Raw genomic sequence first — 56624 nt, 5'->3', positions numbered from 1 at the left:
GACGGTGAGCGATTTGGGAAATGTGTACCAAACCTTCAACGCCTGGAGCAATTTCAACAAATGCGCCGAAAGTAACGAGGCGACGAACTGTACCTGTTACGATATCGCCAATGTTGAATTGGCTTCCAGCTGTTTCCCAAGGACCTGGTTGAGCAGCTTTCATGCTCAGGCTGATTTTACCAGCAGCCGGATCAACTTTAAGAACTTTAACCGTTACCGCTTGACCTTCAGCTACTACATCTTTAGGATGAGCAACGTGCTGCCATGAAAGCTCAGAAACGTGAACGAGACCGTCAACGCCGCCGATATCAATGAATGCGCCAAATGGTGTCAAACGTTGAACAGTACCTTCAAGCTGCTGGCCTGGCTCAAGAGCCGCGATCAATTTTTGTTTGTTGCCTTCAAATTCTGCGTCCAATACTTCTTTCGCAGACAAAATGACTTTGCCGTTCTCTTGGTCGATTTCTTTCACTTTTACGCGAAGTGTGCGGCCTTTGTAGTCGCTGAAATCTTCTACAAAATGACGCTCAACCATCGAAGCCGGGATAAAGCCGCGTACGCCAACATCAGCGACAAGGCCGCCTTTTACAACGTCAGCTACGACAACTTCAAATACTTCGCCGCTCTCGAAACGAGCTTGCAGCGAATCCCAAGCGCGCTCGCCATCTACGCTTTTCTTGGAAAGAACAAGCTTTTCTTTCTCGTCATCAATGCTGATAACTTTAAGCTCAACTTCTTGGCCTACTTGTACGGCATCGTTTGCATTATCCAATTGAACTGCGGACAGTTCGCGAATCGGGATAACACCGTCATATTTATATCCAAGGCTTACGTAAGCTTGGTTATCTTCGATTTTGACGATCGAACCTTTAACTGTATCCCCTTTTTTCAAGGATACGAAATTATCCATAGCCTCTTGATTTTCCGCTACTGCGGACTCTTGCACATTGGTTTCTTCTGACATTGAAATAACCTCCTCAATTCATCCAACAACTTTTCAACTTACAAATTTATTTAAATCCGCCAACGTTCTAAAGTGAAACATTAAGCAGCATTTAAAACAGCTATGTTTATTTGTTCGCTGCAATAAGGGCGCGAACATCCTTCATAATCGCATCCGTAAGGCGGTCCAGCTTATCCGGTGAAGAATCATCAATAAATGCGGTAAGATCAACCGGCTTGCCATAATAAACCGTTACTTTGCGAAACAAGGAATAATTACCCACAATTGCCACAGGTATAACAACCGCATTGCTGCGAAGCGCAATCATTGCCGCCCCCTTCTTCGCTTCCCCGCCTTGATTGCGGCGAGAGCCTTCCGGGAAAATACCCATTACATTGCCTTCCTTCAGCAGGGTGATCGCTGATTTGATCGCCTCTTTGCTTACGCCTCCGCGCTTAACTGGAAAAGCTCCAAATGCCCGAATGAGCGGTCCGAAAACCGGAATTTTAAACAATTCCGCTTTCGCCATATAATGGACTTTCCGTGGAACCTTGACGCCGACCGTAGGCGGGTCAAAATTGCTGACGTGATTGGCGCATAAGATGACCGGCCCGTCAGCAGGTATATTCTCAAGCCCTTTGGCTTCAAGACGGAATAGGCATATATAAAGCACGCGGAGAAGAAATCGGAACAACAGGTATAACATAGTTTACTTCGCCCCCGCCAATTTGGTTCTGCTTAATTTGACAATAGCTTGAGCGACCTCTTCAATCGACATCGCCGTGCTGTCCAGCAGGATTGCGTCTTCAGCGCGGACGAGCGGTGAAATTTCCCGCTGTTCATCCAGTTGGTCACGCTGCGAAATTTCTTCTGCAAGCTGTTCCAGCGTCACCGGCTGCTTGCCGACTAGCTCCTTGTACCTGCGAAGCGCACGCTCCTCAACGGATGCTGTTAAAAAAACCTTCAACTCAGCGTTCGGAAGCACATGGGAACCGATGTCCCTGCCATCCATTACAACACCTTTTTCCTCAGCCAGCCTGCGCTGCGCTGCGCCAAGAAATTGTCTGACCGCTTCATTCGCCGCATAATGAGACACATTCAGCGTCACATCGCGTGAACGGATTTGTTCGGTGACATTTTCCCCATTCAAAAATACAGTCTGTCCATTGTCGCCTGCCTGCAGCTTAATGTCCAGATGCGTCACATGGTCAGCAAGCTTGCCAGCTTCCTGCGGCTTAATGCCCGCCTGCTGCGAACTATAGGTCACGGCTCGATACATAGCACCTGTATCAATGTATACATATCCTAATTGTTCGGCAACTTTACGCGCTACTGTGCTTTTCCCTGCCCCAGCAGGTCCATCGATAGCAATGTTGATCCGCTCGCCGTCACCGTCTTGCTGCATCACTAAAAGTCAACCCCCCTTATGTCGAGATGGCTGGCTTGATACACCGTGACAGATGCGACGCTAACCTCTCAATAAAAAAGCAGGCTTTGCCTGCGGACGTGAAAATTATACCACACTATACGAGCGGATGCAAAAACACCCTCCACCTTGCTTTCAGGTATTTGAACGCATTATGAAGAAACCTGTCCTTGCAGACGGGTTCCTTCCATGCGCTCGGCTCCCGACAGCAAGTGTCTGACCGTGCTGCTTTGCAGCACTGTTTGCGCAAGCAAACATGCGATAAGCAGCGCGGCAGCCACGATGCCGAGCCCTTTTCCTATTTTATCAAACGGAACTGAAAAAGACTGGTTAGGAGCTTGTCCCTCCAGCCGTTTCCAGCTTTGCCCAGACGCGCGAGCCATGCAATCATTCCCTTCTATCCCTGTTAAAGGATAGCATGCGTAGAGGGCGGCCCAGCTATTCAGCGGTTGCGGAATTCCAGCTGGCGCTCAAAGCAATAGCGAATAATCCGCTGACGGTCTGAATCATTAATGCCGGCAAATTTAATCATCGCCTGATTGCGCCCCGTTTCAAGCTTTACAACCCTCACGATTTCCGCATTGAATGATGCATGCTCGATGGACCCATTTTTATAAGGAACAAGCAGCCAGCACTCCAGCACCTGACCTTGGGAAATCGGCCATTTCCCATCGCAAATGAACGAAATTCCGCCGCCCCCAACATCATCTGTAAGCGCCACGAAACGGACCTGATCCGGCGTTTTCACTGCGATTTCAAGCTCGGCAGCTACCCGCAGAAAATTGCGCCGCTGCACCTTTGTAATCTGATCAAGGTCCGGCTTCCGAATTTTGACCAGCTTGACGACGTCTTCCCGGAAACCAAGAACGTGGGAATTAAAGAAATGCTTGATTCCATCCTCCGATACAAAATAGACCGAAAGCTCGTCTCCCAAAAACATTCTTTTCATTCTGCCATTTTGGCTATTTATCGGGTTCTCAATCAAAAAACCTTCATCCAGCACCTCGGCAATACGCGCCTTGTACTCGATGGCAGCTTCTGCTTCATCAGAAGAAGCAATTTGGAAAAATAACATTTGATTAATTTTCGGCAACAAGTTGGCTCCCCCCTATAATGCTGTCATTATAACACGACATATAGAGAGGAGCCATATGGTTATTTACCGGAACTTGCCACTTTGTCAAGCGAAGACAGCACTTCAATCGATTCTTCCATGCCGCTGTCTGCATTAATGTAAATGCGGTAATCGCTATCATTGATCCGGCCCGTATATTCATAGCACAGCACTTCTTTGCCATCATCATTTTTGATCAGCGCCATCTGCTCTTTGGACACTTTCATATCCGGGTTCAGCGCCTTGCGCGCGTCTGCTTTGGAGATGCCTGCCTTCGGCAGCGTCCGCTTATGATGCTCGAACACATATTCATTCGCTTGCAGCGCCGCTATATCTCCATTATCAAGCGCAACCTTGACCGTCAGCTTGTCTGGATAAATCAGCACATCGTCCTGGTTGCCGACAAAGCCGAACGTTCCTGCATTATCATAGGCGTCATAGCTAACCGCCTTCATGCCGTCAAAGCCATGCTCTTTCAAAAACTTTTCAGCCGCAGCCCGCGCCTGCTCAATGTCCAGCTGCTTCTCTCCAATTTCACGGGGATCCATATAAGCGATCAGTTGGCCGCCCTTTTGCGAAAAATCCATATGGATCGTATTGCCCGACTTATGCTCGGACAACACTGCGGAATACGAAGCATATTCCGTGCCTTTGCCATTTTCAGCAACGCGAATTTCTTTGCCATCGCCTTTTTTGCCGGCAAACTTGGCAGCGCGCTGCTTAATTTCTTCCGGCGTAACAGCTTTACCGCTCAGCATGCTGATTGGGCGCTTCTCGTACATGCTTGAAACCGAAGGACCCCAGTTAATTTCCGGATAGCTACTTACCTTCTTATCGACACCTTTGAAGCCGTCGACAATTGTCTGATCGCCCTTGGCTTCCTTCGCAGCCAATGACAGCTCAACGTCCATCCAGCGCAAATGATTCGAGAGCACTTTTTCCTGCATGCCCTGCAAATCTTTTGAAATATCCTTGGAGTTGGCGTACAGCGTTTTGAGGGTTTTGAATTCATCCTCAGACAGCGGCTGCTTCGTCAAATCGCGAACGGAAGTTTTATAGGCAAAATTGGAAATGCGCGACAAAAACTCCTCCGCCTTGTCAAATGGAAGCATCGAAAGCGGCAGCTGGCTAATTTCGTTCTGCGCCTCGCTTGTTAGCCGCCATACGTTAACGAGCCCTTTTCGGTGATACGCTTGTGAGGTGGAATTGACGGCTAACGTATTGCCAAGCTGCTGATGCAGCTTATCCACATGGTAAGTTAAATTATGGAACGCCCGTTGATACTGATTTTCCGCCTTCATCAATACAGCGTTTTTCTCCTGATGCTCCTGATAGCCCCAATAGAGCGAACCTACAAGCAAAATAGCCGCAATTGGGAACAGCACCGCGCTTATCCGTCTATAAACCATACAAAAAGCTCCTTTCTTGTGCAAACCTGGTGTTAGTTTGGTTTGCTGAAAGGAGCTTTATGCATTCAATTTGTTTAAAAACTATGTTCTTCAATATCAAGATCGTCGATGTTGTTGCAAATGCACTGCTTGAAACCAGTATCTACGCCGCTGCTTTCGCGCTTGCCCCGCAAAACGAACTTCTCGCCACATACATTGCAGCGAATGGTCACTTTCACTCTGACTGCTTCCATCCCTACCTCCAGCTTACCCTAAAAATGTACTCTAGCTTTCAGTATGGACAGCTGCTTTACAATTTAACCTCTTCATCGCGCTTCAAAAAACGAAATGGCGATCGCGAGTTGGCCCGCTGCATTTTTCGGAGGCCAACGACCCATAGCACCGCCATGAACGGAATGATGAACCAGATCCAGCTGGAACGCATCGTGATCATAATCCAGTCATAGCTGCCGTGCAGCATTATCGGCAGCAGAAACGATACGATAATATAATTTCTGCGTTTTTTGCCATTGCTCTCGAACTTCGCTTTGCCTACGTAATAGCCCATCATAATGCCGAAGAGGGCATGTCCCGATACGGGAAGCAGCGCCCTCATAACGAGCGAGCCGAACGATGCGGGAGCCAGGAAGGCATACATCACATTTTCGAGCGTCGCAAATCCTAGCGATATGGAACCGGCGTACACGATGCCGTCGTAAGGTTCGTCAAACTCCGTATGATTGTAAATAAAATGATAAAGAACGAACCATTTTATAAATTCCTCTACGCCAGCCGATTGAATAAATGAAAAGACGACTGGATTATCGCCCCACCAAAGCTGCAAGCCGCGCTGCACAACCATAATCGGCAGCACGATCAGCACGCCCAGCAAGAACATCCGGACGACCATATGAATAGGCTCCGTATCGTATTTATCCTTTAAATATAAATATGTCAGCAGTGCTATTCCTGGTGCCACCGCTGCTGTCAAGACAGAGATCCACATCATCGCCGTTCTTCACCCCCCCATGCCGTGCCTGCTGCAACCACCCTCAATAACGGGAGGCCGCATATCTATTTCTACATCATCCCTGTAATAGCCCTCATTATTTTGCATCCATTCAGTATAGACCAAGATTTCGTGTCCTATTGCCCAGCGAATCCTGCTTGTCCAACCAATCAGGGATGTCCAGTTCCTCTTCATTATACAACGCTATAGACACATCGGATATACCTTTTATTATATTGACAACACCTCGCGCCATTGCCGTTTCCCTGACTCTGGAGCAGGCCAGCGCTTGTACGATTACATAAAAAGAAGAAGAGCATCAGCAGGCTTGACAGCTCCTGCAGATGCTCCGTTCATTGCGCCCTCTTCGCTTAAGCATTGCCTAGTTGAAAAAATGAGTGCATATTTCTTTCACAGCCTCGGAAGGCATGATTACTTTCCCGTATTCCTCCAACATCGCATAAGTGACCGATGTGGCTTCGCCGTATTCAGCCAGCAGGGCGATAACGGCATTGTGGCGGGACGTTTCAATCAAAGCCGGTTCCAGCGCCAGTATATATTTATTATTGTAAGCATACAGGCGCCCATCTTCTGTCAGGGCAGCGGCTTGCAGCTGTCTGCAAACCTGTATAACATCCTCGAAATCCCGAAAGGAATACATGACGATATCGCTTTGCTCAAGCGTCACTTCCATTTCGTAAATTTCGTCATCTGCGTCATCATCATCGGACGTTCTCTCTTCCGAGCTTCCGTTCATTTTGCCGCGAGTGACAATCACGACCATACCTTGGGCCGGTAGGGCAAACACTTCGACCGCTAACGGTCCGCTGGCATCGAATCCAAGTTCACTGTATGCTTGATCCATCATTTCACTGAATAGTTCGTGCACCTTTGGAATTTCGCGCCACATGTCGTCCTTCTGGATCCCTCGTTCCAGCAGGTCGTCGAACGTCAGAAATATTTTTATCTTGTCCTGACTAAGTCGTTCGATCTTCATGACAGGATCCTCCTCTGCAGCATCTGTTGTAACAGCGTATGAAATTTATAAGAAGATGTGACCAAAATGGTCAAATCAAACTATGTAACTACTTTATCATGTTCAAACTCGGATTGCACCTAAAATAGGCAAAAAGAATCGTTCGAATCTGCACTTTTTCAGTGCCTCGTTCAAACGATTCCTTCCAGAAACTGTTGGTTAATGTGTCTTGTTCGACGATTCCGCCATGATCTCCTCGGCTTGCTGTTTCAGCTCTGGATCACTGTTCATCATTGCTTCAATCTGAACCCAGCCGTCTCCGAATTTTCCGGCGGTATCGTCTGTACGCTTTGGGCCCTTGTTTACAGCCTTTTTCGTCCAATCGTTATTCCACAAGGACATCGCCTTGTGGCCAATCGTTGAACAAGCGCTCGCCAGCACGCCAGCTGCAAGTGCAGCTGTACCTGGACGCTTGCGGGCAACATAGAGAGCAGCGGCTGCCCCGGCAAGCCCTCCGAGAAGAAATCCTCTTAGCCTCATAGTAGGACAAAACCTCCTTGATTTAGGGCCCTAAAAAATCCCCATTCAATATTCGATTTCACCCTTTAGTGTGGCTTGCCTCCTCTTATTTATCCTGCTTAATAAAGGAAATCCCGCGGCCTGCAAAACACAGCATGATTGATTATGCTACAATAATACCCATTGACAACTACAACATAAATGGAGGTTCATTATGTTTAAACGAATGACCGCATCGCTCGCTGTTCTTTTGGGAACTGCATTAGTTGCTGCGGCTTGCAGCCAGCAAAGCGTCCCGTCTGGCAGCAATCTGCCGCAGGAAGGTGCTTTGGCACAGGAAAGCCCAGCAGCCGAGCAGTCGCCTGCCGCTTCTCCTGTCCTTCAGCAAGAGGAGCCAACGGCTTCGCCCCTTGCAGAAGAAGCAACGCCGTCGCCAAGCGAGGCACCGGCTGCCAAGCTGTACAAAATGGACAGCGTATACCGCTTCAAACCGCTTGACAAAGGAACGACCGATAAGGTTGTGCTGCTGACCTTTGATGATGGCCCGCACAACAAGGAGGTGCTGACCAGCCTGCTCGATACGCTCGGCAAGCATAAGGCTAAAGCGATCTTTTTCGTGAACGGCTACCGAGTTAAAGCGAACCCTGATTTGCTGACGCTCATTCATGAGCGCGGACAGACGATCGGCAACCACTCCTGGGACCACATCAACTTGAAAAAAGAATCCGCCGCCAAAGTGGAGCAGCAGGTTGCTGATGTTCAGGATACCGTCATGAAGCTGACCGGCGAAGCGCCAAAGTTTTTCCGGCCCCCTTATGGCTCCGGCAACGATAGCGTTAAAGAAATCGTCAAAAACCACGGCATGCTGTACATGACGTGGTCCAATGGTTCGCTTGACTGGGAACAGAAATCTCCCGGAAATCCTGACAAAGTTGTCGAGAGTGTGCTGGAACAGCTTCACCCAGGCGCCAACATTTTAATGCATGAGCTGGCCTGGACCGCTGAAGCGCTTGACAAGCTGCTGACGCAGCTTGAAGACAAGGGCTATGGCTTCATCGATCCGGCTGCAATTGATACGGACCTCACGAATTAGAAGCTTGGGGCAGCTAAGTGCTCCGGCAGCTTAATTCGCATATTTCAATCCGTACCAGAACAATCCTGCGACCAAACTCAAAAAGAGAAAAAACAATACATTATAATACCATCTCGTTACTTTGCTAGCGCCCGAAGGGAACTTTTTCCGTCTTGGGGGAAGGATCTCCCTTCCCTCTTCATCGATTCGGGGAGCTTCCGTTTTCTCGGGCGACGGCCCTTTGCGCGTGGCTTTCCCGAATTTTTGTACCCTGCTCATAATTGCCCTTTCGGTTCCCTCCTGAATCTGATAATAAAGCCCATAATCATATCTATCGCAAAGTGTGCAAGAATTGGGGCCCATAAGCTGCCAGTTTGTATATATATCCATCCTAAGCCGTAACTGATGGAAAACACAAGTCCAGTTGGAATCCAATGCTTTAAATACCGGACATGAATGGCTGCAAAGATGATGCTTGTCCAATATGGCCCGAAAGCGTGCTGTAAAGCGCCCCTGAAGAGCAGCTCCTCGCATACCGAGACAACGAACGACAATACGATAATATGCCAAATCGGGCGTTCACGGAAAATCCGGTCATTTACGCCGCCATCATCGGCTGCTTCATCAGGCACAAAGCGGGAAATGGACAAATCTACTAGCAGTACAACTGCCGCCAAACCTAGTCCAAACCACAAGACATTAAGCTCTTTTGGAAAATGAAATAAATGAATTATGTTCTGACGCTGAAATAAAACCCATATCAAGCCGATAATAAAAGTAAGTGCTTGCGTCATGTACAAATTAATGAGCAGCATGCGATCGTCAAGCTCGTCAACGGTCACCTTGCGCACTCGTATTTTACGGATGTCGAATTTTTTCATAACTTCCCGCCCGTCCTGGAGGTTCGTATTTTTGATGTAAATTCACCTGTACGCACAGGCAGCAAAAGAGAGCAATAATGAATACATAAATAAAAGGGAGTTTTGTTATGGAAAAGCAGCTAACCCGTTCCGCCATGTTTTACAGCATCGGTTTTATTTTTATGCTGGTTTGCGCAGTCGGCGCATTTTTCTACGGGGTACAGTACGGCAGTGAGCAGACTAAAACCAGCTACGAAATGAAACAGTTAAACAGTGAGGCTAAATCCAAGTCGACTCCATACCAGCAGCAAGATCTTGTCTCCTACTATCATACTGTATTTCTGCCCTACCGTGAATTCCAAAACGAATGGTTCAATGCTTTGAAAAAACTGGAGCAGGATGATTCAGCCGATGGCAACGCCATGTTTAAGGATTTGTCCAAGCTAGCCAAGAAAAAAGCCGGCGAGGTCGCTTCCTTCAATATGCAGCAATCGCCACTGCTCGGTGAAGCACAGACGAGCGTTATTAAAAGCCTTGAATTGTTTGAGCAAACGTCAAACAGAGCGGTGAACAAAGCGAAGACGCTCAATTCTGCGAAGCTCATCGCAGCCGTTAATGACGATTCCATTTACCAGGCAGCTGTGAAGCAATCCCTTTCCTCGCAGCAATCGTATTACAGCGCGATGATGAAATGGGCGGCTACCGTAAACAGTGATATACCAAGCGAATACAAGTTCCCGAATATTTTGGAAATCAGCAAATGGAACAAGCTGCCCCTTATTGTAAAAAATAAATTGATGGCTGACCATTTGTTGTCGCATAAGCAATTAACGAACTATTATCCACAGGATCTGGTTATCCGGATCGATGAATTTATTAAGACGGGGCAAGCGAGCAAAATGAAAATTCGCTCCATCGCTGCCATTGCTGAGCTGCTGATGAATACAGCCGCCGTGCGCAACGGCGACTACAGCAGCGGCTTCGAGCAAATGTACAGCAAGGAAGTGCTGCCGCTGCTGCCTTTCTTCACTACTACCTCGTCTTAAAAGACTGCTTGTGCTAGTCGTATTGAAACCCTTGAAGCAGGGCTATGGCCGCCATTCCTCCGGTTACATTGTGGAGGCTGCCATAGCCCTGCTTTTCTAAATATCCGCATACATTAGCGCTGCGTACGCCATGTGCGCATACGATATAAAGCGGCTTGTCATCCGCTAATTGTCCCAAGTGATGAGGAATCGTATTCATCGGAATAAGCGTAGATTGCTCCAGATGATAATAGTCCCATTCAAATGACTCCCGAACGTCAATGACTTGCCCTGCCTCTATATGTCCTTTCTCCAAAAGCTGCAAAAAAACATCCGCTTCGATCTCTTCCCAATTGTTCATGTCTCGTCTCTCCCCTTTATCTATTTAAGCAGGCAATGCATGAATCATATCAAAAAATTTCACATTTGATCAAGTTTGAGGATTGCAATTGTCCATGTTAATGCTTTAAAATGATAAAGGCTATCCTTTCTGTCATTCGACATGATTCGAGTAGCCGTTTGACTATATGAAACTCTCGCCTCGCATGCGTATGTGTGCAAGGGCGGTTTTTATTTTAGTATCACACCTGATGTAGCTTACGAAATGATTTTTACATTCGCAAAAATTTTAGGGGGCAATCTACTTATGTTTAAAGTGCTAGTATCCGATCCCATCAGCGATCTGGGCATCCAACAGCTTGTAGACGCGGAAGATATCATTGTCGATAAAAAACCAGGTTTAAGCGAGGATGAGCTCGTAGCCATTATTGGCGAATACGACGCTCTGCTCGTTCGCAGCCAAACGCGTGTAACAGCACGCATTATGGAAGCCGGCAAGCTTCTTAAAGTCGTTGGACGCGCAGGCGTTGGCGTAGACAACATTGATCTGGACGCTGCAACGCAGCGCGGAATTATTGTTATTAACGCTCCTGACGGCAATACGATTACAACTAGCGAGCACACTTTCGCCATGATGATGGCTGTAGCCCGCCATATTCCTCAAGCCTATATGAAAACGGTCAATGGCGTTTGGGATCGCAAATCCTTCCTTGGCGTAGAGCTTCGCAACAAAGTGCTCGGCGTTCTTGGCATGGGTCGTATCGGCAGCGAAGTTGCAAAACGTGCAAAAGCTTTCGGCATGGACATTCTCGGCTACGATCCGTTTATGACAGAAGAGCGTGCAGAAAAGCTTGGCATCAAGCTTGCATCGGTGGACGAAATTGTCCGTAACGCGGATTTTATGACGGTGCACACCCCGCTTACACCTGAAACTCATCATATGATTGGCAAAGACCAATTTGCTGTTATGAAGCCTGGCATGCGCATCGTAAACTGCGCTCGCGGCGGCATCATTGATGAAATTGCTCTGGTTGATGCGGTTGACCAAGGTATCGTCGCTGGAGCAGCATTCGACGTATTTGAAGTTGAGCCTCCGGCTGAGGACCACCCGTTCCTGAAGCATCCGAAAATCATCGTAACGCCTCACCTTGGCGCATCGACAGTTGAAGCGCAAGAAAACGTTGCGATCGACGTTTCGGAGCAAGTGCTGCACATTTTGCGCGATGAGCCGTTCAGCAATGCCGTTAACATGCCGCCAATTCCGGCTGGCCTGCAAAGCAAGCTTCAACCGTATTTCATTCTTGGAGAGAAGCTGGGCAGCTTCATTTCCCAAATGACAGACGGTCCGGTACAGGAAATCGTTGTCGGTTACTCCGGTGATCTTGCAGAAGTAGATACACAGCCACTGACTCGCTACGTTGTCAAAGGCATTCTGTCCCACCACCTTGGTACGGAGCAAGTGAATGTCGTCAACTCGATGCATCTTGCGAAAGAGCGCGATGTTAACATCGTCGTTCAAAAATCGCATATTGCAAAAGACTTTACGAATCTCGTAACCGTATCGCTACGCACGAAGAAGGAAGATCGCACTGTTGCCGGCACGCTGCTTACTGGCTATGGCCCGCGTATCGTTCAAATTGACAATTTCCCTGTCGATGTTACGCCAGAAGGCAATCTAATCCTGATCTCGCATAACGATAAGCCTGGAATTATCGGCCGCGTAGGTACGTTGCTTGGAACGAATGACGTGAATATTGCAACGATGCAGGTTGGTCGTCAGCTAGAGGGCGGCTCCGCGATTATGGTATTGCGTGTTGACAAAGGAACGCCTAAAGAGGTTCTTGAGCAGCTTACGAACTTGACTGAGCTGAACACTGCAAAAGAAATCAAAATCTAATACGGACTTCTGTCCATGCGAAAAACCCCGGAGTGGTCGTTGTTGACCGCTTTGGGGTTTTTGTTTGCCACTGGCTTGCTATACCCTGCACTATTCTACTCCTACTCCTATATTCCATGCCTATACCTGACAACAGGCTGCTATACACCTTCTGATCAGCTTCTACAGCCTTAAAAGTCTTGGCGTGCTTGGGTATAGCAATGCTCCGATATCGACGAGATTGAGCGCCTCAGGCCCCGTGACAACTCTATTCCATTTATTCAAATGTTTCACGAGCAACAAGATTTAATGCTTCTTTTCAACAAAAAATAGCGCTCCTATCGGAGCGCCTTGACAGCTAATGCTTTGTTTCGACAGGCAGCAGCAGCGTAAAGGTCGTCCCTTTGCCGAGTATGCTGTCTACTTCTATTTGTCCATTATGCTGGGTGATGATGTTTTTGACGATCGCAAGGCCGAGTCCTGTTCCTACAGAGGTGCCGCGCTTGCGCGATTTGTCTGCTTTGTAAAAGCGTTCGAAGATATACGGCAAGTCCTCGCTAGGAATGCCTTGTCCCTCGTCTTTAATTTGCATTTGGATATAATCGGTATGGTTAATCGTCATCGGGCTTGCTGCAATCGTCACAGATTTGCCAAGCGGCGTATGCCGCAGCGCATTATCGAGCAAATTCGTCAGCACCTGTTCCAGCCGGTCTTCATCCGCCCCTAGCAGCAGCAGCGGCATATCAGGCAGCTCGGTCTTGAACATGACTTCCCGCTCCTTGGCAAATACTTGGAACTTGCGATGCACACGCCTGATTATTTGCTGCAAATCGAACTGCCGCAAATTCAGCTCCACATGCCCGGCTTCCATGCGCGCCATATCCAGAAAATCATTGACCAGCCTGCCCATGCGCAGCGATTCATCATAAATGACCTGCACAAGCTCCTTGCGCTCCTCTGGGGAAGCCACAATATCGTCTAGCAGCGCTTCGCTGTAGCCTTGCATCATTGAAAGCGGCGTTCTAATCTCATGGGAAACATTCGCCACAAAGTCACGCCGCAGCTTCTCCAGCTTATGTTCCTCCGTCACGTTCCGAATGACCGCGACCGCTCCGCGGGCAACGCCATCCAGCAGCAGCGGAGCCATGACGACAGACCACATGCTGTTGTGCACGTATACTTTATTCGAAACATCGCGGCCTTCGTCCATGACCTTCTCGAATATATCAAGCAGCGGCCCAGGAACAGAAGAGTATGGCTTTGTGCTATCGTAAAAAGCATCGCCCCACTCCTGATTCAGATCAGCCCAGCGGTTTATAAGCAAATGTCCCGGCGGATTTGTCAAAATTATTTCGCCTTCAGCATCGAACGTAATAACTCCGTCACCCATACTGCGCAGGATGCTCGATAAATGCTCCTTCTCATGATTAAGATCATGAATGAGCTTATCGACCTGCTCAGTCATATTATTGAACGTATTCGCCAGCTCGCCAATTTCATCATTTGAGCGAATTTTCACCCGCATCTGATAATTTCCTTGCGATATCGAATCCGCAGCCTCCTTCAGCTCGAGCAGCGGCTGCTGAATTTTACGCGATAGAAAAAAGGCAAAGAAGGTCGACATCAGAAAACCGATAACTGCAACGATGACGAACAGCAGCATCACTTCATGGCTGGCATCATTTTCAAATAAATATCCGATATACGGAATAAGAAATACGCCAAGCGTCAGCAGCACGACGGCCACGAGCAAAATAATCGTCACCCACAGCTTGCCAACGACGCTATGCCACAGTAGAAAAGGAGAGTACTTCCTCCAGTTCATTACTTTGGCACCTCAAGCTTGTAGCCGACGCCCCATACCGTCGTAATCATGGCAGCAGCGTCGCCCGACACTTTGTTCAGCTTCTCGCGCAGACGCTTGACATGCGTATCAACGGTTCGGAGATCACCGAAAAACTCATAGTTCCATACATCCTTAAGCAATTCCTCACGGGAAAACACTTTATCCGGCGAAACAGCCAAATAATGCAGCAGCTCATATTCCTTTGGCGTCAAGCTCACTTCCTGACCTGCCGCTGTTACGCGGTGGGCATCATGCTCTATGACCAAATGCGGGAATACGATATTGTTGCTGGAATTGACTTCCTTCGTCAAAAAAGCAGTAGCCGAGGAGCGGCGCAAAATCGCCTTCACCCGATAAATGACTTCGCGCGGGCTGAATGGCTTAACAACATAATCGTCAGCACCTACTTCAAATCCTTGCACCCGGTTCATTTCCTCGCCTTTCGCCGTCAGCATAATGACAGGCGTCGCTTTCACTTGACGAAGACGGGAGCACATTTCCACGCCGTCAATGCCCGGAAGCATAACGTCGAGCAAAATCAGCGCATAGTCCGTAGCCGTAGCCATTTGCAGCGCAGATTCCCCATCTTCCGCTTCATCAATGACGTAGCCTTCCTTTTCCAAATACATTTTGAGCAAACGGCGAATCCGTTCTTCATCGTCAACAACCAAAATTCGGCTGGCGAAATTGGACATATTCATTAACCCCTTTCCCAATCGCGATTAATTCGTTCCCGCGTAAGAATGAAGGCCCGCTATTACCAGATTTACGCCAATCAGCGTAAATAAAATAACGACGAAGCCGATGACCGCGAGCCAAGAGGACCGCAGGCCCTGCCAACCGCGTGACAATCTGAAATGCAAATAAGCACTGTAGTAAAGCCAGGAAATAAGCGCCCAAACTTCCTTCGGGTCCCAACCCCAGAATCGGCCCCATGCAATATTGGCCCAAATCATGGCAAAGATGAGCGCACCGAGCGTGAAAATCGGAAAGCCTATCGCAATGGCACGATAGCTGATTTCATCCAGATCATCCGGGTCAACACCCTCCATGACTGGATGAATGACTGCGCCAAGCGGCTTGCGGAATACAAGGCGAAGCAAACCATACAAAATCGTTCCGGCAATAATCGACCAAATAACCGTATTGAGCTTGCGTCCGGCATTAACGCCGTTCATCCATGATGGTGCCTCAAGCTTCGTATCCGTCATGCCGAGGAAGCTGTCAGCATGGACGACCTGGCTGTTATAAGGCTTCACAATTGGAGGCAGCGTATAATCAACCGTTTCGACTTTTGATGACTCAATCCCTTTAGAATCGATTGTCGACAGCTCTTGCGAGAACTGCGCTTCATAACCAGCGGAGCGGAAACCAAATACCGCAACGAGAAAACCAATAATAATAATAATCGTATATAGCGAGAATTCGACCCAAAATCGCGATCTCCGCGCTTCCTTCGTCTCGCTTTTAAAATCAACAACCCGCAGCAAATACATAAGCCCTGCAGCAAAACCGACGGCAAAAAAGGCTTCGCCGAGCGCAGCTGTCGTGACATGCACTTTCAGCCAAATCGAGTTAAGCGCTGGAATAAGCGGCTGAACCTCCTGTGGAAAAACCGAAGCATAAGCCACGATAATAACAGTTAGCGGCAGGGAGAACATGCCCAGCAGCGCTTTACGATAAATCGCATATATAATCGTAAAAGCAATCATAATCGCCATGCCGAGGAAGGTCATAAATTCGTACATATTACTCGTTGGAATTTGACCGCTTCCTGCCCATCGTGTGAAGAAGAAGGTCAGATGGGCAGCCAGCCCCAAGCTTGAAGTGATAAACGCAATGCGTCCCCAGCGCTTCTCATGCTGAAACGGATCGCGGTTGCTCCACTTTTTCCCCGCAATCGCAATGACATAAAATAAAAAGGCAAAGCAATACAGAAAAAAAGCGGCTATAAAAGCATCACTGCTCAAATCAACTAAACTCACGCGTTATTCCCTCCGTTATCTAGCGACTTTGGATCTACGGTCACGCCAATTTTTTGAAGCGCGCCCGCCACATCCGCCCGCATGCCGTACCAGTTTTTATTCGTGTGTGCGCCAAGAGACAGCTGACCATCATCAATGCGCAGCCAAATTCTACGATGCTGCCAATAGGAGCCCATCAATAGGCCAATCATTGAAATAGCTGCGCCGACCCAGACGAAGTTCAAAGCCTTGTCTACACGAACGTTAAGCGAGGTAGAAGCTTCTGAGAAGTTGACATTTTGCATTCCGTCGACCTTGATCTCAAACTTGCTTGCTAAAGCGCCATTAATTTGATCTTGCCCGAACTTCTCCTTGTCCTTCTGCATCGGGAAATACATATAAGGCTGACCCGCTTCAGGCAGTCCCGGTCCGGTAATCAGAAAGACGAATGCTGGCGCATTAGGCTCACGTCCGAGCGTCGTCGGTTCTCCGTTCTCGCCAACTGCAAAATCCATGTAATTAGCGATCAGCCGCATTTTGTAAGGACCGAGCTCATAATTCAGCGCCGCATCCTTCATCGTCAGCTCGAACGGCCCGTATTTCTCGCCGGTCTCTTTATTAATCAGCATCGGCTTGACACTGATAAGCTTAGGCGTTAGGTCGAAGTCAAACTGATAAAGCTTCAAGCCCTTATACTTCAGCGGGCTGTTGACGATAATATCATGTTTGGCTACTTCCTCAAGCACCGGCGTCTCGCCAGCCTCGCAGCCGCTTGTACATGTATAAAGCACAGCCGCTGTTTCATAAAGCTTCGCTCTAGCTTGTCCCTTCAGCTCCGGCGGAAGCTCGTCATCCGTATAAAAATCAACGGTAAACTTTTCATTTTTGACATAATAGTTGGTGCCTTCAATCGGTACGGTCGCGCCGTCAGCAACGGTAATATAGCTGTCCATTTGCCAGCCCGGCAAGCTGCGGGCGAGTATCGAGAGCAGAAACAAAATAAGGCCGATATGATTAATATAAGGCCCCCATCTACTAAATCGGTTTTTCTCCGCAAGCAGCGCTGAGCCGTCCATATGAACGCGGTAGCGCTTCCGCTTTAGCTGAGCCGCAAACTGCTCCACCCAAGCTTCGGCAGGCTCGTCCACTTTTGCGGAATAAACCGTCTTCTGCCGATTGATGAAATGGAGATGCTTGCGAATTTGCTGCTTGCTCAGTGCCCGATATAACGGCAAAATCCGGTCCAGGCTGCAAATGACGAGCGACGTTCCGATCATTACAAGCAGCGTAATGAACCACCAGGACTCATAAGTGTGCGACAACCCCAGCATATGATAAATCTTCCCTGGGGTGCCGTATGTACTTTCATAATAAGCCGCAATATCAAAATTGTTAATAAACGTGTTTTCCTGCGGGTAAATCGTTCCGAGAGTAGCGCCGAGAAACGTCAGCACGATCAAATAAATCGCAATTTTGACGGAAGAAAAAAAGCTCCAAATCCGATCGATCGGATTTTGGTTTTTCTTCTGCGAACGCCGGGCAATGCCGTCATAACGCATTTCCAGCGGCTCACTTTGCTGCTGGTCCTCCATAAGCGGCTTGCCGCAGCTTTCGCACAGCACAGTTCCAACCGCGTTCTGATGCCCGCATTCACACTTGGTGTTATGTATAGATAACACGGAAGAAACCTCCTAATACGTTAACAGCTTCTCAATACGCTCATCGATATATTCCTCTGTCATTCCGCCAACTGTAATATCCATAATGGTGCCATCCGGCTTTACGAAAAAAGTAGTCGGATACGACTTAAGTCCATACTTTCGCTCCGTCTTCCTGTCAACATCGCGCAATATCGGATAGTTCAGCTCAAACTGGCGGACGAAATTGTTGACGGTGAGTGTATCCTCACTCAAATTAATAGCCAGAATTTCGAGGCCATCGTTTTGCCATTTGGCAAATTGACGTTCGAATTCCGGCATTTCCTTCACGCATGGCGGGCAGAACGTTCCCCAGAAATTAACGACGATCGCTTTGCCCTTATAATCGGACAACTGATGCACGTTGCCCTGCAAATCTACAAGCTTAAACTCCGGCGGTGTGCCGCCCACCTTCGGAATGCCCCCGCTTTCGCCCGAAGCAAACAAAGTTGTTCCAATCGCATATCCCCCGATAATGAGCACGGCTGACAATATGACGATTTGCATAATTTTGCGTGACGATTTCATAGGGCTTTCATCACCTGCATTTCGGTTAGTGTGTCAACATAGATAGTTCCATTATAACGAAAAGCTGGCGGCAATTGCCGCTGCCGCCGTCTACTTTTTATGAACTTTATGTGACTTGCGAGCAGCTTCGCGCAGCTCCTTCACTTCTACAGGCGTCAGATGGCGGAATTGCCCCCTTGCCAAATTGTGCAAGCCCAGCTCGCCGAACTTCACCCTTCTCAAGCGAACGACAGGATGGTTAATCGCTTCGAACATCCGTCTAACCTGGCGATTGCGGCCTTCATAAATGGTAATACGGACAGTCGATGTATTCTCTTCCGTATTAACATCCTGGTACTCAACCTCAGCAGGAGCGGTCATGCCGTCTTCAAGCTTAACGCCCTTCTTCAATTGGTCCAGCAGCGTTCCGTGAGGCACGCCCTTTACTGTCGCATAATAGGTTTTCGGTACATGATGGCTCGGATGCGTCAGAAGATTGGCGAACTCGCCGTCATTCGTCAGCAGCAGCAGCCCTTCCGTATCATAGTCCAAGCGGCCTACCGGATACACGCGCTCCCTGATGCCTGGCAAATAGTCAGAGACGATTTTGCGGCCTTGCGGATCGCTCGCACTCGTAATAACGCCCTTCGGCTTATTCAGCATCACATACACTTTCTTCTCATTTCGGATCGGCTTGCCATTCACGAGAATGACATCGACAGTTGGGTCTGCTTTCACACCAAGCTCGGTCACTTTCTCGCCATTGACTTCAACCACTCCGGCCAAAATCATTTCCTCGCATTTTCTTCGGGATGCGATGCCCGCTTGCGCTAATATTTTCTGTAAACGTTCCAATACTTTCACCTCAAACTTTATCATACCGATATGAGGCGCAAAGCACAAGCACTGTTAACCGAATATGTACATGCAAATGAAAATTGCCGCCAAAAAACCGATTAGATCGGAAAACAAGCCCACTTTAAGCGCATATTTGGTTTTTCGAATGCCGATAGCGCCAAAATAAACGGTCAGCACATAAAGCGTCGTATCCGTGCTTCCTTGAATGGTAGACGCAATCCGGCCAATCATCGAATCCGGCCCATAGGTTTGAATCAGGTCTGCGGTAAAAGCAAGCGACCCTGCCCCCGTTAGCGGCCTGAGCACCGCAAGCGGCAATACCTCGCTCGGTATGCTGAGCCAATCGAACAACGGACGAACGGCGCCAATCATAAAATCCATCGCGCCAGAAGCGCGAAACATGCTGATCGCGACCATCATCCCAACGAGATGGGGAATAATTGCAATGGCCGTACCGAAGCCGTCCTTGGCTCCTTCTGTGAAGGTCTCATAGACGGGCACTTTGCGAAAAGCCGCATAAAGCGGAATAAATACGATAATAGCGGGTATCAACCATGCCGATGCTCTTGTAAAAGCGTCAAGCAACGCCGCCACCTCCCCCCGAAGCTGCCGCAGCTCCCGTCTTGGCTGGAGGAGCAAGAGGCTGGGATGGGCCTTTAATAATAGGCGGCTTTTGCCTGCTGCGGTACCAGCGATCAGCTGCAATCGCCGCGGTGGTGGCAATAAACGTTGCGGCGAGCGTCGTGCCGACGATTTCCGCCGGATTCGCCGAGCCGTAATTCATGCGAATCGCAATTAATGTCGTAGGAATAAGCGTAATGCTGGACGTATTTAGCGCAAGCAGCGTGCACATGGCTGGAGTGGCTACAGCCGGATCTGGGCTCAGCTTCTGCAGCTCCTGCATCGCCTTAATGCCCATCGGCGTTGCTGCATTGCCTAGTCCGAAGAGGTTGGCGCTGAGGTTGCTCATAATATAGCCGAGTGCCGGATGGTTTTTGGGCACATCGGGAAATAGAAAGCGGACGATGGGACCGAGCAGCTGTGCCATTTTCTTCAACAGCCCGGCATCCTCCGCTATTCGCATCATGCCAAGCCAGAACACCATAATGCTGATCAGCCCAAAGCTGATCGTCACGCCGGCCTGCGCTCCTGTGAACGCGGCTCCGGCTACTGCATCGATTTTGCCATTGAAAGCACCGACAACGACGCTAATGACAATTAAAAACAGCCAAATAAAATTAACCATGCTTCCCGCCTCCCCAAGCAGTCAAGCGTAAACGGCGGCTTTCATCTTCATCACGAAGCAGCCGTTTCAGATTCCATTTAAAGTGGTATACTGCAGACTTATATCAACTAAACAACGCCCGAATGGCTTCGCCAGCCGCCGCCAAATAACTTTCTTTCCTTAGCCCATCGTTGAAAAAGGCATCCGCTTCGGCCTTTTTGCGCTCCGGAAGCGTAAGTCTGCTGCTTCCCGTATCATAGATTGGTACAGCTCCTATTTTCGCCCCGTTCATATACCACTCCAGCGTTCCTCTTTCGCCTAATGCATAACGCGTCGTTGCCGCATTTACCACGACAAGCCGCGAAGTCAGCTGGCCTTTTTCCTCCTCCGTTAAGGGGTAGCTGAAGCTTTGCCCTACAGCGTAAGGATAGCCGGCAAGCGCCTGTCCTTTACCCGCTATTTGGGCTAGCGGATAATGCTCGAAGCCCCAATCAAGCATATGGCGATGATCCGCCCAATCGTCTCCATCGCTAAGCGTGACAGCTGCCAGCTGCTGACCGTCACGGGTGGCGGAGCTGACAAGGCAGCGCAGCGCCTGCTTGGTGTAGCCGGTTTTAACACCATCTGCACCCTCATACATTTGGAGCATTTTATTTTTGTTCACCCATTTGTACTGCCACTGCTCATGCGGATTTGGAACCTGCTTGACCGGTGTGCTGACAATTTTGGCAAACACGGGATTGCGCAGCGCATAAGCTGCCAGCTTAGCAAGATCGTTAGCAGAGGAATAATGCCCCTCCTCATCAAGGCCATGCGGGTTTTTAAATTGGGAGTTTTTCATTCCCAGAAAAGCAGCTTTTTCATTCATCAGCACAACGAAGCCTTCCTCTGAACCGCCGACATGCTCGGCAATTGCGGTTGCTGCATCATTTCCCGAGCGCAGCATGAGGCCATAGAGCATGTCCTGCAATTTCATTTCTTCATTAAGCTGCAAATAAATCGAGGACCCTTCCTTGCCTACTGCACGCTTGCCCGTCTTGACGGTGCCTGACAGGTTGCCATGCTCTATCGCTACGATTGCGGTCATAATTTTGGTTAAGCTGGCTATAAGCATCGGCTTGTCACCGTCCTCGCTGTAGAGCAATCTGCCTGAGGTGACATCAATCAGCGCCGACGCTGATGCATGTGTACTCAGCGGTTCTGGTTCAGCCGCGTAGCCTGGCGCTGGCAGGCTTGTCTCTGTCAAGCAGAGCGCCAAACCTAACAAGAGCAGTAATCGAGCTATTTTCACATTGCTAATCATTCTTCGCGGCCCCTTTCCTATGTGTAAGTCTGATATACAAGGAAGGACTTTCCTACAGACTTTTAAACGCCTTGTACACTATATGCTTGTCTCGGCAAAATAAGACTGTAAAGTGTAGCCCGCTTACGCCCTAGCTGACGTTCCAGTACCTAACGAGCGCAGCAATATTACAATATCTATATAGGCTTAACTTTTAAAATTTATACTTTAAACGAAAAACTGCCCTTGCGGGCAGCTCTGGCCTTAAATAATGGTTGTGTCAGTTGTGCTCATATAGCCTGAGTTCATAGTGGTGCCAGTTAATTGGCTTGCACCACTGGACGAGCTTCGCATCATCGATTGCACCTTGTCAAATACATATGGTGTCGAATCAATAATTCGCTCCAGCAAATGCGTGTTGTTGTCGAGCGGCACGATTTTGACGCCTTGGGTGCCGACAACGAGGAAGGCAATTGGTGTAATGGATACGCCGCCGCCGCTTCCTCCGCCGAAAGGAGTTGCTACGGTAGCTTTGTGACTGTCATCGGAGCTGCTGGACGAAGCCGAGCTGTCACCGCTGAACCGCATATCACTACCTCCGGCTACAAAACCGAAGCCAACTTTACTGATCGGCATAATAATGCTGCCGTCTGGCGTTTGCACAGGGTCGCCTACAATCGTATTGACGTCGACCATTTCTTTAATATTTTCCATTGCTGTCTGCATAAGGCCCTGTATTGGATGCTCTTGCACAACATCTCCTCCTAATTGTCCAAATCAATTTAACGCAGGCTACGCTAATAATGTTTCCCGCGGCCGCGTATTGTATGTAATTAAAAAAAAGCAAAACCACGCCCCTTTTGAAGGAGGTGGTTTTGCTTGCCCATGAAATATTTAGCTATGCTCATCCATTATTTAAACAATATTTGGTGCCACACATGAATGCCGTGCGAGCCTTTTTTGAGTCTCAGCAGCAAAGCCAGCCAAGATCTCACCGCATGGAACATGCTGAGCTTAGCCGTACAATGCCATTCCGTCTGAAAATAAGTTCCTTGGTATACCGGCTGCACCTGGAGCACCGGATCGGCTTTAAGCAGCACGAATTGTGAAATGACGCCCAGCATCGTCGTTTTAATCGACCATACTGCCCCCGTCGTCATGGCCGTCCACATCGCGTCTCCAACGCCTACCGTTGTCGACCATTTCCATTCGGTCAATTGCACCTTTTTCAGCAGCTGCTTGACCCAGCCTCGCAAATTATCGGTAACTTCCACCGCATGCTTCAGTTTTTCTATAAACCGCTGTACATTTTCGGCGTCAATTTTCCCCTGCTGCTCTTTGGAATGCTGTACGCCCGCACGGTTGGTACTAATTTGCTCATGCAGCCGAATCATGGCCCCCTGCAATTTCATCTGCGGGATCTTCACCTTATAGTGCAGCAGCCCGTACAGCCCTACAATTCGCACATCGATATGGTCAAGCTCGCCCTTCCTAGTCAGCTTTCCATATACACGCACCGGCGAAGCAAGGGCCAGCAGCAATAAGAACAAAAAAAAGAGACCTGCCGCCGTCATCAAGCCGTAAAGGTTTCCGGGCATTTTGCTTCCTCCGTTTTCCTATTATGGATTGAATATAGTATGACCCGGCGGTCAAATCTCATTCTCTGCAAGCTTGATTAATTCGGCGGAATCTCGTCAATGGTCATTTGCCGCTCGCCGATGCGTTCAAACAGCATTTGCGTCTGTTCTTCAAGGGCGTCTTCTACATCGATGTGCTTCGGCTCTGGCAAAGCTTTAATGCTCGACAAGCCGAAATAATCGAGGAACGCTTTGGTCGTGCCGTACAAAATAGGACGTCCTATTGCTTCCGCGCGGCCCACCTCTTCAATTAAATCTTTAGAGACGAGCGACTGAATTGCTCTATCGGTTTTGACACCGCGAATTTCCTCGATATCAATTCGGGTAATCGGCTGGCGGTAGGCAACGATTGATAACGTCTCCAGCGCTGCCTGCGACAGCTGCGAACGTGTTGGCGTATAGGCCATCCGCTCAAAATAAGCTGCGTGATCAGGATGCGTCGTCAACCGATAAGCACCAGCAACCTCCGTTACCTGAACGCCCCGCTCCTCACGCGCCAAATCCCGGTGCAGCTCATACACCAAATCGGCAGCAAGCTCGGCATCAAACTGCATAATATCAGCAATTTGCCGCTTCGTCAGTCCTTCATCTCCTGCCATGAACAGCAGGCCCTCAATAATCGACTTCAACTTCTGATAATCCACTGTCCTCTGCATCCCCTCTCCAATGAATGACAATATCATCAAACAGCTGATGCTGAAAACAACGAATATGCTTCATCTTCATCAACTCCAAAATCGCCAAAAACGTTACGACGATTTCATGCTTGTCCATATTTTCACGAATCAGCTTTGAAAACTGCACCGTCTCATACTGCCGCAGTACTTCAACAATGTCGCGAATCCGATCCTTTACGGAAATTTCGTCCCGCTGCACGGTCGCCACAAATTGGCGCCTCGCTGCCTTTTTGAGCGCACGCTGAAAAGCCGCTACCAGATCAGACACATGCAGGCCCTCAAGCGGGTTAATGTCCTGCTCCTGCAAAAAGGGGGTCATGTCCTCCGGCTCACGCGAAAAAACGAGGCTCCGCTGCGTTTCCTTCTCGCGCAGCTGCTCGGCAATTTGCTTGAATTTGCGGTATTCCACGAGCTTCTGAATGAGCTCATCACGAGGATCAAGGCCATCATCCGGCCAGTCCTCATATTCTTCCTCAAACACGGGCGGCTTCGGCAGCAGCTGCCTGCTCTTGATGGCCAGCAGCGTAGCTGCCATCACCAAAAACTCGCTGGTCACCTCAAGCTCCATCTCCGTCATTGCGTTCAAATAGTCCATATACTGATCTGTAATCTCATTGATCGATACCTCATGAATATCGATTTCTGCTTTATCAATCAAATGCAGCAGCAAATCCAGAGGCCCTTCGAAAGATTCCAGCTTGTAAAGCACTGACACTGCCATTTCCTCCCGACTAATCTTCCGATAAAATCGTTGCGCCACCCGTAAGCGTAAACAGCTGCTGCCAACACACACTAGCGGCATCCATCCGTTACGCTGAAAATATAGAAAGGCCTCTTCTCAGAGGCCCATCTCGCGAGCTGCAAGCCTTAAGCTTAATTATGCAGCAATTTTGTCAAATTAGCCATCTCTATTGCACTAGCAGCTGCTTCATACCCTTTATTTCCAGCTTTTGTTCCTGCGCGTTCAATCGCTTGCTCGATGGAATCAACCGTCAATACGCCAAAAATCGTCGGTACGCCCGTTTTCAAGCCAACAGCCGCTACCCCTTTGGCCGCCTCATTGCACACATAATCAAAATGCGGCGTTGATCCTCTAATAACGGCGCCAAGCGTAATAACCGCATCGTATTTGCCGCTCTCTGCCATTTTTTGCGCGATAAGCGGAATTTCAAAAGCTCCTGGCACCCAAGCAACCTCAACCTCATTATCCAAAGCGCCATGGCGTTTAAACGCATCAAGCGCTCCGCTCAGCAGCTTGCCGGCAATAAATTCGTTAAACCTTCCAACAACGATTCCGTAACGCAAGCCTTCCGATACTAAATGTCCCTCATATACATGCGGCATAATTAAATTCCTCCCAAATGGTTTTTATAATATTTTTAATATTACTGTTGTTCCTGGTTTTGATCCTGAAAATCGAACAGATGGCCCAGCTTCGCCTGCTTCGTCCGCAAATAACGATCATTGTCCTTATTCGCTTCCATTTGAATCGGCACACGCTCGGTGACTTCAAGGCCATAGCCTTCCAGCCCTTTAATTTTGCGCGGGTTGTTGGTGAGCAGGCGCATTTTGCGAATGCCGAGATCGCGCAAAATTTGTGCGCCAATACCGTAGTCCCGCAAGTCCGGCGCAAATCCAAGCTGCAAATTGGCATCGACCGTATCCAGCCCCTGCTCCTGAAGCACATAAGCTTTCAGCTTGTTGATCAGACCGATTCCGCGTCCTTCCTGGCGCATATAGAGCAGCACGCCATTGCCCGCTTCCTCAATTTGCGACAGCGCTGCCGCAAGCTGCGGCCCGCAATCACAACGATGCGAATGGAACACATCGCCCGTCAAGCATTCCGAGTGCACGCGCACAAGCAGCGGAGTTTCTGGATCAATCTCGCCTTTGACAAAAGCAACATGCTCCTTGCCGTCTACATCATTCGTAAAACCAATCGCTTTAAAATCGCCGAAATCCGTTGGCATATTAACCTCAACGACACGCTCGACGAGCTTTTCCTTCGCATTGCGGTATATAATCAGCTCTTGGATTGTAATAAGCTTGAGATCATGCTCATGCTTAAACGCCACGAGATCCGGCAATCTTGCCATCGTGCCATCTTCATTAATGACCTCGCAAATGACCGCTGCCGGTTCCGAGCCGCACATCAGGGCCAGATCGATACCTGCCTCTGTATGGCCTGCCCGTCTGAGCACACCGCCATCTTTCGCAATTAGCGGGAAAATGTGGCCCGGCTTGCGGAAATCTGCCGCCTTCGTGTTCGGGTCAATGAGCGACTTGACCGTCTCGGAGCGCTCATGCGCAGAGATGCCGGTCGTTGTGGAGATATGGTCAACGGAAACGGTAAACGCCGTTCCATGAAAATCCGTGTTGCGCGCTACCATCGGCGGCAGCTCCAATTGCTCCGCCCGCTCTGCGGTAATCGGAACACACACAAGCCCCCGCGCCTTTGTAATCATAAAATTGATGACTTCAGGCGTCGCCATGGAGGCCAGCGCAATGAGGTCGCCCTCATTTTCCCGATCCTCATCATCTACAACGATAACGGGCTTGCCAAGCAGCAAATCCTCAAGCGCTTCCTCAATCGTATTGAACAAAGATTTCTCTAAAGGCTGATCCTGCTGTCCCATAAAGCTTCCCTCCCTGATCATTCACCACTTCAACTAGCCACTACCTGGTTATTACATAAATCCATTTTCACTTAAAAAAGCAGCGCTCAGCTTTGCTCCGCCAGCCTTGCCGGCTTTGCCACCGGAAGCCGCACCAGCCTCGCGTGCTGGCTTGAAATGCAGCAAATGCTCCACATATTTGCCAATCATATCGCATTCGATATTAACCGAATCGCCTATGCGCTTATCCAGTAATGCCGTTTCTCCCAGCGTATGTGGGATGACCGATACCGAGAAGCCAGAATCATTCGTCCCGACAACCGTCAAGCTGATGCCATCAATAGCGATCGAACCTTTAGGAATGACATATTTCAGCGTTGCCGCATCATGGAGCTTTATGCTGAATATGACAGCATTAGCGTCGGTTTCCCTTTTGGCAATGATGCCTGTACCGTCAATATGCCCCTGCACCATATGACCGCCGAAGCGCCCTCCTGCCAGCATCGCCCGCTCCAGGTTGACCTGCTCCCCGGGCTTCAGCTGGTGAAGATTGGAGCGCCGGTACGTTTCTGGCATTACATCGGCATCAAAGGTGCTGCCTGTAAAGGAGATGACTGTCAGACAAACGCCGTTTACCGCTATGCTGTCACCCAGCGCTACGCCTTCGAGAACGCGGGAAGCAGCAATCGTTACTACCATAGCCTCACCCTGCTTGACCACCCGTTTCAACTTACCGACTTCTTCAATCAGACCTGTAAACACGGCCAGCCCTCCTCTCTAAACATCGCGATAGACAGGGTAGCCGCTAATGCAAATATCAGCTCCCGCTTGTTCCACCTGCATACGCTCCAGCTCAATAGCCTGTGCCATTTTCTCGAAGCCTTCAAAATCAAAGGTGCCGGGAGCGGCTGCCCCGCCGATGATTTTAGGTGCCATATAAAGCATGATTTTATCGATGAGTCCGGCTGTCAGCATTGCGCCATTAAGCTTGCCGCCACCTTCCAGCAAAACAGAACCGATTTCCAGCTCTCCAAGCTTTCTCATCGCTTGCGGCAAATCCACCTGCTTGCCAGTGCCTGCCCGAATGAGCTCGACGCCAGCTGCCAGCAGCTCCTGCGCCTTGGCATCATCCGCCTGCTCAGTTGCGATGACGATCGTCCTTGCCGTCCGATCCGTCACCACACGCGCGGTGAGCGGCAGCTTCAGGCTGCTGTCGATGACAATACGCACCGGATGCAGCGCCGGAACGTCCGCTCTCGTCGTCAGCTGCGGGTCATCGGCAAGCACGGTGCCGATACCGACCATAATGCCCATATGCTGATGGCGCAGCGTGTGCACCTGCTCCCTTGCCGCACTGCCCGTTACCCATCTGCTGTCGCCGGTGCGGGAAGCGATTTTGCCGTCGAGCGTGCTCGCTGTCTTAAGGGTGACAAACGGCAGCTTCGTCGTAATGTATTTGTTGAATTTCTCATTCATTTGGTTGGAGCGTTCTCCTAGAAGGCCCACTTCAACCTCAATGCCGCATTCCTTCAGCCGTTCAAGGCCACGCCCAGCTACCTGCGGATTCGGATCGGTCGTAGCCACGACTACCCGTGCGACCTTGGCATCGATGAGCCGTTCGCAGCAAGGAGGCGTCTTGCCAAAATGGCTGCAAGGCTCCAGCGTCACATAAGCGGTGGCGCCTTCCGCTTCTTCTCCCGCCATTTGCAGCGCATGCACCTCGGCATGCCCGGTTCCCCGCTTGAGATGCGTGCCAAGTCCGATAATCCGGCCATCCTTTACAACGACGCAGCCGACGACGGGATTAATATCCGTCTGTCCAGCCGCTTTCTCCGCCATATCCAGTGCCAAGCTCATATAATAACTGTCATTCAAAATATCCATGAACGCAAAAAACCTCCATTAGCAACATAGCCAACGGAGATGAGAGTATATCTTAGAGACCCGCTTTCAAGTACACAAATAATCGATTTTAACAGACCTAATTGCCCAGCGAAAAAAAAGTGCAAGCAAATAAGCATGAAATCACGCCTTGAAAGTGTCTCCTTCTCCCATCCAGACTATACTGTCGGTCCCGGAATTGCACCAGGTCAGCCATATACAAACCACTCATGCGCTCACACGCTCTGAATGGATTGTACACGGGTCACGGACTGACAGGCAGCAGCTAGTCGCTTCATCGTTCAAAGCGCTTAGACAGCCTCCTGATCACCGCCGGTTGGGAATTTCACCCGACCCCGAAGGAAAGTCACTGTATTATTTTTTAAAATATAAGAATTTATAAGTTTTCCACTTATAATGCCGCCAGAGGATGGCAACAGCCGTTTCACCTTGAGTCACTTACTTTTAAAATGTAACTCTGATGAAATGTTACCACCGCAAAATTGAAAAAGCAAGAAATTTCGATTCTGATTCTCAGGTTAGCAGTCATGCTGTCCCATTCTTTTATAAAAAAACCGCTTGTTTTCCGACCAATCGGAAAAACAAGCGGCCTTCCCGCAACGATTAAACCGTTACAATTTCAACTTTTTCCATTTTTTCGCCTTGGCGGAACGTGTCAACATGCTCCATGCCTTTAGCGACTTTGCCAAATACAGTGTGTCCGCCATCCAGATGCGGCTGTGGAGCATAGCCGATGTAGAATTGGCTTCCGCCTGTGTTGCGTCCAGCATGCGCCATTGCAAGCGTACCGCGCTCATGCTTGTTCGGGTTGATTTCACAGTTGATTGTGTAGCCAGGTCCGCCAGTGCCGTTGCCTGTAGGGCAGCCGCCTTGAGCAACGAAGCCCGGGATTACACGGTGGAAAGTCAAACCGTTATAAAAACCATCGTTTGCAAGCTTCTCAAAGTTTGCAACTGTGTTAGGCGCATCTTGATCAAAAAGGTCAATAATAACCTCTGCTCCGTTTGCCATTGTAATTTTCGCTTGTTTTGCCATCTATTAAACATCTACCTTTCTATATCCGAATAAGACTACGTTACCAAATTTAACCCTTATTTCGCAAGGGCTGTTTTGCGAAGTCTTGCCGGAAGCAAGTCATTGCCGACAATATTGTCCAAAGATTCGCGCTGAACGACGAGATCAGACACACCATCTTTGACAAATACGACGGCTGGACGGCGGAAACGGTTGTAGTTGCTCGCCATCGAATAATTATAAGCGCCTGTGCAAAATACTGCAAGCAGATCGCCGCTGTTTGCTTTCGGCAATTCCAGATCAATAATGAGCTTGTCGCCGCTTTCGCAAGCTTTGCCCGCTACGGTAACGGTCTCTTCGTTCGCATCGTTCGCACGATTCGCAAGCATCGCTTCATAAACGGATTGATAAAGCGCCGGACGCGGGTTATCCATCATGCCGCCGTCTACAGCGATATATTTGCGCACGCCTGGAATTTCTTTGCTCGTTCCAACGGTATAAAGCGTTGTGCCTGCATCGCCAACCATGCTGCGGCCTGGCTCAACCCAAATTTCAGGAAGCGGGAAATCCGCTGCCGTAAAGCTGGAAATAAGCGTATCCGTAATCGCTGCCACGTAATGAGCAACTGGAAGCGGGGTATCTCCGTCAACATAACGGATGCCGAAGCCGCCGCCAAGGTTGATAACCTGGAACGTCAAGCCAAGGTCTTGGCGAATTTCAATCGCAAACGCCGACATTTTCTCAACAGCCATCTGGAAGCCGTCTACTTCAAAAATTTGCGAGCCGATGTGGGAATGAACGCCAAGCACATCCAGATTGGACAGCTCCATCGCTTCTTTAATCGCCTGCTTAGCCGCGCCATTCGTCAAGTCGAAGCCGAACTTGGAATCCTGTTGGCCTGTGGAAATATAGTCATGCGTATGCGCCTCAACACCCGGCGTAATCCGCAGCAAAATTTTAACTGTCAAGCCTTTGTCCTTCGCCAGCGCATTAAGCACTTTAAGCTCAATAGAATTGTCTACTACGAAGCAGCCGATGCCTGCATCAAGCGCCATGTTGATTTCATCCGGCGATTTATTGTTGCCGTGAAAGTGGATGCGCGCTGCCGGGAAGCCCGCTTTCAGCGCCGTATGAAGCTCTCCGTCGGAAACGACGTCAAGTGACAGGTTTTCCTGCTCGGCAAGCGCACACATGGCCATTGTGCTGAATGCTTTGCTTGCATAGGCCACTTGGAATTGCAGGCCGGATTGTTGAAAAGCAGTCACATATTCATTCGCACGCTTACGCACAAGCGCCTCATCGACAATATATAGCGGCGTACCATATTCTTTCGCCAGCTCCGTTACATCGCAGCCACCGATTTCCAAATGCCCCTGGGCATTAACTTTGCTCGTTCCATGCAAGTACATTGTTATTATTCCTCCATACGTGAATAGATTCGATTTGCACCAATAGCAACAGTATATCGTAATCTACCCGCAAGCGTAATGGATAATTTAACATGTCATTTGCATTTTTTCCGATTTCACTCCGTTTTAGGCATTTTATCGAGCTGCTGCGGCCGCAGCAGATTGGGCCGCTTGCGATTTTGCAGCACGGGCGTCCGGAAAATAATACTCATCATCGCTCTGAAGTCGAACGGGATGAACGGCCACATGTAAGGGCGGTTGAATGAACGCTCCATGCACAAAAACAGCAAGATGACCGTCGTCCCGACAATAAAGCCAGGAACCTGGAGAGCAGCTACAAGCGTAATGAGCACAAGTCTGATAATCCGGTTCGCCAGGCCCAGCTCATAGCTCGGCGTCGCAAACATGCCAATAGCCGCAACCGACATGTACAAAATGACCTCGTTGACGAAAATGCCTGTCTTCACTGCAATATCCCCAATGAGAATAGCCGATACGAGCGACATCGCCGTTGCCAGCGAAGTTGGTGTATGCACCGAGGCGAGGCGCAGCAGATCGACGCCGACCTCTGCCAGCAAAAACTGCACGAGCAGCGGCAGCTTGCCGGTTTTTGAAGGTCCGAGAAATTCCAGCGCCTGCGGCTTTAGCTCAGGATGGATAACGAACAGCAGCCAGAGCGGCAGCAGAAAAAGCGAGGCGAATATGCCAATAAATCGTACCCAGCGCAGATAGGTACCGATAAACGGCGTCTGGCGATTTTCCTCGACATGCTGGATAAGATCGAAATACGTCGTCGGCAAAATCATGACGCTCGGCGACGTATCCACGAAGACGACAACTGCCCCTTCAAGCAAATGTGAGGCTACGACGTCTGGACGCTCAGAGTAACGCACAAGCGGGAATGGGCTCCAGCCCCGTTTAACGGTCGCCTCCTCCAGCTGCTTGTCGGCAAGCGGAAGGCCGTCAACCTTGACGATCGAAATTTTTTCCTTAATGGATTTAAGCAATTCCTTGTCTACCAGATCGTCAATGTAGGCGATACAGACATCCGTCTGCGTTCGCTCGCCGATCTGCACCAGCTCGTAACGAAGCTGCGGGTCGCGCAGTCTGCGCCGTACAAGCGATATATTCATCATCAACGTTTCGACGAAACCGTCACGGCTGCCCCTGACGGCCCGCTCCAGGCTCGGCTCGTCCGGCGAGCGGGCCGGGTAGTTTTTGGCGTCAATGAGCAGCGCCGTCGCTTCCTTGTCGATGAACAGCGCCGTTCCCCCAGAGAGAATGCCCGTCAGCAGCTTGTTCCAATCCTGCTCAGACCTAACTTGAGTCGCTGGCACATACATATCTAGAAAGGCATGCAGCGCATCGGATGACAAATCGTCCGGCTGCAAATAGGTCAGCCGCTTAAGCACTTCTGTTTGCAGCGTATCCTTTGCCAAACCGTTCATAAACACGAAGGCAACCCGCCGCTCGCCGAAGATCATTTCCCGAACGACAACATCGAAGCTGGTGCCGTAGCCAAGCTCATTTTTCAGCCGCTCCAGCACGTCATCCAAATCAGAAGGTATTCGTTCCTCTCGGCCATCCTGCCCTTGCTTGCTGCCCTGCCCTTTGCCTTGCGACTTCCTTCGTCCCAGCGTTTTAGAACGGGCATGCAGCGGCTGGCCGTGGCCATGCTGCCCTTCCTCCCTATTTTGCTGCTGGTCGCTTCTACTCTCCTCGCGTCGCTCCTGATGCTCCCCTCCAACAAGCTGCTTGGCGTGAATAAACTCCTTCACCTGCCGCCAGCCTCGTTTTCTTTTGCCGGATGAATGGATGTCCCTATCTGTATCCGTGCCCCGCTCATTTCCCAGCTTCATCATGTCAGGAATACTAGCGTGCTTGTAATCTTGTCCCGGTTCATTATGCTGCTCCTGATCCTTATCCATCTTCTTCCTTCACCTCACTCAGTTCTCCAGCATTGCCATCTTATTTCTCTGCCATTTTCCTACCATTGATACCAAAGCCAGTCCAGCAGCGATCCCAATGTTTTGCCAAGCACCATCGCCATCACAAGGCCAACTAAATAGTCCGACAAATGAATGCGTTTGGCGAGGATGGGGAAGACGTTCAGCACCTCCGTAAGCGCCGCCGCAAGCAAGCCGACGAAAATGCCGTTCAGCAGCCCGGCAGCCATTTGTGATGTAATGCCTGCAAGCGAAAGCTTCCAATCGAAAAAATCTGCGAATGTCCAATAGACCGCCCCGCTTATAACGGCCGTCTCAAACCAAATGGACAGGCTATAGGCATAAGCGATCTGCGCAAGCCGCGGAATAAGATCCAGCACCGTTAGCAGCGCCACCAGTCCGCTGCCTACTGCAAGTCCTCCCGATAAGCCCAGCATGACAATAAATGCATGAATCGGCCAATCAAGCATCGTCCTCACTCCGAGCGGTTTGGCGATCATTTTTTTTACGCATCTCGTCGGCGATGACGTAGGCGTTCACATTTTCCTGGTAGGTGAACAGCTCTACCTCAAGCGGATTCGGCTCTTCATTGAACCTTTTTCGGAACAGATGGTTGAAAAACAGCACCATGCCCAGCCCTATGCCGAAGGAATATGGAATTTGAAACCACAGCGGATGCTCGTTATGCTCTCCGGTAATCAGCTCGACGATCCGAATATGGACCTCCTTCATGCTGACGTCGGTATGGAAGTTCATAATTGCCAGACCCGCGCCAAAAAACAGCAGCAGCCACGAAAAAATAAGCAGCGGAATCCGCGGCTTGGGCGGCTTGTCCGCAATCATGACCAACACCTGCGGATCGCCATAGGCTTCAATAGACAAGCCTGGCTCAAGCTCCCGCAGCCGGCTGACGATTTGCAGCAAATCGATGACGACGCGGTTGCCGTCTGGCTTGCTGTGACGATATAGAACGAGCTGGCCCAAGCGGCGTTCCTGCTCTTCGGACTCGCCAAGCAGCCTCGCCGCCTGCCCGAGCGTCACTTCTTTCCCGGGGCGTATTCCAATCCGCTTGCGCAAGCGCAAATAGAGAGGCTGCCGCTGCATCGTATCCATCCGTCATCAGTCCTTTATCTGTACTTGGGTTCGTTTCCCTTTTAGTATGAGAAAAACAGGAATAAGATAGTCACGCTGCAGCAGGTAAAAACAAGAAAAAAAGATCAAACCGCCTACAAGGCGATTTGATCTTTGATGGACTGCAATATTTTTTTCTCCAGACGCGACACCTGTACTTGTGAAATGCCTAGACGACTCGCTACTTCTGATTGCGTCTTGTCCCGGTAATAACGCAAATACACGATGAGCCGTTCCCGCTCGCTAAGGCCTTCGATAGCCTCGGTAAGCGCAAGCTTGTCGAACCAGCGCTCCTGCGAATCATCGGCAATTTGATCCATCAGCGTAATGGGATCGCCGTCATTTTCAAATACCGTCTCATGAATCGAGGTTGGCGGCTTATTCGCTTCCTGCGCAAATACGACATCCTCCGGCGTAATGCCCAGCCGTTCCGCTACTTCACTAATAGTCGGCAGCCGTCCCAGCACCTTGGAAAGCTCGTCTTTCATTTTGCGCACCTTATTCGCCGTTTCCTTGAGCGAGCGGCTGACTTTAAGCGTACCGTCATCTCGCAAAAACCGCTGGATTTCACCGATAATCATCGGCACGGCATAGGTGGAAAATTTAACATCATAGGAAAGGTCGAATTTGTCAACCGACTTGAGCAGACCGATACAGCCGATCTGAAACAGATCGTCAGGCTCATAGCCCCGGTTGATGAAACGTTGAACTACTGACCATACCAAACGAATATTGCATCCTACAAGCGTGTCCCTTGCCAACGTGTCGCCAGACTGGCTTAACGCAATAAGCCGCTTTACTTCCGCATCATCCAAATACGGCTGAGCCGTTTGTTTCAACCCGGAATCCATGAGGTTCAACCCCTATGCGCTAGTTGTATAGCGCTTTTTTCGATTCAATTCGTTTCAGCATGCTGACGCGCGTACCGCCGCCAAGCTCGCTGACAACCTCGAATCGGTCCATAAAATTTTCCATGATCGTAAAACCCATGCCCGAGCGCTCAAGCTCCGGCTTGGAAGTGTAAAGCGGCTGGCGAGCCAAGTCCAAATCTTCAATACCGCGTCCATGGTCAATAACCGTCAAGGAGATCGTTTCTCCTTCAATATAACCCTCTATCGTCACTTTGCCGGCTGCGTCGCTATCATAGCCGTGAATAATCGCATTGGTTACCGCTTCCGAGATTGCTGTCTTTAAATCATTCAGCTCCCCAAGCGTCGGATCGAGCTGGGAGACGAAGGCTGACACCGCTACGCGGGCAAAAGCCTCGTTCTCTGAGCGGGCGCTGAAGGTTAATGTCATTTCATTGCTTCGCTTCACGATACCACCTCCAGACTTGAAATCGCCATCCGTTCATTATCATGAATTTCCAAAATTTTAAACAAGCCCGACATTTCAAAAAGCCGGTGAACGCTTGGACTAACGGCGCAGACAACCATTTTCCCGCCTCTTGCCTTCACCTGCTTATACCTGCCCAGAATGACGCCAAGCCCCGAGCTGTCCATGAATTGCAAATCCTTCAAGCTGAGAATGATGTGGTCGCTGCTTCCTCGTAAAATCGCATCCTCCATCTTGACCTTGACGACGTCGGCTGTATGATGATCCAGCTCTCCGCGCAGACGTACAATAAGCACATTGCGATAATGCTCCAGTTCAGCTTGCAAATTCATAATTGCTGTTCATCTCCTTTAAGCTGTGCATTTGGATAGAACTAGCATTTCTCCAGCGGGGCATGTGTTTCCTGCACGGCGACAAAACTAGAAGCAGAGCCCTAAGAGGTGACAAAATATGCAGCTTAAGCTCGCTATTTTCTGGCAAAACGCACGGAATGAATCCAGATTACCCTGTTCAATCCGATTTAATCCGGTTTAAGCGAACAATCCGCCAAACGAGCGCTTCAGCATTTTCCACCATCCAGCCCGTTCAATCGTCTGCGGCGCATCAACGGGGAATTCCTTCAGCAGCTTGTCTCCCTGATAGACGAGAAGCTTGCCGATCGGCGCACCAATCGCAACAGGCGCTTTAAGCGAGCCGTCGATTTTCAGCTCATAGCGGATATCGCTCGTGTTTGCCCCTTTTTTGAGCAGCACGCTGTATGCATGGGGAGCGACCAGCTCAAGCTCGGACACCACGCCCTTCTCCACATGCACCTTGCCCATGGCATCGCCCTCTTTAAAAATCGGATGCGTCATATATTGGGCAAACGCATAATCAAACATTTGCGACACTTCCGTATTGCGTGTCTTCGTATTCGGCTCGCCCATTACGACTGCAATGATGCGAAGCCCATCCCGTCTTGCCGTGGCCGACAAGCAAAACTTAGCTTCATTCGTAAATCCGGTTTTCAGGCCGTCTGCACCGCTATAGAACCGCACAAGCTTATTTGTGTTGACGAGCCAGAATGGCTTCTCTGACGTTTTACGCAAATAATCCTGATACATTCCCGTGTATTTCGTAATATTCGTATGCTTGAGCAGCTCACGCGACATAACCGCAATGTCATGGGCCGACGAATAATGATCCTTTGAAGGCAAGCCGTTGCAATTGGCAAAATGGGTTTCCTTCAGCCCGAGCTGCTTCGCTTTCTCATTCATCATCGCCACGAATTGCTCCTCGGTGCCTCCAAGTTTCTCTGCCATCGCAACAGAAGCATCATTGCCAGAGGCTAGAGCAATTCCTTTAATCATGTCGTCAACGGTCATTTCCTCGCCGGGCTCCAGAAAAATTTGCGAGCCGCCCATGGAAGACGCATATTCGCTCGTCTGCACCTTGTCGGTCAGCTTGAGCTTGCCGTCAGCCAGCGCCTCCATAATAAGCAGCATCGTCATAATTTTGGTGATGCTTGCCGGAGGCAGCTGATCATGGCTGCTTTTCTCGTAAATAATCGTTCCACTGTCCGCATCCATAAGAATGGCAGAACGGGCCGATGGCGCCAAATGAGGCTCCGCGCTTCCGGACTGCTCCGCTGCTGGCAGCGATGGGAAGAGCGGTGTCTCAGCCGCTTCTGCCGCGAATACAGCGGTTGGCAAAGAGACAGCTAGCGCAAGGATGCATAAGCACAGTTTATTCCGTAGTTTTTTCAAGAACAGATTCCCTCCTATGAAGCTGCGGCATGCCCGTACTCCGCAAAATGTTCGGTTCACGGGAATTCGCCGCAATTCGGCTATATTTAAATATAAGAATTTATAAGTTTTACACTTATAAAAGAGCTTATATTTCACCCGCGAAACGGAAGCTTTGCCGCCAAAGGACGGCTTCAGCCGTTTACGCTTGTCTTCCACAGTGTCGCCTGTTTTTATGTAAATTATTCCAAAATGCTTATATTCGCAAAAAAAACCGCCCTCGCAGAAGCTTTAGCTTCCTGCAAGAACGGTTTTTGAATTTTTTATGTCATTACTTGCCAATTAAATCTAATTACCCCTTTTTATTGCGACAGTCGCCTTCGCTAAGCATCATTTGGCAGTTCTCAACATACGCTTCATGCCACTATCTCTGTTTATTTATGGCTGGAAACAGTACGTCGCTCTTCCTGCGCACGCACGATTAAAACGTCTAGCGATTGGCTTAGCCGCAGTACCTCTCGGTGAAGAAAAGTTTGTTTGATAAGCGCCGTCTCAACCATTTTATCGCGCAACTTCTCCATCTCCAAGAGCAATTGCTTGTCCATTTAACTCCACTCCATTTTTCTATAATTACGGACATTATACGACGATGGCGTTTTAAAATACTGTCACAATGAGTCGAGCCAATTGTTACAATTGTGTTACAAGTTTGCGGACAAAATAACACCAATTTCCAGCTTATTTAAACTACTTAAGCAGTAAACTGTTCTTTAAATGAGCGGAACCAAACCTTTTACAAGGTCTAAAAATTGAGATTTCACGCGCTCTGCCGTCTCCATAACCTCTTCGTGGTTAAGCGGCTGATCCAAAATCCCCGCAGCCATATTCGTAATACAAGAAATGCCAAGAACTTCAATTCCCGCATGTCTTGCGGTTATCACTTCCGCAACGGTCGACATTCCGACAGCATCTGCCCCCAAAACGCGCAGCATGCGAATTTCCGCAGGCGTTTCATACGTCGGTCCGAGCAGTCCAGCGTATACTCCCTCAGCTAGTGCAAGCCCTTGGCTTGCCGCAAGTTCACGGGCAATACCGCGCAGTCGTTTGCTGTAAGCCTCCGACATATCAGGGAAACGAACGCCCAGCTCGTTATCATTTGGGCCAATCAGCGGGTTTTTGCCTGTCATGTTCAGGTGGTCAGAAATCAGCATCAGGTTGCCGGATTCAAACGCAAGGTTGACGCCGCCAGCCGCATTCGTCACAAGCAGCGTTGATACGCCAAGCGCCTTCATTACGCGTACCGGAAATGCCGTCAGCTCTGGGCCGTAGCCTTCATACATATGAAAGCGGCCGCGCATCAATAGTACTGGCCGGCCGGACAAGGTGCCAATGAGAAGCTCTCCTGCATGGCCTTCCACTGTGGACACCGGGAAATGCGGAATATCGTGGTACGCAATCGTCACTGGATTTTCCAAATGATCGCCTAAAACACCAAGACCGGAGCCCATAATCAGGCCAACCTCTGGCAACAAGTCCGTACGTCCGGCAATGTAGGATGCCGCTTCTTTAATTTGTGCTGCTGTAATTACGCTCATAGTTATAGCCTCCAAGTCGTTCGTTCATTCATTCTTTAGTTCATTCGTTCATTCATTAGTTGATTCATTCATTCGTTCGTTATTTAATTTAGATAATTCAATTAAGCTTCAAGCAATTCGAGAAAGCTTGTGCCGTTTGACGGAGCCTTTACATTGAAGTTGTCAGCAATCGTCGCTCCTAAATCGGAGAAGGTTGCTCGCGACGCTAGCTGTCCAGGCTGCTTGAATGCTGGGCTATAAAGCAGCAGCGGCACATATTCCCGCGTATGGTCCGTACCCGGATGAACGGGATCATTGCCGTGATCTGCGGTAATGACTAGCAAATCGCGCGGTCCAATCGTTTGCGTAAGCTCAGGCAAAGCGCGGTCAAACTCTTCTAGTGCGGCGGCGTAGCCTTCTGGGTCTCTGCGATGTCCGTACAAGGAATCAAAATCAACGAGATTCGTAAACAGCAAGCCCTTAAAAGGCTCCTTCAAAGCAGCTATCGTACGGGCGATGCCATCAGCGTTGCTCTTCGTGGGCGTAGAAGCATTAATGCCCTCTCCATCAAAAATATCATTGATTTTCCCGATGGAAATCGTGTCGAGTCCGCCATCTTGCAGGGCATTAAGCACCGTAGGCTCCGGCGGCTTGACTGCATAATCATGGCGATTAGGCGTACGCTTGAACGCGCCCGGCTCCCCTTCATAGGGTCTGGCGATAACCCGCCCTACCGTATATCGCTCATCCATCGTCAGCTCACGCGCAATTTCGCAAGCGCGGTATAGTTCGTCTAGCGGGATGATGCCTTCATGCGCTGCAATTTGAAAAACACTGTCAGCAGAAGTGTAGACGATCCATGCTCCCGTCTCCATTTGCTCAGCGCCCAGCTCGTCCAAAATTTCCGTACCGCTTGCCGGCTTATTGCCGATGACCTTGCGTCCTGTGCGCTCCTCGAATAAAGCGATCAGCTCATCCGGGAACCCGCCTGGAAACGTCTGAAAAGGGACCGTCAGCTTCAGCCCCATCAGCTCCCAATGCCCGGTCATCGTATCTTTGCCAACCGATACCTCCTGCATTTTTCCATAGTAAGCGCCAGACTGTCCCTCTGCCGGCTTCCAATCGCCGAGCGGCGCAATACGGTCAAGGCCAAGCTGGCGCAAATTTGGCAGGCTTGTCCCCTTTACTCTTTCTACGATATGCCCAAGCGTATGCGAGCCAACGTCGCCGAACGCCTCCGCATCCGGCTGTTCGCCAATTCCAACGCTGTCGAGCACAATAACGGCAATACGATCAAATTTACTCATGTAGTCCCAACCTTTCTGGTAGTATATCTGGTGAAGAACAATGTGCTTATGTGAAAGGTTTGACTTTCCACCAACATTCGGTGCGCATCCGCACTGCCTGACCTAGTCTTAAGCAGCCGCTGACTTTGCTATCTTTCAAGCGCGTGGATGCGCGCTGTTGTATACATCTTTCATTTTCACCTTTGTCAGTTTGGAGTATTTCTGGGTTGTAGCAACATCGGCGTGGCCAAGCAGCGCTTGTACGGTACGCACATCAGCGCCGTTTTCGAGCAAATGGGCAGCGAACGAATGGCGCAGCGTATGCGGCGTAATATCCGCTTCAATGCCGGCCTCTTTTGCATACTTTTTGACCGTCTTCCAGAAGCCCTGCCGCGTCATCCGCGTCCCCAAATGATTCAAAAAGAGCGCGTCCTCCTGCTTGCCGTGCCGCTGCAGCCCGACTCGCCCATGCTCCAAATAATCTTCCAGCGCTTCTGCAGCTTTTCTTCCAAATGGAACAATACGCTCCTTCCGGTTGCTGCCTACACACTGAATAAAGCCGAGCTGTTGGTTGACGCTTGGCACATCCAGCGAAATCAGCTCCGACACGCGCATGCCAGTCGCATACAGCAGCTCCAGCATCGCCTTGTCCCGCTTTCCTGCAGTCGTCACGCATTGCGGCGTATCCAGCAGCAGACTTGTATGCTCCATCGATAAAATTTGCGGCGGCTTCGTTTCCTGCTTCGGCGATTCAATATAGATGGAAGGGTCGCGATCAATGAAACCTTCAACCAGCAAATAATGAAAGAAAGCGCGTATCGACACGATGTGCCGCGATAAAGTAGACGGCTTGCGCCCATCCTCCTTTAATTGCAGCAAATAATGCGCCAAATGATGCTTTTGCACAGCCGATGCTGACTCGATATTCTGGCTTTCCATATAATCCAGTAGAAACAGCAAATCCCGCCCGTACGACTCCAAGGTATTTTTCGACAAGGAGCGTTCCACGCTTAAAAAACGAATAAATGAGTTCACCAAAGATTTCATCCTGTTTCCTTTCATGCTTCCAGCCTTTGCACGCCATTAAAGCGTACTTCGGTATTTCCACACCAAGGATCATAAATCCTGCTTGGCGAGCTTTTTATCCTGCCCAGCTATTCGCCGTACCAATAGAAAAAGCGCAGCCTATCCGCTATATTACCATTATCCCACTCATATGTACTATGCCAAATGGCCTTAACGGCCTCGCCTTGCGGAACTTCATAAGGATTGCTTGGCGACACGACATCAACGAGCCAATCATAGCCGCCAGTGGCGACGATGAACAAACCGATGAACAGCAGCATAAATACGAAGCGGCTGAACCATTTGCGCGCAGACAATACCATTAGCCTCTCGCCCCTCTCTATATATGCGAGCAGGTTTGTCCCGCCCATTTTACCATATGATGAGAGAGGGGCTTATATGCTCAAGCAAGCAGTGTTTGAATCGGTGTAAATGGCAGTTCCAGTGCCGCCGCCACCTGCTCATAGGTTAATTTGCCGCTATGCGTATTGACGCCTTTCTGCAGAGGCTCGCTGAGCTTTATCGCCGCCAGCCCGTCATTTGCGAGCAGCAGCGCGTAAGGCATGGTGACATTCGTCAGCGCAAAGGTCGAGGTGCGCGGCACAGCACCCGGAATGTTCGCTACCGCATAATGGATGACGCCATGTTTGACGTAAACTGGGTCCTTATGCGTAGTAGCCCGGTCAACCGTTGCAATGGAGCCGCCCTGGTCAACGGCGACATCGACGATGACTGCGCCTTTTTTCATCGTTTTGACCATTTCCTCCGTCACCAGATGAGGCGCCTTCGCCCCCGGAATCAGCACAGCGCCAATAAGCAAATCCGCCTTCGCCACCGCCTCGGCAATATGATACGTGCTCGACATTACGGTCTGAATGCGGCCGCCAAATATATCATCCAAGTAACGCATTCGATCAAGACTGCGCTCAAGCAGCACGACGGTTGCTCCCATGCCAAGCGCAACCTTCGCGGCATTCGTACCGACGATGCCGCCCCCGATAATGACGACCTCCCCCGGTGCTACCCCAGGCACACCGCCCAGGAGGACACCTCTGCCGCCGTTAAACGCCTCCAGAAACTGGGCGCCAACTTGTACTGCCATACGTCCTGCAACCTCGCTCATTGGCGTCAGCAGCGGCAGACTGCCATTTTGAAGCTGAATCGTTTCATAGGCTATAGCAGTAACCTCGCTGTCCATTAAAGCTTTCGCCAGCTCCGGCGCAGCCGCAAGATGCAAATAGGTGAACAAAAGCTGCCCTTTGCGGAAAAATCCATATTCCTCTGGGAGAGGCTCCTTTACTTTCATAATCATTTCTGCGCGTTCCCATACTCCAGCAGCCGAGTCTACGATTACGGCACCCTCGCTTGCATAATCGCCGTCTTGAAAGCCGCTGCCATCTCCTGCCCCTGTCTGTACTAGCACTTGATGTCCCGCTGCTTTAAGCATGGTGACGCCTGCTGGCGTCAATGCTACCCGGTATTCACTCGTTTTTATTTCTTTGGGAACGCCAATGATCATGAAAAAACCTCCTAAAGAAAATAATGGGGATATAGCCATATTGTACGTCAAAGGCTTGTCCTAAGCGATACAATTTCCATCTGCTGCAAAAAATATGTACTTGGGGACGAATACCCAGTCCACACCTCGCCCTCCTCCATACACTACACAAGTAGTCTCATGTCTGCCTAATAAATGGAGGAGGAGCCCATCATGCCTCGATTAGATAACCTGATCGCTTCCTGTTCTGCCTATAAACCTTCTAAACATACAGAACGCCAGCTCATCAGCTTTACTACGCACAGCTCTTATAAACGCTGCTTGCGCCTGCTCGAATCGCGCGGCATTCATCCATTCAAAACGATGCCTGGCTGCAAAATGATCGGTTTTCTGCTTGACCGGCGCAGCTCGTGGAAACATATTATCCGGCATCCTGAGGTTAAGCTAATGGAGCGGGATGTTAAAATCCGCAAGCATGATACCGCTCCCCAAATGGCAACCCGCACCATAAAGCCAAATCTCCCCATTATAAAAACGACTGTAGACGCCAATAAGGTGCCTTGGAATATTAAAAGAGTACAGGCGCCGCTTGCTTGGAAGCGCACACTTGGCAGACCTGTCAAGCTTGCCATTATTGATACCGGCATTGCCAAGCATCCCGATCTGCGCATATCGGGCGGTGTCAATACGATGGGCGGCACAAGCTATTACGATGACAATGGCCATGGCACTCATGTTGCCGGCATTGCGGCAGGCAGAGGCTTAACAGGACTTTATGGCGTAGCTCCCAATATTAAGCTGTATGCCGTGAAGGCATTGGACCTTTACGGTTCAGGCTACGTGTCCGACATTGTAGATGCCATTGAATGGTGCATTCGCAACAAAATGAATGTCATTAATATGAGCTTTGGCATCGTCAGCGGCCAGCACAGCGATTTGCTGCGCCAAGCGATCAAGCGGGCAGCGAAGCAGGGCATCGTCATTACTGCCTCAGCTGGCAATGAGGGGCCAAATACGACGACGATCGACGAGCCAGCTTCCTTTCCGGAGACGATTGCTGTCGCTGCTACCAATCGGCTCAACCAGATCGCCGATTACAGCAATCGAGGAATGGGCATTGATGTTGCCGCGCCGGGAACAGAAATCATCTCTACTTGGCTGAATGGCAAATATGCCATCATGTCAGGAACGAGCATGTCGTCTCCCCATGTGGCTGGCGGTGCTGCTTTATTGCTGTCCGTAAGGCCAAAGCTAAGCTCCGCCCGTGTATCGACTGTTCTTCGCAAGTGGTCTGTACCGTTAAAAGGCTATTTGCCCACTGCGCAAGGCTCCGGCCTGCTGCGGCTCGGGCGCATTCGCAATGTAAGCTCCTGATCCAGCGGGCCGCGCTATTCTCCAACACGAACGTCTTTCCTCATATGTAACGCCAAAACGGCTTCGCCGTCCAGAAACACTGGGCAGCAAAGCCGTTTATGATTCTTCTTTTTTCGCATTCGCATTCTTCTCATTGCATTTACGACAAATGCCCTGGAAGTCCAATCGATGGTCGAGAACCGAAAAACCATATTCCTCTTCCAATCGTTCCTCAAGTGGCAGCAGCCAATCGTCCTTAATCTCATCCATCGATCCGCATTGCACACAAATAAGATGATGATGATGGTGCTTGCTGCTGTCCGTTCTCAGATCGTATCTGGCAACCCCGTCGCCAAAATTAAGCTTCTCCACTACATGCATTTCGCTTAATAGCTCAAGTGTCCGATACACTGTTGCAAGGCCAATTTCTGGCGCCTTGTCCTTCACAAGCATGAACACATCTTCCGCGCTCAAGTGATCTTCCTCATTCTCAAGCAATACACGTACTGTTGCTTCACGCTGCGGGGTTAATTTGTAGCCCTGCGACTGCAACTGTTGTTTAATCTTATCAATCCGGGCTTCCATGATTTCCCCCCTACCACACATGTCTGCGCCAACATCAGAAAACGTTTGCTTTCATTATAGAGTCAAACCCTTGTGAAAGTCAAACATTTTGGCGTGGATTGGGCATCAGATTGCCGCGGCGGAAGCGTCTAAAATCGGTGCTGCCCAGCTCATTAACAGTGGAGAGACGTAAGCTTCAATCAAAGCGGCTCCGATTAAAACCATCAGCATCAGCATCGCTGTCGTCGTAAAGCTCAGCATTTGCGGGGCAAGTGTGCCGTTTTGCCGCATCAGCCTATTTTTCACCACATACAACGAAAAAGACAGCGCCGAAGCGCTCGCCATCAAAATGGCCGGCACAATAATTAAATTAGGCGGCGCAATCGAGACGAGCGAAAACAGCACGCCCTTCCATGAATATTGTGTAATGAGCGTACCGAGCGCAAAGCCGACAAGCACGCCTTTTAGAAAATCCATAGCCAGCACCAGCGGTATGCCGACAACGGTAATGCCAAGGAACCACAGCACCAGCAGCCATTTTCCATGAAAAAAAACGCGCTCCCAAAACGTAGCCGCGCTATCCGCAACCGCCCCGCCATGCATAAGCTGTACATACTGGCTCATATCCGAAGCCAAATCCTGCTGCTGCTCAAAGGTGAGCGCATTTACCATCAACCCGCCAAAAATGACGCCCACGACAAACAGCACGCCCACAAACACATACAGCGTCAGCTGGCTCCCTGCGGGCCCCTTCCCCATCCGCGAACGCATAGCCTTCCCCCTCTTGTCCCATGTGATAAAGTGTATGTTCCTTTAAGCACACCTATGACGGGAGAGAAGGAGCTTATACGCTTCCTCTTTCTAAATGGGCAGCTTGCCTGTCAGCAAATACAGCTTCCATACGTAGACAGCCATAATCGTCTTGGCATCACTGATGCGGCCTTCGGAGATATAGGCTTCTGCTTCCTCAAGCGTAATCGCCATCACTTCCAGAAACTCATCCTCATCCGTCTGCTGCTTGCCAGAAACGACCTGATCCGTGAAATAAACATACAGCTTCTCATCCGCAAAGCCCGGCGACGTATAAAAAGCGCTCACAAGCTGCAGCGTATCCGCTTTGTAGCCCGTCTCCTCTTCCAGCTCGCGCCTCGCCGCCTCGAGTGGATCCTCACCAGCATCCAGCTTGCCTGCCGGCAGCTCAATCTGAAATTTCTCCAGCGGCTTGCGGTATTGCTCAACGACGAGCAGCTTGCCATTTAATAGAGCGATGACAGCCGCAGCGCCCGGATGCTTGACGATTTCCCTAGTCGCCGTACTGCCATCCGGCAAGGCGACCGTATCTACCTGCAGCGAAATGATTTTGCCAGAAAAAATCGGTTCGGTATGGGTTGTTTCTTCTTTCCAGCGATTAATTTCCTCATTCATGAATGAATATTCCCCTTTGCGTGTAAGAATAAAGTAACGTGCATAACTTGTCCGATATCCGCATACCTATCCTTATCCAAATATTTTTGATAGTGAAGGAGCTTAGGTAACGATGAAAACCTATACAAGCGTCAGCCATCTTCGCCTTGTCGGCAAAGGATGGGAAATTCGCCATCAACTGCGCCTCATGTCCTGCAAGGCAGCAAGCGGAGCTTCTGAACCGTTAGCAAGCTTTTTGACGCGAACTAGCTCATAATAATGGGTTCTGAATCATAAAAGCGCCAGCAGACTGCCGCCTAAATACATGGAAAACAAGCGATACGCCCGGGAAAATGCTCTTTTCCTGACCTATCGCTTGTTTGGTTTCTCTACTGCTATGCTGCAGGGCCTATTAAGCTTTAGCTGCCTGCTTCATAATCTCAACGACCAATTCCGTCGTTTTGACTAGATCGGCTACTTTAATTTGTTCCTGCGTCGTATGAATATGCTCGTAGCCAACAGCCAAGTTAACCGTCGGCACGCCGAGTCCATTAAACACATTGGCATCGCTGCCGCCGCCGGAGTGGAAGGTTTTTGGCGTCAATCCGATCGCCTTAATCGCCGTTTGGGCAAGCTGCACAACAGCATCGCTCTCATCGTACGAATAAGACGGGTAAATGACCTCGCTGCTGAACACGCCTTTGGCGCCAAACTCCGCTGCTGCACTTTCTACCGCTTCACGCATAGCATCCAGCTGGGCATCCAGCTTATGCTGCACAATACTGCGTGCTTCCGCATTCAGCTTCACATAATCAACGACGATATTCGTAGCGCCGCCGCCTTCAAAAGAGCCAATATTCGCTGTCGTTTCCTTATCGATGCGGCCGAGCGGCATTCTTGCAATCGCTTTTCCTGCCACTTGGATCGCACTGATTCCCGCTTCCGGGTTAACGCCAGCATGAGCTGACTTGCCGTGAAACTCAATGGTGACTCTCGCCTGTGTTGGCGCAGCAACCGCAATTTCGCCTACTGAGCCATTTGAATCGAGCGCGTAGCCGAATTTCGCCTTCAGCTTGGACGCATCCAGCGCGCGAGCTCCGAGCAGTCCCGACTCCTCGCCTACGGTAATGACAAACTGGATAGGACCATGCGGAATCGATTGTTCCTTAAGCACACGAATCGCCTCAAACATCGCGGCAAGACCCGCTTTATCGTCCGCTCCAAGAATGGTAGTGCCATCGCTGCGTATGTACCCATCTGCATCAATTTGCGGCTTAATGCCTACACCAGGCGTTACCGTATCCATATGGGAAGTAAAAAAGATAGTCGGAGCATTTTCCACACCGGATGCTTCCAGATAGGCAAATAGATTACCCGCGCCATGACCTGTTTTGGCTGCCGCATCATCCTCTTCCAGCGAAAGTCCCAGCTCTCCGAATTTTTTCTTAAGCTCAACGCTTATAAGCTGCTCATGCTTCGTTTCACTATCAATTTTCACCAATTGTACAAATTCATCTACTAACCGTTGCTCATTAATCATTAACGTTTCCTCCGTTCGTCATTTTCGACTATAATAGGGCTTATAGAAATGTTTAGAAAGGAGATCTGCCTTGTGAATCCTTCCAAGTATGTTCGAATTGTAGCCATCGTGGTTATTGCTGCCATGCTGTTATCCAGCTTGGTTGCCGGCATCGGCATGCTGTTCTCTTATTAGAACAGCATCCTGCGCAAAACCAAATACATCGCAGAAATGCGGCAGCAGCTGCTGCGCCGCTTCACTTACCGACAGCTCGCGGCCCGTCAGCGTATTAAATGAAGTGACGCCGAACTGTTCGATGCCGCACGGCACAATGCCGCTAAAGCCACTCTCCGCAATGCCCGCCTCTATATTTAGCGCAAATCCATGACTCGTCACAAATCCGCCGCGCTTTCGCGCCCGATTAAATTTCACACCGATAGCCGCAATTTTCTCATCCCCTACCCACACGCCGGTGTACTCGGGCTTCCTGCCTGATTCAATGCCATAATCCTTCAGCCAATTGATGATGACTTGTTCGACGTTGCGCAAATAAGCATGCAGATCGAGGCCGACCGCATCCAGATAAAGCAGCGGATAGCCGACAAGCTGGCCAGGCCCATGATACGTAATATCCCCACCGCGATCAATTTCAAATACAGAAATGCCCCGCTCTGCAAGCTCCTTCTCATCCAGCAGCAAATGCTCGGGATGGCGGTCTGAGCCAAGCGTATAGGTCGGCGGATGTTGAAGAAGGAGAAGCGTCTCCAGACGCTCCTCCTGATCAACTTGCTTCACCATCGATTTTTGCAGCTCCCATGCCTCCGCATAGCCAAGCATGGAAATATAACGGGCTTCAAGCGGTTTCTTCCCATAAGGTACATGAGTAGAGTCAGTCATAGCGGCGTCCCTCATTTCTAATACAATTTCGTATCGTTGTTGAAGCTCTCCAAATTCTCCTTCACCTTTTGCATAAAACGACCGCAAATAATGCCGTCCAAAATGCGGTGATCCAGCGACAAGCAGAGGTTTGCCATCGAGCGAATCGCGAGCATGTCATTAATGACAACCGGACGCTTCACAATCGATTCAAACGTCATAATGGCCGCTTGCGGGTAGTTAATGATCGGATGCGTAATAATCGAGCCAAAGGAGCCCGTATTGTTAACGGTAAACGTACCGCCCTGCATGTCAGCCAGCGTTAAGCGCCCTTCGCGTCCACGGCGAGCCAAGTCGTCGATTTCTTTCGCAAGTCCCGCGATCGTTTTGTGATCGGCGTTTTTTATGACGGGTGTCGCAACCGATTCCTCGGTACCTACCGCAAGCGATATGTTAATGTCGCGCTTCACGATGATTTTATCGACCGCCCACATGGAGTTCATAATCGGGAATTCCTTGATCGCATTAACGACTGCTTTCAACACGAAAGCGAGATAGGTCAAATTAATGCCCTCGCGCTTCATAAATTCATCTTTCACCTTGTTGCGCAGCACGACGAGATTCGTAACATCAACCTCAATCATCATCCACCCATGCGGAATTTCGGTGACGCTCTGTTTCATATTACGTGCGATTGCGCCGCGAATCGGCGTAACCTCAATATAATCTTCGCCTCGTCCAGGCACCCCTGAAACGGGAGAATCATATTGCTGAATCGTTGGCAGGCGCGGCGTTTCGGTCAAATGCAAGCCAGTTGAACGAACTTGCTCAATACTTGGCTCCCGGCCGGTTTGCGGGCTGGCTTTGCTCACAGAACTGCCTGCCGCTCCGCCCGATTCGACGAAGGTAAGCACGTCTTTACGGGTAATACGACCGCCAAGACCAGTCCCCGGAACGTCGCTCAAACGAATATTATGCTCGGCTGCCAGCCTCTGAACAGCTGGAGAGAAGCGATTGCGCATCGACATATCTCCTTCCGCCTCCTGTGCACCGCCTTGCTGAGCTGTAGACAAGCCCGCGCCTTGCGCTGCTTCACTATAACCCGATGGCGCCCCGCCAGTAGCCTGCATTTCTGCTGCGCCTTCCGTTTCGATTAGGCATACCGGCGTCCCAACAGGAACCGTTTCACCGTTGCCAACCAAAATTTTAACCATCGTACCCGATACCGTAGAAGGCAGCTCCGCGCTAACCTTGTCCGTAATGAGCTCACAAATGGGCTCATACATGTCAATGTGGTCGCCAGGCTGCTTAAGCCACTTATCGATCGTTGCCGATACGAGCGATTCCGCCAGCTGCGGAATAACAATCTCCGTCACCGATTTCATCAATTATCCATCTCCCTAAAGGCTTGTGCTACGTGGACTGGCTTTCGTCCAAATTAACGCATTGCAGCGAAATAACTGCTTCGAGCAAGCATTAATACAAAGCCAAATTGCGCATAGCCTCTTTCACTTTTTCTTTATTCAGCAGGAAAAACTTCTCGCCAGGCGGATTAATAGGCATCGCCGGAGCGTCCGGTCCGCATAAACGCATAATAGGAGCGTCCAGCTCATATAACAGCTGCTCCGCAATAATAGCCGACACTTCGGCGCCAACGCCGCCCGTCTTATTATCCTCGTGAATGATTAACACTTTGCCTGTCTTGCGAACAGACTCCAAAATAGCCTCTTGATCAAGCGGCTGCAGCGTGCGCAAATCAAGTATATGAGTGCTGATGCCTTCCTGGGCAAGCTCCTGCGCTGCCTGTTCAACGAACAGCAGCGGCATGCTGTAGCTGATGACGGTAATATCGTCGCCTTCACGCAATACATTTGCTTTGCCAATCGGCACAATATAATCGTCATCTGGTACTTCGCCGGTAATCAGCTTGTAGCATTTTTTATTTTCAAAAAAGAGAACCGGGTCCGGGTCGCGTACAGCAGCCTTTAGCAGCCCTTTCGCATCGTAAGCCCGGTATGGCGCTACAATTTTCAAGCCAGGCGTCCCGAAAAATACCGATTCCGGACACTGGGAATGATACAGCCCGCCAAAAACCCCGCCGCCAATTGGGGCGCGAATAACGATCGGACAGCTCCAGTCATTGTTGGAGCGGTAACGAATTTTAGCCGCTTCGCTTATGATTTGATTCGTTGCGGGAAACATGAAATCCGAATACTGCATTTCTGCAATGGGCTTCATCCCGTACATAGCTGCACCAATAGCTACACCGGCAATTGCCGATTCCGCTAGGGGCGTATCCATTACGCGCTGCTCTCCGAACTGGTCAATTAAACCTTTCGTCGTTGTAAAAACGCCGCCCTTGACGCCAACGTCCTCGCCAAGCACGAACACGTCTTCATCGCGCTCTAGCTCTTCCTTCATGCCAAGCCTAATCGCTTCAATATATTCAATAACAGCCACTAAATGTCGCCTCCTTGCCCAGCATCTCCTGCATACACATGGTCAAGCACCGATTCCGGCGTTGGGAATGCTGCCTTGTCGCCGTATTCAGTCGCTTCGTCGATTTGCTTCTTAATGCCCGCAAGCAGCTCGGCATCCTTCTCCTCGGTAAGGAGTCCACAGTCGATCAAATACTGTCTATATTTCGGCAGTCCATCCTTCGCCCGGTTCTCATCGACCTCTTCCTTCGTCCGATAAGCAAGGTCATTATCCGAAGTCGAATGCGGAGACAAGCGATAGACCATCGCCTCAATAAGCGTCGGCCCCTCGCCAGCAATCGCACGCTCGCGCGCCTCTTTCACGGTGCGGAACACTTCCAGCGCATCATTGCCATCAACTTGCACGCCAGGGAAGCCATAACCAAGCGCCCGATCCGCAACGCGGCCTACAAGCTGCTTGTGAACGGGTACAGAGATTGCATATTGATTATTTTCACACATAAAAATGACCGGAAGCTTATGAACGCCTGCAAAATTGCAGCCTTCATGGAAATCGCCCTGATTGCTCGAGCCTTCTCCAAACGTTACGAAGCTTACGAGCTCCTGCTTCTTCATCTTTGCAGCGAGTGCAATGCCTACAGCATGCGGAACCTGGGTCGTTACAGGACTTGAGCCTGTGACAATACGCAGTCTTTTGCTGCCAAAATGCCCTGGCATCTGCCTGCCGCCGCTATTGGGATCTTCCGCTTTCGCAAACACGGACAGCATTAGCTCCTTCACCGTCATTCCGACGGACAATACAAAACCGTAATCCCGATAATAAGGCAAGTAATAATCGACTGTACGATCAAGAGCAAATGCCGCGGCTACCTGTGCCACCTCTTGACCCACACCCGATACGTGGAAGTTGATTTTTCCTGCCCGCTGCAGCAGCAAATTGCGCTCATCAAACTTTCGCGCCAGCTGCATCATGGCATACATTTCGACAGCCTGCTCATCCGTTAAGCCAACTGCGGCATGACGGGATTGCTGCTCAATTGAACCGGATTTCCCCATGAGAATTCGGCCTCCTTTAAAAATGCAAGAGTGTTTAAGCTACGCGCTTATACTCGGCTTCTATTTTACCGCGAAACGTGCTTTTGCCGCCAAAGTACGAGGGCAACCGTCTACGCCTGACTACAATTAAAACCAGGTACTAATACTTGATATTACCCATTATAACCTCTTTTTACGGAAAAAGAAAACCCATGCTTTAAGCAAGCATGGGCAGCTGCTAAATCGCAGTCGCCTTTCCGTCTATCGCCAGCATCGCCTCACCCAGCGCTTCAGACAGCGTTGGATGCGGGTGAATCAATTGCCCGACTTCCCAAGGTGTTGCATTGAGAAATCCAGCAAGCGCAGCTTCCGAAATAAGATCGGTCGCATGCGGGCCTATCATATGGACGCCCAATATGTCGCCCGTTGTACGGTCGGCTATCACTTTCACGAAGCCGTCGGCATCTCCAAGCACGAGTGCTTTGGCAATCGCTTGAAACGGGATTTTACTCGTCTTAATGTCATGGCCTTTCGTTCTCGCCCCATCCTCCGTCAATCCGTAGGAGGCAATTTCCGGACGCGAGTATACACAGCGGGTTATGAGATGAGGCTCTATCGCCGCATGACCCTGTCCGCCCATATGCTCCACAGCAGCAATTCCTTCATGCGCTGCTGCATGCGCAAGCTGGACTCCGCCGATGCAATCGCCGATCGCATAAATATGCGGCTCATTCGTCTGGCCAAATTCATTAATTTGAATAAAGCCGTCCTTCGTGCGAATATCGGTATTTTCAAGCCCGATTCCTTCCACATTTGCTTGACGGCCTACGGCCAGCAGCAGCTTGCTTGCACTTAGCAGCACATCGCCATCCGCAGTCGTAGCCGGTATCGAAACTTCCCCGTCTCCCACACTTAGCTCAGTCGTGCTGAGCTGCACGCTTGTAAGTACACGAACGCCGCGGCGCTTGAGCAATCGCGTAAGCTCAGCCGACACCTCGGCATCCTCGCCAGGAAGCAGCCTTGCTCCCGCTTCAACGAGCGTCACCTGCACGCCAAAGTCCTGCATCATCGATGCCCATTCCACGCCAATTACACCGCCGCCAACGATCAGAATCGAAGCCGGAAGCTCTTCTAATGCAAGCGCGTCATCGCTTGTGAGAATATACTCGCTATCTGGCGTTAGGCCAGGCAAAGAACGCGGTCTGGAGCCTGTTGCAATAATCAGGTTTTTGGAAACGACCTGCTCCATTTCTCCATCTGCCAGCTCAACAGCAAGCGATCCGCTGCGAGGCGAGAAAATGGAAGGCCCAATGACGCGGCCTCTGCCTTTAATGACTTGAATGCTATGTTTTTTCATTAAATATTGCAGCCCTTTATAAAGCTGTTCCACCGTCTGTTCCTTGCGGCTTTGCACTTTATCGAATTGCAGCGAGATCGCTCCGTCAGCTATTGCAATGCCATAGGCATCAGACTCCAGCAAGGTGGCGTATACTTCTGCGCTTCTAAGCAGCGATTTGCTAGGAATACAACCTTTATGCAGACAAGTTCCGCCAAGGTTGTCCGCTTCGACGATCGCTACGCTTTTCCCCATTTGGGCCGCGCGGATTGCCGCCGTATAACCTCCCGGGCCGCCGCCCAGCACAGCTACATCTACTTCTATCGCCATCTATTTTAACCTCCACCTGTATTTCTATATGTATGCTAGCAAATGATGTCCTTGATTAGTCACCATCTCCGCTATATTTAAGAGCGTCGTTTGTTTGCATCATTATTATTGTAACCTTTTTAGCAGCGGTTTTCATCGTAAACTTTTCGGAAATAGACACTTTTCCCTGAAAAGGGTATCATAATAGCACAAGCCTATCTCACTATTATTAAGGAGTCATTCGATTATGAAGCTAGTTACAGCAAGGCTGATTGCTATTTTGCTGCTCGTCATTCCAGGCATACTTGCCTGCATTGGATTTTTGAAAATGAAAAATGCTGTCTACAACTATTTTGTATCCTTCGGCTACGATGATATTCAGCCAAACTTTGAATGGCTGCCCTTCCTGCTGGGCCTGCTGATGTTCGCCATTGGTGTCGGCTTTATCGGCGGCTGGACTTTTTTTCGCGACCGCAAGCGCAACTATGTCGCTTCCCGTTTCCGTCCAAAGCGTCCCAAGCCGCCAAAGCCAACCGCTTAGTCGCTGCAATCATTGCTCCCTTGCATCAAATCAAGCTCCTGCTGGTACGCCACATTTCATCTAGTGGCCCGTGGGGGCTTTTGTTTTTTTTGCAGAGTATAGCGTGTAGCGATCATCCACCCCACAATGTGTAAACCTTGACGAAGCTGATAGCTGTATTGTAAAAATCTATAATAAATTTTTGTTTTTCCGTCATATATATTATTTTCGTTTCCATTATTTCCGATATAACCATTAGGCAATCATCATAATCAATAAAAGGGGGTGCTTTCCATTTCTGCAATATCGTCTGCCTCATCAGCATCACGGTCAAAATCCGCTTCAACTGCTTCATCGCGAGAAACCACATCCGCTTCGCCTCGCGAAAAAGAAATTCAGGCACTCATGAAGCAAAAAGCAAGATTAAACGAAGAAATGCAATCCGTCAAAACGAATGAAAAGCTCGACACGAAGCTGAAAATGGAACGCGTTAAAGCGTTAACCGCTTCTATTTCCCAAATTGACGCACAAATTTCACAGATTCGCGCGGAAGAAATTCAGGAAAAAACTAAAATGGGCGCCTCTAAGGACGACCAGCCTAAAAAAAGCACTTCGGACAATCCTGAGAAAAATATGGACCAGGCTGTTAAAAACAGCATGACCTATGATCATCTCGGCAAGCTCGCCGGCGTTCGCGAAAAACTGCAAGGCTCCAACGTCACAATGGAAAGCGGCATTCGTTTTGATCGCATGGTCATAGAATCGAATCCGCACAACGACGCTGGAAAATTCGCTATGCTGGAAAACGCCGAGCAAACCGTATTCAAGCTGAAACGGGAAATGATGGCCAAAACTACTCGCCAAATCCATGTCGTGGATCAAAAAATGAAAGAACTGGTTGACGATTTGGGAACAACGGATGACAGCTCTTCAGAGAATGAGACGGAAACTGTTGGTGGCAAAATGCTCGTAGGTTCAGTCGCAAATCAAGACAAGGTAAGGGAACGCAACAATAGGCAAACAGAGGAAGAACCCCAAGCTTCTGCACAGAAAGCAAACGTAACGTCATCTGCAGCTGCGCAATCCATCGATATTCGGGTATAACGATTGAACAGCTTATACGTCCATGAGGTTAATGGATAATCCCGCTCCTTTACTGGTTCTCTGTAACCAATAGAGGAGCGGTTTTTTTATCGTAGCACTTCCTTAAAAAGAAGGATGATGTCCACTATGTTCTAGACTTCGATTTGTTGCGCTTTGCGATTCCATATTGGATAGCGCGGTACATTCACGGAATACAAAGTGCTTACATCCCAAACATTTATTCGAATCCAGATGGATCAAGGCACAGCCGATCGCTTCACCAGTATGATCAAAGAAGTGATGAGCCCCGATCCGCTCATATAAACCTGTTTTTTTGAGCACTTGCAACGGCTGCGGCTGGACCCCTGTCATCAGTACGATTCCTCCGAGCTTCTGGAACGCCTTGACTATAGTAGTCAGATTGGCTGCTCCTGTCGTATCCATAAAGGGCACTTTCCCGAGACGCAGCAGCAAAATGGTACACCTCTGTTGAACCGTATCCCTCATATCCTGTTCAAACTTATTCGCCGCCCCAAAAAACAAAGGTCCGTCAATCGTATATATACTGATTTGGGGACAATCATGACCTTCGTATACCATATTTGCTCTGACTTTTTCATGTTTATGGTTAGGATCTGGCAGCACCTTCTCGACCGTTAAGGATTGGCTCATACGTTTCACAAATAAAAGCAGAGCCATCAGTAATCCCACTTCTACTGCTGTTGTCAAATTCGTAAATACGGTGAGAATAAAAGTGATGGCAAGTAAAAGGGAATCACTCGTTTTCGTTTTTAAAATATGCATAAAAGCGCTTCGTTCACTCATGTTCCACGCAACTACCATTAAGATTGGAGCCATGCTAGCAAGCGGGATATCGGACGCATAAGGCGCAAACAGTATAAGCACCAGCAAAACGACGAAGCCATGAACGATGCCCGAAATCGGTGAGACCGCTCCGCTTTTAATATTAGCAGCTGTTCGTGCAATGGCTCCCGTTGCCGGTATTCCACCAAAAAACGGCGTTATCATATTGGCAATTCCCTGCCCAATAAGCTCGCGATTGCTGTTGTGCCGATTGCCAGTCATGCCGTCGGCTACTACAGCGGACAGCAGCGATTCAATCCCGCCCAACATAGCAATAATAAAAGCAGGCTTAAGCAAATTCACTATTCGCTCCCACGTCATGTCAGGTATACGAAAAGCAGGCAGCGTGCTCGGAATCGTTCCATAAGCAGAACCTATAGTTGCCACCTCCCCGTTGAAAAATAAAGCAGCGATGAAGCTCGAAACAACGAGCCCCAGCAATGACCCAGGCAACTTAGGCATAAATCTCGGAGCCAGCAAAATAATCATCAAACAAATTCCGGCCGTCAGCAGACTGTAGCTATTTATAGTCGAAGCATGTAACCCGATTTCTTTCATATTGGACAAAAAATCCTCATGCTTTT

63 protein-coding genes and 1 riboswitch (2 of these 64 only partly in view) are annotated in these 56624 nt (G+C 49.7%); of the genes, 8 read left to right on the top strand and 55 right to left on the bottom strand.

The genetic code is table 11. The features are described 5' to 3' along the window. The 10 genes from rpsA to AC50Y5_RS04600 all read right to left on the bottom strand — a co-directional run. Positions 1-964 carry the 5' portion of a 30S ribosomal protein S1 gene (gene rpsA / locus AC50Y5_RS04645; protein WP_056028850.1) on the bottom strand. 266 nt of this gene lie to the left of the window's left edge, so the window shows 964 of its 1230 coding nt (coding positions 1-964); its start codon is at positions 962-964; its stop codon lies off the left edge, out of view. Between the two features lie 106 nt (positions 965-1070). Further along, on the bottom strand, positions 1071-1649 hold the full coding sequence (locus tag AC50Y5_RS04640; protein WP_494858719.1) for a lysophospholipid acyltransferase family protein: 579 nt from the start codon (positions 1647-1649) through the stop codon (positions 1071-1073). 3 nt (positions 1650-1652) lie between these two features. Then, on the bottom strand, positions 1653-2348 hold the full coding sequence (gene cmk / locus AC50Y5_RS04635; RefSeq protein WP_494858812.1) for a (d)CMP kinase: 696 nt from the start codon (positions 2346-2348) through the stop codon (positions 1653-1655). 173 nt (positions 2349-2521) lie between these two features. Further along, on the bottom strand, positions 2522-2752 hold the full coding sequence (locus AC50Y5_RS04630; RefSeq protein WP_056028855.1) for a hypothetical protein: 231 nt from the start codon (positions 2750-2752) through the stop codon (positions 2522-2524). Between the two features lie 59 nt (positions 2753-2811). After that, on the bottom strand, positions 2812-3465 hold the full coding sequence (locus AC50Y5_RS04625; protein WP_099519916.1) for a flagellar brake protein: 654 nt from the start codon (positions 3463-3465) through the stop codon (positions 2812-2814). 59 nt (positions 3466-3524) lie between these two features. Continuing rightward, entirely contained in the window at positions 3525-4892 is a 1368-nt protein-coding gene (gene ypeB / locus AC50Y5_RS04620; RefSeq protein WP_494858716.1) for a germination protein YpeB, read from the bottom strand. Positions 4893-4966: 74 nt separating this feature from the next. Next, positions 4967-5125, bottom strand: a complete 159-nt coding sequence (locus AC50Y5_RS04615; RefSeq protein ID WP_200931577.1) for a hypothetical protein — start codon at positions 5123-5125, stop codon at positions 4967-4969. Between the two features lie 56 nt (positions 5126-5181). Beyond that, positions 5182-5880 (bottom strand): glutamic-type intramembrane protease PrsW, encoded by a 699-nt coding sequence (gene prsW, locus AC50Y5_RS04610; protein WP_056028862.1) that lies wholly within the window; start codon positions 5878-5880, stop codon positions 5182-5184. A gap of 382 nt (positions 5881-6262) precedes the next feature. Further along, positions 6263-6877: a genetic competence negative regulator gene (locus AC50Y5_RS04605; RefSeq protein WP_046232007.1), complete on the bottom strand. Its 615-nt coding sequence runs from the start codon at positions 6875-6877 to the stop codon at positions 6263-6265. A 198-nt stretch (positions 6878-7075) separates the two neighbouring features. Next, entirely contained in the window at positions 7076-7396 is a 321-nt protein-coding gene (locus AC50Y5_RS04600) for a hypothetical protein (RefSeq protein ID WP_056028864.1), read from the bottom strand. A gap of 193 nt (positions 7397-7589) precedes the next feature. Here AC50Y5_RS04600 and AC50Y5_RS04595 point away from each other — a divergent pair, with 193 nt between their 5' ends. Next, a complete protein-coding gene (locus AC50Y5_RS04595) occupies positions 7590-8468 on the top strand; it encodes a polysaccharide deacetylase family protein (RefSeq protein WP_494858713.1) in 879 nt (292 codons plus the stop codon). Positions 8469-8722: 254 nt separating this feature from the next. Here the strand turns inward: AC50Y5_RS04595 and AC50Y5_RS04590 are convergent, their stop codons facing one another. Next, on the bottom strand, positions 8723-9328 hold the full coding sequence (locus AC50Y5_RS04590) for a CPBP family intramembrane glutamic endopeptidase (protein ID WP_494858711.1): 606 nt from the start codon (positions 9326-9328) through the stop codon (positions 8723-8725). A 107-nt stretch (positions 9329-9435) separates the two neighbouring features. On the opposite strand from AC50Y5_RS04590, the gene AC50Y5_RS04585 reads away from it, so the two are divergent. After that, positions 9436-10353: a hypothetical protein gene (locus AC50Y5_RS04585; RefSeq protein WP_494858709.1), complete on the top strand. Its 918-nt coding sequence runs from the start codon at positions 9436-9438 to the stop codon at positions 10351-10353. Between the two features lie 13 nt (positions 10354-10366). Here the strand turns inward: AC50Y5_RS04585 and AC50Y5_RS04580 are convergent, their stop codons facing one another. After that, entirely contained in the window at positions 10367-10693 is a 327-nt protein-coding gene (locus AC50Y5_RS04580) for a rhodanese-like domain-containing protein (protein WP_430156474.1), read from the bottom strand. A gap of 285 nt (positions 10694-10978) precedes the next feature. On the opposite strand from AC50Y5_RS04580, the gene serA reads away from it, so the two are divergent. After that, the gene (gene serA, locus AC50Y5_RS04575; RefSeq protein ID WP_056028876.1) at positions 10979-12568 is read left to right on the top strand and encodes a phosphoglycerate dehydrogenase; all 1590 of its coding nucleotides are present in this window, start codon (positions 10979-10981) and stop codon (positions 12566-12568) included. Between the two features lie 337 nt (positions 12569-12905). Here serA and AC50Y5_RS04570 read toward each other — a convergent pair whose 3' ends face one another. From AC50Y5_RS04570 to ald, 32 genes are all read right to left on the bottom strand, one after another. Next, the gene (locus AC50Y5_RS04570; RefSeq protein ID WP_056028878.1) at positions 12906-14372 is read right to left on the bottom strand and encodes an ATP-binding protein; all 1467 of its coding nucleotides are present in this window, start codon (positions 14370-14372) and stop codon (positions 12906-12908) included. After that, the gene (locus AC50Y5_RS04565; protein ID WP_046231997.1) at positions 14372-15088 is read right to left on the bottom strand and encodes a response regulator transcription factor; all 717 of its coding nucleotides are present in this window, start codon (positions 15086-15088) and stop codon (positions 14372-14374) included. The genes AC50Y5_RS04570 and AC50Y5_RS04565 overlap by 1 nt, the downstream gene beginning before the upstream one ends. A gap of 27 nt (positions 15089-15115) precedes the next feature. Beyond that, positions 15116-16378 carry a cytochrome c biogenesis protein CcsA gene (gene ccsA, locus AC50Y5_RS04560; protein WP_056028879.1) on the bottom strand — a complete coding sequence of 421 codons (1263 nt, stop codon included), beginning with the start codon at positions 16376-16378 and terminating at the stop codon, positions 15116-15118. Next, positions 16375-18036, bottom strand: coding sequence for a cytochrome c biogenesis protein ResB (resB, locus tag AC50Y5_RS04555; protein ID WP_494858706.1), 1662 nt, complete (start codon positions 18034-18036; stop codon positions 16375-16377). The genes ccsA and resB overlap by 4 nt, the downstream gene beginning before the upstream one ends. 12 nt (positions 18037-18048) lie before the next feature. Further along, positions 18049-18582 carry a redoxin domain-containing protein gene (locus tag AC50Y5_RS04550; protein ID WP_056028881.1) on the bottom strand — a complete coding sequence of 178 codons (534 nt, stop codon included), beginning with the start codon at positions 18580-18582 and terminating at the stop codon, positions 18049-18051. A 90-nt stretch (positions 18583-18672) separates the two neighbouring features. Next, positions 18673-19416 carry a pseudouridine synthase gene (locus AC50Y5_RS04545; RefSeq protein ID WP_494858703.1) on the bottom strand — a complete coding sequence of 248 codons (744 nt, stop codon included), beginning with the start codon at positions 19414-19416 and terminating at the stop codon, positions 18673-18675. A 54-nt stretch (positions 19417-19470) separates the two neighbouring features. Then, positions 19471-20004: a spore maturation protein gene (locus AC50Y5_RS04540; protein ID WP_056028883.1), complete on the bottom strand. Its 534-nt coding sequence runs from the start codon at positions 20002-20004 to the stop codon at positions 19471-19473. Next, positions 19997-20665, bottom strand: a complete 669-nt coding sequence (locus AC50Y5_RS04535) for a nucleoside recognition domain-containing protein (RefSeq protein WP_494858701.1) — start codon at positions 20663-20665, stop codon at positions 19997-19999. Before AC50Y5_RS04535 ends, AC50Y5_RS04540 begins: the two co-directional genes overlap by 8 nt. A 103-nt stretch (positions 20666-20768) precedes the next feature. Then, positions 20769-21947, bottom strand: a complete 1179-nt coding sequence (locus AC50Y5_RS04530; protein WP_494858699.1) for a D-alanyl-D-alanine carboxypeptidase family protein — start codon at positions 21945-21947, stop codon at positions 20769-20771. Positions 21948-22190: 243 nt separating this feature from the next. Further along, on the bottom strand, positions 22191-22679 hold the full coding sequence (ytfJ, locus tag AC50Y5_RS04525; protein ID WP_056028889.1) for a GerW family sporulation protein: 489 nt from the start codon (positions 22677-22679) through the stop codon (positions 22191-22193). A 158-nt stretch (positions 22680-22837) separates the two neighbouring features. Continuing rightward, positions 22838-23524: a DUF2953 domain-containing protein gene (locus AC50Y5_RS04520; RefSeq protein WP_494858697.1), complete on the bottom strand. Its 687-nt coding sequence runs from the start codon at positions 23522-23524 to the stop codon at positions 22838-22840. A 77-nt stretch (positions 23525-23601) separates the two neighbouring features. Further along, on the bottom strand, positions 23602-24207 hold the full coding sequence (scpB, locus tag AC50Y5_RS04515) for an SMC-Scp complex subunit ScpB (protein ID WP_046231988.1): 606 nt from the start codon (positions 24205-24207) through the stop codon (positions 23602-23604). After that, complete coding sequence (locus AC50Y5_RS04510; RefSeq protein WP_056028893.1) at positions 24176-24955, bottom strand: segregation and condensation protein A; 780 nt, start codon at positions 24953-24955, stop codon at positions 24176-24178. The genes scpB and AC50Y5_RS04510 overlap by 32 nt, the downstream gene beginning before the upstream one ends. A 158-nt stretch (positions 24956-25113) precedes the next feature. Then, positions 25114-25584, bottom strand: coding sequence for a 6,7-dimethyl-8-ribityllumazine synthase (gene ribH / locus AC50Y5_RS04505; protein ID WP_056028895.1), 471 nt, complete (start codon positions 25582-25584; stop codon positions 25114-25116). Between the two features lie 41 nt (positions 25585-25625). After that, the gene (locus AC50Y5_RS04500; protein ID WP_494858695.1) at positions 25626-26876 is read right to left on the bottom strand and encodes a bifunctional 3,4-dihydroxy-2-butanone-4-phosphate synthase/GTP cyclohydrolase II; all 1251 of its coding nucleotides are present in this window, start codon (positions 26874-26876) and stop codon (positions 25626-25628) included. A 51-nt stretch (positions 26877-26927) separates the two neighbouring features. Beyond that, on the bottom strand, positions 26928-27617 hold the full coding sequence (ribE, locus tag AC50Y5_RS04495; RefSeq protein ID WP_056028899.1) for a riboflavin synthase: 690 nt from the start codon (positions 27615-27617) through the stop codon (positions 26928-26930). A 15-nt stretch (positions 27618-27632) separates the two neighbouring features. Then, positions 27633-28739, bottom strand: coding sequence for a bifunctional diaminohydroxyphosphoribosylaminopyrimidine deaminase/5-amino-6-(5-phosphoribosylamino)uracil reductase RibD (gene ribD / locus AC50Y5_RS04490; RefSeq protein ID WP_494858693.1), 1107 nt, complete (start codon positions 28737-28739; stop codon positions 27633-27635). 155 nt (positions 28740-28894) lie between these two features. Further along, positions 28895-29104: riboswitch (FMN riboswitch) on the bottom strand. A gap of 256 nt (positions 29105-29360) precedes the next feature. Next, a complete protein-coding gene (locus AC50Y5_RS04485; RefSeq protein ID WP_056028903.1) occupies positions 29361-29792 on the bottom strand; it encodes a peptidylprolyl isomerase in 432 nt (143 codons plus the stop codon). A gap of 56 nt (positions 29793-29848) precedes the next feature. Next, positions 29849-31180 (bottom strand): diaminopimelate decarboxylase, encoded by a 1332-nt coding sequence (gene lysA, locus AC50Y5_RS04480; protein ID WP_494858691.1) that lies wholly within the window; start codon positions 31178-31180, stop codon positions 29849-29851. Between the two features lie 116 nt (positions 31181-31296). Further along, complete coding sequence (locus AC50Y5_RS04475; protein WP_235533013.1) at positions 31297-33108, bottom strand: spore germination protein; 1812 nt, start codon at positions 33106-33108, stop codon at positions 31297-31299. Between the two features lie 59 nt (positions 33109-33167). Continuing rightward, a complete protein-coding gene (locus tag AC50Y5_RS04470) occupies positions 33168-33596 on the bottom strand; it encodes a stage V sporulation protein AB (protein WP_056028907.1) in 429 nt (142 codons plus the stop codon). Next, positions 33589-34239, bottom strand: coding sequence for a stage V sporulation protein AA (locus tag AC50Y5_RS04465; protein ID WP_155972713.1), 651 nt, complete (start codon positions 34237-34239; stop codon positions 33589-33591). The genes AC50Y5_RS04470 and AC50Y5_RS04465 overlap by 8 nt, the downstream gene beginning before the upstream one ends. A gap of 113 nt (positions 34240-34352) precedes the next feature. After that, complete coding sequence (sigF, locus tag AC50Y5_RS04460; protein ID WP_046231980.1) at positions 34353-35108, bottom strand: RNA polymerase sporulation sigma factor SigF; 756 nt, start codon at positions 35106-35108, stop codon at positions 34353-34355. Between the two features lie 19 nt (positions 35109-35127). Beyond that, positions 35128-35556: an anti-sigma F factor gene (spoIIAB, locus tag AC50Y5_RS04455; RefSeq protein ID WP_056032668.1), complete on the bottom strand. Its 429-nt coding sequence runs from the start codon at positions 35554-35556 to the stop codon at positions 35128-35130. A 14-nt stretch (positions 35557-35570) separates the two neighbouring features. Then, positions 35571-35924, bottom strand: a complete 354-nt coding sequence (gene spoIIAA / locus AC50Y5_RS04450) for an anti-sigma F factor antagonist (protein ID WP_056028909.1) — start codon at positions 35922-35924, stop codon at positions 35571-35573. Between the two features lie 198 nt (positions 35925-36122). Continuing rightward, positions 36123-37337, bottom strand: a complete 1215-nt coding sequence (locus AC50Y5_RS04445) for a D-alanyl-D-alanine carboxypeptidase family protein (RefSeq protein ID WP_494858688.1) — start codon at positions 37335-37337, stop codon at positions 36123-36125. A 413-nt stretch (positions 37338-37750) separates the two neighbouring features. Then, positions 37751-37921: an aspartyl-phosphate phosphatase Spo0E family protein gene (locus AC50Y5_RS04440; protein ID WP_081418563.1), complete on the bottom strand. Its 171-nt coding sequence runs from the start codon at positions 37919-37921 to the stop codon at positions 37751-37753. Between the two features lie 165 nt (positions 37922-38086). After that, positions 38087-38911 carry a purine-nucleoside phosphorylase gene (locus AC50Y5_RS04435; RefSeq protein ID WP_494858686.1) on the bottom strand — a complete coding sequence of 275 codons (825 nt, stop codon included), beginning with the start codon at positions 38909-38911 and terminating at the stop codon, positions 38087-38089. 101 nt (positions 38912-39012) lie between these two features. Further along, the gene (gene deoB, locus AC50Y5_RS04430; RefSeq protein ID WP_494858684.1) at positions 39013-40197 is read right to left on the bottom strand and encodes a phosphopentomutase; all 1185 of its coding nucleotides are present in this window, start codon (positions 40195-40197) and stop codon (positions 39013-39015) included. 135 nt (positions 40198-40332) lie between these two features. Further along, the gene (xerD, locus tag AC50Y5_RS04425; protein WP_056028917.1) at positions 40333-41223 is read right to left on the bottom strand and encodes a site-specific tyrosine recombinase XerD; all 891 of its coding nucleotides are present in this window, start codon (positions 41221-41223) and stop codon (positions 40333-40335) included. Between the two features lie 107 nt (positions 41224-41330). Further along, on the bottom strand, positions 41331-41564 hold the full coding sequence (locus AC50Y5_RS04420; RefSeq protein ID WP_056028919.1) for a DUF4227 family protein: 234 nt from the start codon (positions 41562-41564) through the stop codon (positions 41331-41333). An 80-nt stretch (positions 41565-41644) separates the two neighbouring features. After that, complete coding sequence (gene ald / locus AC50Y5_RS04415; protein WP_056028921.1) at positions 41645-42760, bottom strand: alanine dehydrogenase; 1116 nt, start codon at positions 42758-42760, stop codon at positions 41645-41647. Between the two features lie 192 nt (positions 42761-42952). On the opposite strand from ald, the gene AC50Y5_RS04410 reads away from it, so the two are divergent. Further along, positions 42953-44113, top strand: coding sequence for a S8 family peptidase (locus tag AC50Y5_RS04410; RefSeq protein ID WP_056028923.1), 1161 nt, complete (start codon positions 42953-42955; stop codon positions 44111-44113). A 96-nt stretch (positions 44114-44209) separates the two neighbouring features. Here AC50Y5_RS04410 and fur read toward each other — a convergent pair whose 3' ends face one another. The 3 genes from fur to AC50Y5_RS04395 all read right to left on the bottom strand — a co-directional run bounded on the left by fur (position 44210) and on the right by AC50Y5_RS04395 (position 46081). Further along, on the bottom strand, positions 44210-44677 hold the full coding sequence (fur, locus tag AC50Y5_RS04405; RefSeq protein ID WP_494858681.1) for a ferric iron uptake transcriptional regulator: 468 nt from the start codon (positions 44675-44677) through the stop codon (positions 44210-44212). 105 nt (positions 44678-44782) lie between these two features. Continuing rightward, positions 44783-45427, bottom strand: a complete 645-nt coding sequence (gene spoIIM / locus AC50Y5_RS04400; protein ID WP_494858680.1) for a stage II sporulation protein M — start codon at positions 45425-45427, stop codon at positions 44783-44785. Positions 45428-45517: 90 nt separating this feature from the next. Next, positions 45518-46081: an NUDIX domain-containing protein gene (locus tag AC50Y5_RS04395; RefSeq protein ID WP_056028929.1), complete on the bottom strand. Its 564-nt coding sequence runs from the start codon at positions 46079-46081 to the stop codon at positions 45518-45520. A gap of 112 nt (positions 46082-46193) precedes the next feature. Here AC50Y5_RS04395 and mciZ point away from each other — a divergent pair, with 112 nt between their 5' ends. Beyond that, the gene (gene mciZ / locus AC50Y5_RS04390; protein ID WP_081418565.1) at positions 46194-46337 is read left to right on the top strand and encodes a Z-ring formation inhibitor MciZ; all 144 of its coding nucleotides are present in this window, start codon (positions 46194-46196) and stop codon (positions 46335-46337) included. A 135-nt stretch (positions 46338-46472) separates the two neighbouring features. Here the strand turns inward: mciZ and AC50Y5_RS04385 are convergent, their stop codons facing one another. After that, positions 46473-47600, bottom strand: coding sequence for a M20/M25/M40 family metallo-hydrolase (locus AC50Y5_RS04385; protein ID WP_056028931.1), 1128 nt, complete (start codon positions 47598-47600; stop codon positions 46473-46475). Positions 47601-47648: 48 nt separating this feature from the next. Between AC50Y5_RS04385 and prli42 the strand changes: the two genes are divergently transcribed. Further along, positions 47649-47774 (top strand): stressosome-associated protein Prli42, encoded by a 126-nt coding sequence (gene prli42 / locus AC50Y5_RS04380; protein ID WP_150131586.1) that lies wholly within the window; start codon positions 47649-47651, stop codon positions 47772-47774. Here prli42 and lipB read toward each other — a convergent pair. The 5 genes from lipB to lpdA all read right to left on the bottom strand — a co-directional run bounded on the left by lipB (position 47730) and on the right by lpdA (position 53594). Then, entirely contained in the window at positions 47730-48476 is a 747-nt protein-coding gene (gene lipB, locus AC50Y5_RS04375) for a lipoyl(octanoyl) transferase LipB (protein WP_494858677.1), read from the bottom strand. The genes prli42 and lipB overlap by 45 nt on opposite strands. 17 nt (positions 48477-48493) lie before the next feature. After that, entirely contained in the window at positions 48494-49840 is a 1347-nt protein-coding gene (locus tag AC50Y5_RS04370) for a dihydrolipoamide acetyltransferase family protein (protein WP_494858675.1), read from the bottom strand. Between the two features lie 91 nt (positions 49841-49931). Next, positions 49932-50915, bottom strand: a complete 984-nt coding sequence (locus AC50Y5_RS04365; RefSeq protein ID WP_056028937.1) for an alpha-ketoacid dehydrogenase subunit beta — start codon at positions 50913-50915, stop codon at positions 49932-49934. Continuing rightward, positions 50915-51949, bottom strand: coding sequence for a thiamine pyrophosphate-dependent dehydrogenase E1 component subunit alpha (locus AC50Y5_RS04360; RefSeq protein ID WP_494858673.1), 1035 nt, complete (start codon positions 51947-51949; stop codon positions 50915-50917). The genes AC50Y5_RS04365 and AC50Y5_RS04360 overlap by 1 nt, the downstream gene beginning before the upstream one ends. A 217-nt stretch (positions 51950-52166) precedes the next feature. Then, positions 52167-53594, bottom strand: a complete 1428-nt coding sequence (gene lpdA / locus AC50Y5_RS04355; protein ID WP_056028941.1) for a dihydrolipoyl dehydrogenase — start codon at positions 53592-53594, stop codon at positions 52167-52169. 226 nt (positions 53595-53820) lie between these two features. Between lpdA and AC50Y5_RS04350 the strand changes: the two genes are divergently transcribed. Continuing rightward, a complete protein-coding gene (locus AC50Y5_RS04350) occupies positions 53821-54114 on the top strand; it encodes a DUF2627 domain-containing protein (RefSeq protein ID WP_056028943.1) in 294 nt (97 codons plus the stop codon). A gap of 112 nt (positions 54115-54226) precedes the next feature. On the opposite strand, the gene AC50Y5_RS04345 is transcribed toward AC50Y5_RS04350, so the two are convergent. Next, a complete protein-coding gene (locus AC50Y5_RS04345) occupies positions 54227-54448 on the bottom strand; it encodes a hypothetical protein (RefSeq protein WP_162241876.1) in 222 nt (73 codons plus the stop codon). 50 nt (positions 54449-54498) lie between these two features. On the opposite strand from AC50Y5_RS04345, the gene AC50Y5_RS04340 reads away from it, so the two are divergent. Further along, a complete protein-coding gene (locus AC50Y5_RS04340; protein WP_494858670.1) occupies positions 54499-55197 on the top strand; it encodes a hypothetical protein in 699 nt (232 codons plus the stop codon). Positions 55198-55299: 102 nt separating this feature from the next. On the opposite strand, the gene AC50Y5_RS04335 is transcribed toward AC50Y5_RS04340, so the two are convergent. Then, positions 55300-56624 carry the 3' portion of a SulP family inorganic anion transporter gene (locus AC50Y5_RS04335; protein WP_494858668.1) on the bottom strand. It continues 442 nt past the right edge of the window, so the window shows 1325 of its 1767 coding nt (coding positions 443-1767); its start codon lies off the right edge, out of view; it ends in the stop codon at positions 55300-55302.

Source organism: Paenibacillus sp. JT22N7 (genome assembly GCF_059383875.1).
Note: the sequence above shows the minus strand (reverse complement) of the source record. Positions and strands in the feature narration are given on the sequence as shown.

Coding starts and splice junctions, on each gene's coding strand:
- lipB (WP_494858677.1), bottom strand. CDS start 48,476: ATGACTGACTCTACTCATGTACCTTATGGGAAGAAACCGCTTGAAGCC.
- sigF (WP_046231980.1), bottom strand. CDS start 35,108: ATGGATTCCGGGTTGAAACAAACGGCTCAGCCGTATTTGGATGATGCG.
- spoIIM (WP_494858680.1), bottom strand. CDS start 45,427: ATGCGTTCGCGGATGGGGAAGGGGCCCGCAGGGAGCCAGCTGACGCTG.
- ypeB (WP_494858716.1), bottom strand. CDS start 4,892: ATGGTTTATAGACGGATAAGCGCGGTGCTGTTCCCAATTGCGGCTATT.
- AC50Y5_RS04580 (WP_430156474.1), bottom strand. CDS start 10,693: ATGAACAATTGGGAAGAGATCGAAGCGGATGTTTTTTTGCAGCTTTTG.
- AC50Y5_RS04350 (WP_056028943.1), top strand. CDS start 53,821: ATGAAGCTAGTTACAGCAAGGCTGATTGCTATTTTGCTGCTCGTCATT.
- AC50Y5_RS04565 (WP_046231997.1), bottom strand. CDS start 15,088: ATGTCCAATTTCGCCAGCCGAATTTTGGTTGTTGACGATGAAGAACGG.
- prli42 (WP_150131586.1), top strand. CDS start 47,649: ATGTTTAGAAAGGAGATCTGCCTTGTGAATCCTTCCAAGTATGTTCGA.
- AC50Y5_RS04520 (WP_494858697.1), bottom strand. CDS start 23,524: ATGCCCGGAAACCTTTACGGCTTGATGACGGCGGCAGGTCTCTTTTTT.
- lpdA (WP_056028941.1), bottom strand. CDS start 53,594: ATGGCGATAGAAGTAGATGTAGCTGTGCTGGGCGGCGGCCCGGGAGGT.
- AC50Y5_RS04630 (WP_056028855.1), bottom strand. CDS start 2,752: ATGGCTCGCGCGTCTGGGCAAAGCTGGAAACGGCTGGAGGGACAAGCT.
- AC50Y5_RS04395 (WP_056028929.1), bottom strand. CDS start 46,081: ATGAATGAGGAAATTAATCGCTGGAAAGAAGAAACAACCCATACCGAA.
- AC50Y5_RS04410 (WP_056028923.1), top strand. CDS start 42,953: ATGCCTCGATTAGATAACCTGATCGCTTCCTGTTCTGCCTATAAACCT.
- spoIIAA (WP_056028909.1), bottom strand. CDS start 35,924: ATGAATTTGCAAGCTGAACTGGAGCATTATCGCAATGTGCTTATTGTA.
- AC50Y5_RS04470 (WP_056028907.1), bottom strand. CDS start 33,596: ATGCTTGATTGGCCGATTCATGCATTTATTGTCATGCTGGGCTTATCG.
- AC50Y5_RS04340 (WP_494858670.1), top strand. CDS start 54,499: ATGAAGCAAAAAGCAAGATTAAACGAAGAAATGCAATCCGTCAAAACG.
- AC50Y5_RS04585 (WP_494858709.1), top strand. CDS start 9,436: ATGGAAAAGCAGCTAACCCGTTCCGCCATGTTTTACAGCATCGGTTTT.
- AC50Y5_RS04435 (WP_494858686.1), bottom strand. CDS start 38,911: ATGAGCGTAATTACAGCAGCACAAATTAAAGAAGCGGCATCCTACATT.
- AC50Y5_RS04370 (WP_494858675.1), bottom strand. CDS start 49,840: ATGAAATCGGTGACGGAGATTGTTATTCCGCAGCTGGCGGAATCGCTC.
- AC50Y5_RS04420 (WP_056028919.1), bottom strand. CDS start 41,564: ATGGTATTGTCTGCGCGCAAATGGTTCAGCCGCTTCGTATTTATGCTG.
- ald (WP_056028921.1), bottom strand. CDS start 42,760: ATGATCATTGGCGTTCCCAAAGAAATAAAAACGAGTGAATACCGGGTA.
- AC50Y5_RS04345 (WP_162241876.1), bottom strand. CDS start 54,448: ATGAAGCAGTTGAAGCGGATTTTGACCGTGATGCTGATGAGGCAGACG.
- spoIIAB (WP_056032668.1), bottom strand. CDS start 35,556: ATGACATTAACCTTCAGCGCCCGCTCAGAGAACGAGGCTTTTGCCCGC.
- AC50Y5_RS04440 (WP_081418563.1), bottom strand. CDS start 37,921: ATGGACAAGCAATTGCTCTTGGAGATGGAGAAGTTGCGCGATAAAATG.
- AC50Y5_RS04500 (WP_494858695.1), bottom strand. CDS start 26,876: ATGGGACAGCAGGATCAGCCTTTAGAGAAATCTTTGTTCAATACGATT.
- lysA (WP_494858691.1), bottom strand. CDS start 31,180: ATGTACTTGCATGGAACGAGCAAAGTTAATGCCCAGGGGCATTTGGAA.
- serA (WP_056028876.1), top strand. CDS start 10,979: ATGTTTAAAGTGCTAGTATCCGATCCCATCAGCGATCTGGGCATCCAA.
- AC50Y5_RS04485 (WP_056028903.1), bottom strand. CDS start 29,792: ATGGCAAAACAAGCGAAAATTACAATGGCAAACGGAGCAGAGGTTATT.
- AC50Y5_RS04595 (WP_494858713.1), top strand. CDS start 7,590: ATGTTTAAACGAATGACCGCATCGCTCGCTGTTCTTTTGGGAACTGCA.
- AC50Y5_RS04570 (WP_056028878.1), bottom strand. CDS start 14,372: ATGAACTGGAGGAAGTACTCTCCTTTTCTACTGTGGCATAGCGTCGTT.
- ribH (WP_056028895.1), bottom strand. CDS start 25,584: ATGCCGCATGTATATGAGGGACATTTAGTATCGGAAGGCTTGCGTTAC.
- AC50Y5_RS04475 (WP_235533013.1), bottom strand. CDS start 33,108: ATGGATAAGGATCAGGAGCAGCATAATGAACCGGGACAAGATTACAAG.
- ribD (WP_494858693.1), bottom strand. CDS start 28,739: ATGGATATTTTGAATGACAGTTATTATATGAGCTTGGCACTGGATATG.
- AC50Y5_RS04360 (WP_494858673.1), bottom strand. CDS start 51,949: ATGGGGAAATCCGGTTCAATTGAGCAGCAATCCCGTCATGCCGCAGTT.
- AC50Y5_RS04385 (WP_056028931.1), bottom strand. CDS start 47,600: ATGATTAATGAGCAACGGTTAGTAGATGAATTTGTACAATTGGTGAAA.
- mciZ (WP_081418565.1), top strand. CDS start 46,194: ATGAAAACCTATACAAGCGTCAGCCATCTTCGCCTTGTCGGCAAAGGA.
- AC50Y5_RS04605 (WP_046232007.1), bottom strand. CDS start 6,877: ATGAAGATCGAACGACTTAGTCAGGACAAGATAAAAATATTTCTGACG.
- AC50Y5_RS04530 (WP_494858699.1), bottom strand. CDS start 21,947: ATGATTAGCAATGTGAAAATAGCTCGATTACTGCTCTTGTTAGGTTTG.
- AC50Y5_RS04550 (WP_056028881.1), bottom strand. CDS start 18,582: ATGAAATCGTCACGCAAAATTATGCAAATCGTCATATTGTCAGCCGTG.
- xerD (WP_056028917.1), bottom strand. CDS start 41,223: ATGAAATCTTTGGTGAACTCATTTATTCGTTTTTTAAGCGTGGAACGC.
- AC50Y5_RS04615 (WP_200931577.1), bottom strand. CDS start 5,125: ATGGAAGCAGTCAGAGTGAAAGTGACCATTCGCTGCAATGTATGTGGC.
- AC50Y5_RS04535 (WP_494858701.1), bottom strand. CDS start 20,665: ATGGTTAATTTTATTTGGCTGTTTTTAATTGTCATTAGCGTCGTTGTC.
- AC50Y5_RS04590 (WP_494858711.1), bottom strand. CDS start 9,328: ATGAAAAAATTCGACATCCGTAAAATACGAGTGCGCAAGGTGACCGTT.
- prsW (WP_056028862.1), bottom strand. CDS start 5,880: ATGATGTGGATCTCTGTCTTGACAGCAGCGGTGGCACCAGGAATAGCA.
- AC50Y5_RS04600 (WP_056028864.1), bottom strand. CDS start 7,396: ATGAGGCTAAGAGGATTTCTTCTCGGAGGGCTTGCCGGGGCAGCCGCT.
- fur (WP_494858681.1), bottom strand. CDS start 44,677: ATGGAAGCCCGGATTGATAAGATTAAACAACAGTTGCAGTCGCAGGGC.
- deoB (WP_494858684.1), bottom strand. CDS start 40,197: ATGAGTAAATTTGATCGTATTGCCGTTATTGTGCTCGACAGCGTTGGA.
- AC50Y5_RS04465 (WP_155972713.1), bottom strand. CDS start 34,239: ATGGATACGATGCAGCGGCAGCCTCTCTATTTGCGCTTGCGCAAGCGG.
- AC50Y5_RS04640 (WP_494858719.1), bottom strand. CDS start 1,649: ATGTTATACCTGTTGTTCCGATTTCTTCTCCGCGTGCTTTATATATGC.
- cmk (WP_494858812.1), bottom strand. CDS start 2,348: ATGCAGCAAGACGGTGACGGCGAGCGGATCAACATTGCTATCGATGGA.